Origin of the sequence: Haloterrigena gelatinilytica (assembly GCF_013342145.1) — an archaeon.
Lineage (GTDB): Archaea > Halobacteriota > Halobacteria > Halobacteriales > Natrialbaceae > Haloterrigena > Haloterrigena gelatinilytica.
Genome location: NZ_JABUQZ010000002.1, coordinates 1 through 57,671 on the forward strand (window position 1 = coordinate 1; position 57,671 = coordinate 57,671).

Annotated in this window: 46 protein-coding genes (1 of these 46 running past the window's edge); 21 read left to right on the forward strand and 25 right to left on the reverse strand. The window is 64.8% G+C overall.

Going from position 1 to position 57,671, the window contains the following annotated elements; translation table 11 throughout:
- The coding region (glmS, locus tag HTZ84_RS21245; RefSeq protein WP_174682643.1) for a glutamine--fructose-6-phosphate transaminase (isomerizing) at positions 1-1,323 on the reverse strand (1,323 nt) is incomplete at its 3' end.
- Positions 1,324-2,187: 864 nt separating this feature from the next.
- On the opposite strand from glmS, the gene HTZ84_RS21250 reads away from it, so the two are divergent.
- Positions 2,188-2,379 (forward strand): DUF5786 family protein, encoded by a 192-nt coding sequence (locus HTZ84_RS21250; RefSeq protein WP_008895559.1) that lies wholly within the window; start codon positions 2,188-2,190, stop codon positions 2,377-2,379.
- Positions 2,380-2,568: 189 nt separating this feature from the next.
- Here the strand turns inward: HTZ84_RS21250 and HTZ84_RS21255 are convergent, their stop codons facing one another.
- The 4 genes from HTZ84_RS21255 to HTZ84_RS21270 form a co-directional block, all read right to left on the reverse strand.
- On the reverse strand, positions 2,569-3,267 hold the full coding sequence (locus tag HTZ84_RS21255; RefSeq protein ID WP_174682644.1) for a helix-turn-helix domain-containing protein: 699 nt from the start codon (positions 3,265-3,267) through the stop codon (positions 2,569-2,571).
- Positions 3,268-3,515: 248 nt separating this feature from the next.
- On the reverse strand, positions 3,516-6,686 hold the full coding sequence (locus HTZ84_RS21260; protein WP_174682645.1) for a bacterio-opsin activator domain-containing protein: 3,171 nt from the start codon (positions 6,684-6,686) through the stop codon (positions 3,516-3,518).
- 233 nt (positions 6,687-6,919) lie between these two features.
- Positions 6,920-7,336, reverse strand: coding sequence for a universal stress protein (locus HTZ84_RS21265; RefSeq protein ID WP_174682646.1), 417 nt, complete (start codon positions 7,334-7,336; stop codon positions 6,920-6,922).
- A gap of 74 nt (positions 7,337-7,410) precedes the next feature.
- On the reverse strand, positions 7,411-8,520 hold the full coding sequence (locus HTZ84_RS21270; RefSeq protein ID WP_174682647.1) for a DUF354 domain-containing protein: 1,110 nt from the start codon (positions 8,518-8,520) through the stop codon (positions 7,411-7,413).
- Positions 8,521-8,957: 437 nt separating this feature from the next.
- On the opposite strand from HTZ84_RS21270, the gene HTZ84_RS21275 reads away from it, so the two are divergent.
- Positions 8,958-9,929, forward strand: a complete 972-nt coding sequence (locus tag HTZ84_RS21275; RefSeq protein ID WP_174682648.1) for a glycosyltransferase — start codon at positions 8,958-8,960, stop codon at positions 9,927-9,929.
- Positions 9,930-10,043: 114 nt separating this feature from the next.
- Here the strand turns inward: HTZ84_RS21275 and HTZ84_RS21280 are convergent, their stop codons facing one another.
- The 4 genes from HTZ84_RS21280 to HTZ84_RS21295 form a co-directional block, all read right to left on the reverse strand.
- Positions 10,044-11,018: an NAD-dependent epimerase/dehydratase family protein gene (locus HTZ84_RS21280; RefSeq protein ID WP_174682649.1), complete on the reverse strand. Its 975-nt coding sequence runs from the start codon at positions 11,016-11,018 to the stop codon at positions 10,044-10,046.
- On the reverse strand, positions 11,015-11,956 hold the full coding sequence (locus HTZ84_RS21285; RefSeq protein WP_174682650.1) for a hypothetical protein: 942 nt from the start codon (positions 11,954-11,956) through the stop codon (positions 11,015-11,017). Before HTZ84_RS21285 ends, HTZ84_RS21280 begins: the two co-directional genes overlap by 4 nt.
- On the reverse strand, positions 11,953-13,056 hold the full coding sequence (locus HTZ84_RS21290; RefSeq protein WP_174682651.1) for a Gfo/Idh/MocA family protein: 1,104 nt from the start codon (positions 13,054-13,056) through the stop codon (positions 11,953-11,955). The genes HTZ84_RS21285 and HTZ84_RS21290 overlap by 4 nt, the downstream gene beginning before the upstream one ends.
- Positions 13,057-13,179: 123 nt before the next feature.
- Positions 13,180-14,139 carry a polysaccharide deacetylase family protein gene (locus HTZ84_RS21295; protein ID WP_309138894.1) on the reverse strand — a complete coding sequence of 320 codons (960 nt, stop codon included), beginning with the start codon at positions 14,137-14,139 and terminating at the stop codon, positions 13,180-13,182.
- A gap of 295 nt (positions 14,140-14,434) precedes the next feature.
- On the opposite strand from HTZ84_RS21295, the gene HTZ84_RS21300 reads away from it, so the two are divergent.
- From HTZ84_RS21300 to HTZ84_RS21310, 3 genes are all read left to right on the forward strand, one after another.
- Complete coding sequence (locus HTZ84_RS21300; RefSeq protein WP_174682653.1) at positions 14,435-16,027, forward strand: alkaline phosphatase family protein; 1,593 nt, start codon at positions 14,435-14,437, stop codon at positions 16,025-16,027.
- Positions 16,028-16,300: 273 nt separating this feature from the next.
- The gene (locus HTZ84_RS21305; protein ID WP_174682654.1) at positions 16,301-17,527 is read left to right on the forward strand and encodes a GNAT family N-acetyltransferase; all 1,227 of its coding nucleotides are present in this window, start codon (positions 16,301-16,303) and stop codon (positions 17,525-17,527) included.
- A gap of 253 nt (positions 17,528-17,780) precedes the next feature.
- On the forward strand, positions 17,781-18,110 hold the full coding sequence (locus HTZ84_RS21310) for a hypothetical protein (RefSeq protein WP_174682655.1): 330 nt from the start codon (positions 17,781-17,783) through the stop codon (positions 18,108-18,110).
- A gap of 123 nt (positions 18,111-18,233) precedes the next feature.
- Here the strand turns inward: HTZ84_RS21310 and HTZ84_RS21315 are convergent, their stop codons facing one another.
- The gene (locus HTZ84_RS21315) at positions 18,234-19,541 is read right to left on the reverse strand and encodes a hypothetical protein (RefSeq protein WP_174682656.1); all 1,308 of its coding nucleotides are present in this window, start codon (positions 19,539-19,541) and stop codon (positions 18,234-18,236) included.
- A 457-nt stretch (positions 19,542-19,998) separates the two neighbouring features.
- On the opposite strand from HTZ84_RS21315, the gene HTZ84_RS21320 reads away from it, so the two are divergent.
- The 4 genes from HTZ84_RS21320 to HTZ84_RS21335 all read left to right on the forward strand — a co-directional run bounded on the left by HTZ84_RS21320 (position 19,999) and on the right by HTZ84_RS21335 (position 27,243).
- Positions 19,999-21,798 carry a hypothetical protein gene (locus tag HTZ84_RS21320; RefSeq protein ID WP_174682657.1) on the forward strand — a complete coding sequence of 600 codons (1,800 nt, stop codon included), beginning with the start codon at positions 19,999-20,001 and terminating at the stop codon, positions 21,796-21,798.
- Positions 21,799-22,508: 710 nt separating this feature from the next.
- Positions 22,509-23,450 (forward strand): hypothetical protein, encoded by a 942-nt coding sequence (locus HTZ84_RS21325; protein ID WP_174682658.1) that lies wholly within the window; start codon positions 22,509-22,511, stop codon positions 23,448-23,450.
- Positions 23,451-24,070: 620 nt separating this feature from the next.
- Positions 24,071-25,870, forward strand: coding sequence for a hypothetical protein (locus tag HTZ84_RS21330; RefSeq protein WP_174682659.1), 1,800 nt, complete (start codon positions 24,071-24,073; stop codon positions 25,868-25,870).
- Between the two features lie 212 nt (positions 25,871-26,082).
- Entirely contained in the window at positions 26,083-27,243 is a 1,161-nt protein-coding gene (locus HTZ84_RS21335; RefSeq protein ID WP_174682660.1) for a glycosyltransferase family 4 protein, read from the forward strand.
- A 316-nt stretch (positions 27,244-27,559) separates the two neighbouring features.
- Here the strand turns inward: HTZ84_RS21335 and HTZ84_RS21340 are convergent, their stop codons facing one another.
- Positions 27,560-28,156: a DUF7344 domain-containing protein gene (locus HTZ84_RS21340; protein WP_174682661.1), complete on the reverse strand. Its 597-nt coding sequence runs from the start codon at positions 28,154-28,156 to the stop codon at positions 27,560-27,562.
- 750 nt (positions 28,157-28,906) lie between these two features.
- On the opposite strand from HTZ84_RS21340, the gene HTZ84_RS21345 reads away from it, so the two are divergent.
- Complete coding sequence (locus tag HTZ84_RS21345; protein ID WP_008895578.1) at positions 28,907-29,863, forward strand: transcription initiation factor IIB; 957 nt, start codon at positions 28,907-28,909, stop codon at positions 29,861-29,863.
- 10 nt (positions 29,864-29,873) lie between these two features.
- On the opposite strand, the gene HTZ84_RS21350 is transcribed toward HTZ84_RS21345, so the two are convergent.
- Positions 29,874-30,050, reverse strand: coding sequence for a hypothetical protein (locus HTZ84_RS21350; protein WP_174682662.1), 177 nt, complete (start codon positions 30,048-30,050; stop codon positions 29,874-29,876).
- 161 nt (positions 30,051-30,211) lie between these two features.
- Here HTZ84_RS21350 and HTZ84_RS21355 point away from each other — a divergent pair, with 161 nt between their 5' ends.
- Positions 30,212-31,225, forward strand: coding sequence for an alpha/beta hydrolase (locus HTZ84_RS21355; protein WP_174682663.1), 1,014 nt, complete (start codon positions 30,212-30,214; stop codon positions 31,223-31,225).
- A 503-nt stretch (positions 31,226-31,728) separates the two neighbouring features.
- Here HTZ84_RS21355 and HTZ84_RS21360 read toward each other — a convergent pair.
- Both HTZ84_RS21360 and HTZ84_RS21365 read right to left on the reverse strand, forming a co-directional pair.
- The gene (locus tag HTZ84_RS21360; RefSeq protein ID WP_174682664.1) at positions 31,729-32,706 is read right to left on the reverse strand and encodes a coiled-coil domain-containing protein; all 978 of its coding nucleotides are present in this window, start codon (positions 32,704-32,706) and stop codon (positions 31,729-31,731) included.
- Positions 32,707-32,781: 75 nt separating this feature from the next.
- Positions 32,782-33,042: a hypothetical protein gene (locus tag HTZ84_RS21365; protein WP_174682665.1), complete on the reverse strand. Its 261-nt coding sequence runs from the start codon at positions 33,040-33,042 to the stop codon at positions 32,782-32,784.
- Between the two features lie 444 nt (positions 33,043-33,486).
- On the opposite strand from HTZ84_RS21365, the gene HTZ84_RS21370 reads away from it, so the two are divergent.
- Together HTZ84_RS21370 and HTZ84_RS21375 are read left to right on the forward strand one after the other, a co-directional pair.
- A complete protein-coding gene (locus tag HTZ84_RS21370; RefSeq protein WP_174682666.1) occupies positions 33,487-33,732 on the forward strand; it encodes an ArsR family transcriptional regulator in 246 nt (81 codons plus the stop codon).
- 324 nt (positions 33,733-34,056) lie between these two features.
- The gene (locus tag HTZ84_RS21375) at positions 34,057-34,635 is read left to right on the forward strand and encodes a hypothetical protein (RefSeq protein WP_174682667.1); all 579 of its coding nucleotides are present in this window, start codon (positions 34,057-34,059) and stop codon (positions 34,633-34,635) included.
- A gap of 558 nt (positions 34,636-35,193) precedes the next feature.
- On the opposite strand, the gene HTZ84_RS21380 is transcribed toward HTZ84_RS21375, so the two are convergent.
- The gene (locus HTZ84_RS21380; protein ID WP_174682668.1) at positions 35,194-36,363 is read right to left on the reverse strand and encodes a hypothetical protein; all 1,170 of its coding nucleotides are present in this window, start codon (positions 36,361-36,363) and stop codon (positions 35,194-35,196) included.
- A gap of 1,076 nt (positions 36,364-37,439) precedes the next feature.
- Here HTZ84_RS21380 and HTZ84_RS21385 point away from each other — a divergent pair.
- The 3 genes from HTZ84_RS21385 (at position 37,440) to HTZ84_RS21395 (ending at position 39,773) form a co-directional block, all read left to right on the forward strand.
- Positions 37,440-37,841, forward strand: a complete 402-nt coding sequence (locus HTZ84_RS21385; RefSeq protein WP_174682669.1) for a response regulator — start codon at positions 37,440-37,442, stop codon at positions 37,839-37,841.
- A 115-nt stretch (positions 37,842-37,956) separates the two neighbouring features.
- On the forward strand, positions 37,957-38,883 hold the full coding sequence (locus tag HTZ84_RS21390) for a MarR family transcriptional regulator (RefSeq protein WP_174682670.1): 927 nt from the start codon (positions 37,957-37,959) through the stop codon (positions 38,881-38,883).
- Between the two features lie 251 nt (positions 38,884-39,134).
- Positions 39,135-39,773, forward strand: coding sequence for a Fic family protein (locus HTZ84_RS21395; RefSeq protein ID WP_174682671.1), 639 nt, complete (start codon positions 39,135-39,137; stop codon positions 39,771-39,773).
- A 208-nt stretch (positions 39,774-39,981) separates the two neighbouring features.
- Here the strand turns inward: HTZ84_RS21395 and HTZ84_RS21400 are convergent, their stop codons facing one another.
- From HTZ84_RS21400 to HTZ84_RS21420, 5 genes are all read right to left on the reverse strand, one after another.
- Entirely contained in the window at positions 39,982-40,740 is a 759-nt protein-coding gene (locus HTZ84_RS21400; RefSeq protein WP_174682672.1) for a protein sorting system archaetidylserine decarboxylase, read from the reverse strand.
- Positions 40,741-40,899: 159 nt separating this feature from the next.
- The gene (locus HTZ84_RS21405) at positions 40,900-42,996 is read right to left on the reverse strand and encodes a PAS domain-containing sensor histidine kinase (protein ID WP_174682673.1); all 2,097 of its coding nucleotides are present in this window, start codon (positions 42,994-42,996) and stop codon (positions 40,900-40,902) included.
- A 159-nt stretch (positions 42,997-43,155) separates the two neighbouring features.
- Positions 43,156-45,996 (reverse strand): DEAD/DEAH box helicase, encoded by a 2,841-nt coding sequence (locus HTZ84_RS21410; RefSeq protein WP_174682674.1) that lies wholly within the window; start codon positions 45,994-45,996, stop codon positions 43,156-43,158.
- A 152-nt stretch (positions 45,997-46,148) separates the two neighbouring features.
- The gene (locus HTZ84_RS21415; protein ID WP_174682675.1) at positions 46,149-46,772 is read right to left on the reverse strand and encodes a hypothetical protein; all 624 of its coding nucleotides are present in this window, start codon (positions 46,770-46,772) and stop codon (positions 46,149-46,151) included.
- A 135-nt stretch (positions 46,773-46,907) separates the two neighbouring features.
- On the reverse strand, positions 46,908-48,242 hold the full coding sequence (locus HTZ84_RS21420; protein ID WP_174682676.1) for an aspartate aminotransferase family protein: 1,335 nt from the start codon (positions 48,240-48,242) through the stop codon (positions 46,908-46,910).
- A 204-nt stretch (positions 48,243-48,446) separates the two neighbouring features.
- On the opposite strand from HTZ84_RS21420, the gene HTZ84_RS21425 reads away from it, so the two are divergent.
- A complete protein-coding gene (locus HTZ84_RS21425) occupies positions 48,447-48,935 on the forward strand; it encodes an Lrp/AsnC family transcriptional regulator (RefSeq protein WP_174682677.1) in 489 nt (162 codons plus the stop codon).
- Positions 48,936-48,983: 48 nt separating this feature from the next.
- On the opposite strand, the gene HTZ84_RS21430 is transcribed toward HTZ84_RS21425, so the two are convergent.
- Complete coding sequence (locus HTZ84_RS21430; protein ID WP_174682678.1) at positions 48,984-50,381, reverse strand: APC family permease; 1,398 nt, start codon at positions 50,379-50,381, stop codon at positions 48,984-48,986.
- 390 nt (positions 50,382-50,771) lie between these two features.
- On the opposite strand from HTZ84_RS21430, the gene HTZ84_RS21435 reads away from it, so the two are divergent.
- Together HTZ84_RS21435 and HTZ84_RS21440 are read left to right on the forward strand one after the other, a co-directional pair.
- Positions 50,772-51,764 carry a PGF-CTERM sorting domain-containing protein gene (locus HTZ84_RS21435; protein ID WP_394353300.1) on the forward strand — a complete coding sequence of 331 codons (993 nt, stop codon included), beginning with the start codon at positions 50,772-50,774 and terminating at the stop codon, positions 51,762-51,764.
- A gap of 65 nt (positions 51,765-51,829) precedes the next feature.
- Complete coding sequence (locus HTZ84_RS21440) at positions 51,830-52,048, forward strand: hypothetical protein (protein ID WP_174682680.1); 219 nt, start codon at positions 51,830-51,832, stop codon at positions 52,046-52,048.
- Between the two features lie 8 nt (positions 52,049-52,056).
- Here the strand turns inward: HTZ84_RS21440 and HTZ84_RS21445 are convergent, their stop codons facing one another.
- The 4 genes from HTZ84_RS21445 to HTZ84_RS21460 form a co-directional block, all read right to left on the reverse strand.
- Positions 52,057-52,194 carry a hypothetical protein gene (locus HTZ84_RS21445; RefSeq protein ID WP_174682681.1) on the reverse strand — a complete coding sequence of 46 codons (138 nt, stop codon included), beginning with the start codon at positions 52,192-52,194 and terminating at the stop codon, positions 52,057-52,059.
- A 90-nt stretch (positions 52,195-52,284) separates the two neighbouring features.
- The gene (locus HTZ84_RS21450; RefSeq protein ID WP_174682682.1) at positions 52,285-52,983 is read right to left on the reverse strand and encodes a cytochrome c biogenesis CcdA family protein; all 699 of its coding nucleotides are present in this window, start codon (positions 52,981-52,983) and stop codon (positions 52,285-52,287) included.
- Entirely contained in the window at positions 52,980-53,534 is a 555-nt protein-coding gene (locus HTZ84_RS21455; RefSeq protein WP_174682683.1) for a TlpA family protein disulfide reductase, read from the reverse strand. The genes HTZ84_RS21450 and HTZ84_RS21455 overlap by 4 nt, the downstream gene beginning before the upstream one ends.
- 2 nt (positions 53,535-53,536) lie before the next feature.
- Complete coding sequence (locus tag HTZ84_RS21460) at positions 53,537-54,343, reverse strand: SCO family protein (protein WP_174682684.1); 807 nt, start codon at positions 54,341-54,343, stop codon at positions 53,537-53,539.
- A 260-nt stretch (positions 54,344-54,603) separates the two neighbouring features.
- Between HTZ84_RS21460 and HTZ84_RS21465 the strand changes: the two genes are divergently transcribed.
- Both HTZ84_RS21465 and HTZ84_RS21470 read left to right on the forward strand, forming a co-directional pair.
- Positions 54,604-55,710 carry a DUF7350 domain-containing protein gene (locus HTZ84_RS21465; RefSeq protein ID WP_174682685.1) on the forward strand — a complete coding sequence of 369 codons (1,107 nt, stop codon included), beginning with the start codon at positions 54,604-54,606 and terminating at the stop codon, positions 55,708-55,710.
- Between the two features lie 1,651 nt (positions 55,711-57,361).
- Positions 57,362-57,671: the 5' portion of a Cdc6/Cdc18 family protein gene (locus tag HTZ84_RS21470; protein WP_174682686.1), read on the forward strand. The gene runs 896 nt beyond the window's last position; only the first 310 of its 1,206 coding nucleotides appear in the window; it begins with the start codon at positions 57,362-57,364; the stop codon falls past the right edge of the window.

Here is a 57,671-nt window from a genome sequence, read left to right on the forward strand (position 1 = left end):
ATCTGGCATCGCGGCCAGTTCCGGCAACAGGGTATCGAGGTCGGCCGGCGGTTCGCCGTGGCGATCGGCGGCGATGCGCTGGCCCAGCAGCGTCAGCATGACGGCCTGTGAGGAGAACGTCTTCGTCGCGGCGACGCCGATCTCGGGGCCGGCGCGGATGAACAGCGCCTCGTCGGCCTCGCGAGCGGCGGTCGAGCCGACGACGTTCGTGACCGTGACGGTCATCGCTCCCTCGGCCTCGGCGTGGCGCAGAGCGTTTAACGTGTCCGCCGTCTCGCCGCTCTGGGTGACGGCGACCACGAGCGTGTCGTCGTCGATCGGCGGCGCCGAGACGCTGTACTCGTTGGCCAGCAGGGCGGTCGACTCGACGCCGGCCTGTTTCAGCGCGAGCGAGCCGTACAGCGCGGCGTGGTAGGAGGTTCCACAGGCGATGAACTGGACGCTATCGACGTCCGCGAACGTTCCCGGCTCGAAATCTGCGAGCGCGATCCGGCCGTTCTGGGTGTCGATCCGTCCCTCCAGGGCCTGGCTGAGGGCGGTCGGCTGCTCGTGGATCTCCTTCAGCATGAAGTGGTCGTACTCGCCCTTCCCGGCCTGCTCGGGGTCCCACTCGACCGTCTCGGGTTCGCGAACGACCGGGTTTCCGTCGAGGTCGGTGAACTCGACGCCGTCGTCGTCGACGATGACGACGTCGCCGTCCTCGAGGTAGACGACGCTGTCGGTGTACTCGAGGAACGCGGGGACGTCGCTGGCGAGGAAGTACTCGCCGTCCTCCATGCCGACGACCAGCGGCGATCCCTGGCGGGCGGCGTAGAGGACGTGTTCGCCGGAGAGCATCGCCGTGACGGCGTAACTCCCCTCGAGTTCGTCGATGGCGCGGCGGAACGCCGCCTCGTTGTCCATCCCCTCGTCGAGATAGAACTGGATGAGATGGGGGATGACCTCGGTGTCGGTGTCGCTGGTGAACTCGTGGCCGTAGTCGGCCAGTTCGGACTTGAGCTCGGCGTAGTTCTCGATGATGCCGTTGTGGACGACGGCGACGTCTTTCGTCTCGTCGGTGTGCGGGTGGGCGTTCTCGTCGGTCGGCGGGCCGTGGGTACTCCACCGCGTGTGCCCGATCCCGACCGAGCCCTCCAGCGGCGTGTCGTCGATCGACTCGCGCAGCTCGTCGACCTTGCCGGAGCGCTTTTCGACGTTGATACCCGACCCGTTCTGGACGGCGATGCCGGCCGAATCGTAGCCGCGGTACTCGAGGTTCTCGAGGCCGGTCAACAGCGATTCGAAGGCGTTTCCGTCGCCGACGCGGCCGATGATTCCACACATCGACGGTCACCCCCCGTACGGTCGTCCGGGAGCGCGGCTCCCCCGGAACGCCACAGCAGTTATCGAACGGGACGTCGCAGTTGCGGAGACGGGAGATCGAACGGTCGCTCGCGATAGCGCCATCGATCGGTGCGCTTCCGGGGCGACTGTTCGAGACGGCGGGCGGTACACGGACATATTGCATCCCTTCCCAGCAGCACCCATTACTATAGACGGGCTACTAGAGGCGGTAGTTGACGGGTAACAGTCGGCCTCGGCTCCCCCTCCCCGATATCCGAATACGAGACACTCATCGATTCGACCACGTTTCGAACATGTCCGTACAATTCAAGCAGAAAAACCGACGATAATTCGTCCAAAACCGGTTTCTATGACCAGTATGTCAAACAAACAACAAGCAATTACTGCGTACGGAACCGCAACCGAACGGGCGAACCGAGACCGACGAAAACCGCACGGAACGCGCCGACGGTAGCGGCTTCGGATCACGGACTCGCGGAGACTCGCGAGAGAGCGCGATCGGTTCCCCTACTGATAGCGGGGGCCGTAAAGGAAACACTATCGAGAATGAATCGATCGACCGGGACCGCCGGCTCTCGGTGTAGCCGGTCCGTTCGCCCCGTCGATACCCGCCACGCGACGAGATCCCGCGGACTCCGCAGCGCGCAACCCGAGGCCGAAACCGACCGGCGAACACACCGGGGTTCCGGTCGAAACCGCCGGCGGGCGCGTCGCCGGCGGCGGTCCGGAAACGCGGTCGGGCGACCCGATCGCGCCGTCACGTTGGCGACCCGAAATGTGGGGATTCGCCGCGGGGACGTATCGAATCGGCACACCTTTGGCAGTCGCTGGTGAAGTGCGTGTATGGGTTTTGGTAGCTACGACGAATCCGAGCAACAGCAGCAGACGGCGGACGACGAGGACGACGTCGAAGCCGTCAACGTCCACGAAAACGATCACGACGGACAGCTGTCGTTCGAGTCCGACGCCTCGACCGACGAGCTCGTCTCGCAGCTCGGCTCGATGAAAGACGACGAGGACGAGACCGAGGAGTAAGACTCGAGGATCGGCGTCGTCACCGTCTCGCGATCGGCGGGGCGCGGCGACGAGCGGGGCCGGGTCGGCGAGCGGACCCGATTCGAAGCCGAATTTTCTCATTTCGTGCGCGTATCGCGACCGATCGGTTCGACGGGAAACCAGAATAGAATACGTAGCTGCCGGCTCGGTACGAGACGGGGCGACGGCTCAGCAGAGTTTCGACGCGCAGAGTTCGCCGATCGCGCGTCGGAGCCGCTGGGAGACCGCGGACTTCGAGACGCCGAGCCGGTCGGCCAGTTCGTCCTGGGAGATACCGCGGGGAACGTCGAAGTAGCCCTCCTCGTGGGCGACGGCCAGCAGTTCCTCCTGTTTTTCCGTCAGGGCGACGACGCAGTCGTCCTCGTCGTCGGAGAGTCGCAGGTGGTCGACCGTAACGGAGATATCGCGGTCGCGGCAGTGGTCGTTGAAGGAGACGAGATCGTCTCGGCTCGGGAACTGGAGCTGGACGCGCCAGCCGTCGCGGGAACTCGAGAGGTCTAACAGTCGGCCGCCGACTTCGGCCGTCGCCGCGATGAACGTCACCGCTCGGTCGGTGAGTTCGACCCGGTAGACGCGCCGGTCGGGGTAGCGGTCCGCGAGCACCGGATCGGCGACCGTCGGATCGAGTTCCAGCGCCGACTCGAAGTCCTCGAACGACTCGCCGGAGACGCTACAGAAGACGAGCGTCCGGCCCGTGCCGAGGGTGGTCCAGTACTCGGGTTCGACGGTGACGTCGGTCGCTCGGCGAAGGGTCGGGCGCAGGAACAGCGACGAGTGATCGAGGCGGAGTTGGGTGACGATGCCGCCGTCGGCCTGCGACCGAATTCCCGTGCGGTCGTCCTCGTATTCGGTGACGTCGATGCTCACAGGTCGATCCCTCCCGCCGGATACCGGCTGTAATTCCTCGTTACCGCGAACTCGCTCATCGACTACTGAATTCGGCCGCGAGTACATGGTGGTAGACGCTATACACGGAACCGACGCCGGCGAGACCCCCTATATCTATTCACGCGTCGTTTCCCCTGAACGTCTACCGGTGGAAGAAATAGCGCCTTACGCTCCGAGTCACCGATTTGAACCGCAGTAAGCCGCTAATACCCACACGGGTTCTGATACTACTCCTCGGCGGCGTCGGGTCGCTCGTCGAACAGCAACGCGAAGACCTTCCGCTGGGCCAGCCGCAGGTGGCGGCTGAACGTCGGCTGGGAGACGCCGAGCGAATCGGCGATCTCCTCGCCGGTGCTCTCGCGGGGCCACTCGAAGAAGCCGCCGTAGTAGGCGGTCTCGAGGGTCCGGAGCTGTCGTTCCGAGAGCCGCGTGCGGAGTTCGGCGTCGAACGCGCGGGCGGGCTGGACCGACCGGTCGCGTTCCCGGCGGGCGACCAGGTCCGCCCCCGGCTGGCGGCGCTCGATCAGGCGGACGAACGACCGGACGTCGACCGTACTCGAGAGGTCGACGACGAGGCGGGTGCGATCGTCGACCGGGACGACGGAGCGCAACACGCCGCCGTGCTCGGCGAGCGTGGTCGCGAGCGTCGACGTCGTGAGGACGAGTTCGAGCAGCGACGCGTCCGGTCGCTCGCCGACGATCCGTCCGGACTCGACGCCTGACACCGGTTCGACGGCCGCTCGGAGCGCGTCCTCGGTGACGTCGGTCGCGGTACAGAACACCGTCGAACCGGACGACGATCGCGGGACGACGGCCTCGACGTCGAGCCGGCGATCGAGTCGGTGGGCGACCGCCGACAGGGGTTCGTCGGTCCCCTGCAGGACGATCTCGAGTTCGGTGACGCGCTCGGAGAGCAGCGCTCGCTTGCGCTCGACGGCGGCGATCGCGTGGCTGGCGACCGTCGCGAGGTGGGTACAGACCGCCCGCGCGGCGTCGTCGAACGCCGCCGGCTGCTCGGCGTAGACGGTGAGGGTGCCGTAACAGAAGTCGTCGATCGCCAGCGGGACGCTCAGCGCGGATCGGAACTCGCGTTCGGCGGTCCGGCGATCCCACGCCTCGGTCGCGTCGGCGGCATCGACGGCCGCAGCGGCGGTCGGCTCGAGCGCTGTCGCTGCCCTCGCGGTCGGATGCGCCGGCCCGTCGTCGCCGTCCATCGGAACCGACAGCGACTCGATCGCGTCGCCGTTCCGGCCGGCCCAGGCGTCGGGCGTGATGCGGTCGGAGCCGGCCGAGACGTCGCCGATCCAGGCCAGATCGATCGTGCCGGGGGCCTCGTCGAACGAGAGGGAAACGAGCGCCTCGCAGAGCGAGGACTCGATCTCGCGGCGCGTCTCGCCGGCGAGCAGCGTCCGCTCGATCTCGCGGAGCCGGCGACAGCGGTCGACGACGGACTCGAGGCGCTCGAGCTCCGTCCGACACGATCGCGCCGCCGCCGCGCCCTCGAGGGCCTCGAGGGCCGTCGCGGCCGCGTCGACGACGATATCGAGCGGGAGCCGGTCGCGCTTCCCGAAGGCCATCGGCTCGGTGCTCGTCGCGAGCACTACGCCGCGGTCCCCGACCGGGACGGCGACGACCCGCTCGGCTCTGATCCCGGCGTTCGCGAGCACGGACTCGAGTTCCGAACGGTCGAAAGCGACGGCCGGTCCGCCCGCGTCGGTTCCGGTCTCCGCTTCGACCTCGACGAGACGCTCGAGCAGCTCGGTCTCGTCGGGATCGATCGGCGGCAGGTCGACCGAACCGGCGGCCGACGCCGTTTCGACCGCCGCCGGCCTGAGGCGGTCGTCCTCGCGGAGATACCACGCGGTGAGATCGGCGCCCGCACAGGTCAGCGCCGCCTCGACGGTCGCCCGCCGAACGGCGGCCGGCGAGTCGGCGGCGCGGATCGTCGCGACCGTCTCCCCGACGGTCGACAGCGCGGCCGCCGCCGAACGGCGCCTGTCGCGGACGACGCAGAGAACTCGATCGTCAGAAAGCGGGGTCACGAAGACGTCGACCGCCCGTCCGTCGAGGGCGAGCGTCCCCGAAACCGGCTCCATCCACCTGGCGACCGTCGCCGACGCCCGCTCGCGAACCGCCGCGGCGAGGTCGTCGTCGAAGAGCGCGTCCAGTTCCCGGCCGACCAGCGGCTCCGCGTCGGGCGACGCGAAGAGGCCGGCGCTGGCGAAGCGGATCGTCGATCCCTCGAGCACGACGAGTCCGTCCTCGACGGCGTCGACGACCGACTCGAGGAGGTCGAGCCGCTCGCTGTCGACGGGAGACGCCGCGGCGTCCGCCTCGCGCGCGTACACGGTGACGCCGTCCGCGCCGGGATGGACGGACACCGACAACCGGGTCTCGAGCGACGGATACGAGGTCTCGAAGGCGACGACCCGCTCCGTCGCGGTCGCCTCCTGGAGCCGTTCGGCGAACCGGCCGCGAACGGCGTCGTCGAGGAGGTCCCAGACGACGGTTCCGGGCTCGGCCGCTCCGTCGGCGTCGAACAGCCGGTCGGCGGCCGCGTTCGCGTAGCGGAGCTCCCAGGCCGGTCCGAGGGAGAACACCGGTTCGTCGAACCGGTCGAGCGCCCGTCGAGCGGGGCCGTCCGGGTCGCGGGCCAACGCGGCCTCGAGCGTACAGACGAGCCCGTCGACGTCGCGGTCGCCGAGCCGGTTGGTACAGCGCAGGTCGTAGACGTTCCAGGTCCCGTCGGCGTGGCCGATCCGGACGGTCTCGCGCTCGGTCGCCCCGAACGCGGCCGCCGCCGCGGTCTCGAGGAGGTCGGTCGCCGACTCGCGGTCCTCGGGGTGGACGAGTCGCGCCAGCGGCGTCCGCTCGAGTTCGGCCGGCGCGTACCCCATCCGCGGTTCGACCGCCGAACTGGCGCTCTCGAGGTCGCCGTCCGCGTCGACCACCCAGACGAGCGCGTCGGATCGCTCGAGCAGCGACCCGTCGCGACGGTCCGGCGCGGTCTCGAGACGGGAGCGATCGGCCAGGTTCCTGACCCGCGTCGCGACGAGCGACGGCGGATCGTCGGCTTCGACGACGTCGGTCGCGCCCGCTTCGAGAGCCGCTTCGGCGGCCGCGCCGTCGACGACGGCGACGACGGGCACCTCGCCGTTCCGGTCGCGAACGGCCGCGAGCGGCGACGGATCGGCCCCCGCCTCGAACGGACAGACGACGCAGTGGATCTCGAGTTGCGCGAGCCGCTCGACGGCTGTCGCGAGCGTCCGCTCTCTGACGATCGAGATCGACTCGAGCTGCGAGGAGAGCGCGTCCGTCGCGGCGTCGATCCGCCGCGCGTCGCCGACGACGAGCACCCGGAGGACGTCGCCGGCGACGGTCGCGGTCCCGCCGCTCATCGTCCGATCGCCTCCGCTGGCGAACGCCGGGGACGCGGCTGCGCAAAACCGACCCGGAGCGGCCGGCGGCACGGTCGATCGGCCGCCGAGCGCCCGCGACTCGTCGGAAACCGTACGGCCACGATAGCGCGGGATTCGGGATCGCGGTGGTTAATTATCGATTCCGTACCCGGAGTGTAATCCGTCATTAGCGGCGGGCCGACCGCCCGGCCCTCGCGAACGAGGCGCTACGGCTACTCTCGAACGGTGACGACCGGAACCGTCGCGTTCCGGACGACCTCCTCGGCGACGCTGCCGGTGACCAGGTGATCGAGTCCCGAGCGGCCGTGGGTCCCTATGACGATCAGATCGATCGCGTTCGTCTCAGCGACGTCGACGATCTCCTCCTGGGGGACGCCGTGACGGACGACGGTGGACGTCTCGACCCCGCGCGACTCGGCGGTCCGTTCGGCCTCCTCGACGGCCTCGTTGGCCTGCGCCTGGTGGTCCGTCCGCATCTCGTCCTGTTTATCCGTCGCCTGGGGGCCGTCTTCGGATACCGAGAGGAGGTGGAGCTTGGCTCCGAGTTGGTCGGAGAGTTCGATCGCGTGTTCGGTCGCTCGACGAGCGGCGTCGCTCCCGTCGGTCGCGAGCAGAATGTTCTGATACATCGTGTGGCTGAACAGTCAACGGACAGGCGGTTACATATCGCACTTGCCGTTGCCGGCCAAGCGTCCCGACCGCCTCAGAGCTGGGGCTGCTCGCGCCGTTTGGGCTGCAACGCGCCGCGGGTCGGCGAACTGAGCCGGTCGATAGCGCCGCGGGACAGGGCGACCTCGACGAGCAGATCGGAGAGGTTCACCAGCTCGGCGACGTACTCCCGGCGACGGCGCTCCCAGCGTTCGCTCACGCCGTCGTCCGCGAGGATCTCGAGCGAGCGGTCCCGAACCGCGGCGTAGTCGTCGAACTGCTCGGCGATGCCGGCGCGCTCGAGTTCCTGGAACTCGCCGTACTCGTGGTCGTCGGTGCCCCGGTAGCGGAACGCGGGCGTGCCCAGGAGCGCGGCCTCGTTGACCATCGTCCCCGTGTCCGCGACCAGCAGGTCGGCCTCGGCCATCGCGTCGTGGATCATGGCGGGGTGGAGGTCGTACGGCCGCGCGGGGAGTTCGCGGAGGTCCATCTCGTCGCCCTCGTCGGAGACGAAGACGGTCGCGTGCTCGCTCAGGCGCTCGATCAGATCGCGGCGCTGCTCGGGCCGGAACCCCTCGAGGTCGGTGTCGTGGAGGGCGTCGAGGGCGTTGAACCGGACGAGGACGTACGGTTCGTCCGGGCCGACGCCGAGGAACTCGCGGACGTTCGCGTCCGGCTCGAACACGTCGGGGTGGAGGTACGAACACTCGATGAACCCCTGAAAGGTGTAGTGGTCGTCGCCGAGATCGCGCCGCGTGACGGCGGGCGAGAGGATGCAGTCGGCGAAGGGCCGGGAGACGGTGTGGTTGAAATCGCCCGGCTCGTCGTCGAGGACGAGGACGACCGGCGTGCGGGTCAGCGTCCCCGCGTACGCGGCGTAGGGACCCCGACCGAAGACGACGTCCGGATCGAACCGCAGCGCCTCGCGACCGATCGTGTAGAACTGGCCGCCGAGCTCGCGGGCGAACCGCGCCGTCGAGTAGCCGTCGGTCTCGTGTTCGCCGTACACCCGATACGGCATGCCGAAGAACTCGAGTAAGTCCGTCGTACAGGCGTACTCCCGAGTCAACACGAGCACGTCGTGTCCCGCGTCCTCGAGGCGGTCGACGGCGTGTCGGTACAGATGGACGTGTGCGGGCGTATTGGCAAAGACGAGGATCCGCATCGATAGAGCGTAGCCCGGAGCGACGTTTTGTAATAGGACGGCTACGTCGATCGGGCCGACGAGAGCGGCGATCGTCGCCGTCGCGAGCCTCGGCGCGCGCTGTTCTCGGCGAAACGCGACTCGCGGAGTGTGGAATACCGGGAAGGGGTGTGACGAGCGCGCGGAATCAGCGGTCGACTACCGATTCGGCGTCGATCCCGGCTCCGCCCAACGGACGGGTTCTGGCGGGGTGAACGGACGATTCTGAGCCGCGACAGCGCCGTGGAAAATATATAAGAGTAGGTGAATATAACCCGAGCGCTAGCGATCGTTTCGTCGTCGGGGACGGAAGTCTCAGTCCGATCATCGGAGGTATACGGCGATTGATCGAGCCCGCAACGCGGCTGACCGCTCTATAACAAAACGCCGCCGACCGGTAGACTCGGGGAGAGTCGGCAATGGACGTCCTCACCCTCACGGCGAACGCCGACGCACCGTTTATGAACCAGCAGATGACGGCGCTCGAGGAGCGCGGCGTCTCCTTTACGACGCTGCCGGTCGCCGGGGAGGTCGCCGCCGACGTCGATCGCAGTCCGATCGACTACCTCCGGACCGTCCCCGACGTGATCCGCGAGGCGGGCAACGGCTACGACCTGATCCACGCCCACTACGGGCTGACGGCGCCGATGGCCCTCGCGCAGCTGCGGACGCCGGTGGTGCTGTCGCTGTGGGGATCGGACGTGCACGGCCCGGTCAAACCGGTCAGCAGCGTCTGCGCGCCGCTGTGCGACGAGGTCGTCGTCATGTCCCGGGAGATGCGCGAGGAACTCGGCCGCGACTGTCGGATCATCCCCGACGGCGTCGATCTGGATCGGTTCCGGCCGGAGCCCCGAGAACGGGCCCGCGAGAAGGTGGGGTGGGACGACGTCGGCGACGCCTACCAGGTGCTGTTTCCCTACCCGCCCGAACGCGGGGTCAAGAACTACCCGCGGGCGAAGCGGATCGTCAAGGCGGCCGACGACCTGCTCGAGCGGCCGGTCGAACTCCGGACCGTCTACGGCGTCGACCACGACGCGGTCCCCGACTACATGAACGCCGCCGACGCGCTCCTGTTGACCTCCGACAGCGAGGGATCGCCGAACTCCGTCAAGGAGGCGCTGGCCTGCAACCTCCCCGTGGTCGCCCTCGACGTCGGCGACGTCCGGGAACGGCTGGCCGGCGTCGACCCCTCCCGCGTCGCGACCGACGACGCCGACCTGGTCGAGGGGCTGGTGGACGTCCTGCGACGCGAGGAGCGCTCGAACGGCCGCGAGGCCGCCCGCGAGGTGAGCATCGAACGGACCGCCGAACGGATGCTCGACGTCTACGAGACGGTCGCCGGCGAGCCGGTGACGACCCGACCCGCTCGAGAGGCGCCGGAACTCGAGTGAATCGCCGCTCCGAGGACGTACAACGGACTCGAATTTCCGCCAGAAGACGCGATCGAAAACCTTCCGTCGCCGCCGTCACTCGCCGATAGCTGCCGGCTTCTCCGTTCGGCGCGCCTACGCTTCCGTCCGGTACCACTCGAGGGTCTCCGGCAGGTGGTCCTCGATCGGCCGGTACTCGTAGCCCAGTTCGGCCTCGGCCTTCCGCGAGGTGTAGAAGAGCCGCTCGGTCGCCAGCCGGGCCATCTGGCGGTCGAAGGGGAACATCCGCACGTCGGCGACGGCGCTGGCCGCCTCGGCGACCGGGCCGGCGGCGTGGATCGCCGTCGCGGGCACCTGGATCCGGGCCGGAGAGCCGTCAGCCGCGTTGGCGATCCGCGAAACGGCCTGCCGGTAGGTGAGGTTCTCGCCCCCGAGGATGTAGTGGTCGCCGCTGGCGCCCCGCTCGGCGGCCAACAGGAGGCCGTCGACGACGTCCGAGACGCCGACGATGCTCAGTCCGCCCGGGAGGTAAGCGGGCATCGTCGGCTCGAGGCCCATCGAGAGCAACTGGACGGTGAACTCCTCGTCGCCGGGACCGAAGATCGACGTCGGGTGGACGGTGACGGCGTCGCCGCCGTCGGCGGCGTAGTCGTCGACCAGCCGCTCGGCCGCCGCCTTCGACTCCTGGTAGGCGCCGATCGGTTCGGTGACGTCGGTCTCGTCGGCGAACGCCGCGTCGCCGTCGGGCCGGCGGGTCCCGGACGTGCTCGTGAAGACGAGTCGCCCGCAGTCGGCGTCCCGGCAGGCCGCGAGGACGTTCTCGGTGCCGTCGGCGTTGACCCGATAGACGGTCTCGGGGCCGGCGGTCCAGAGCCCGATTCCGGCCAGATGGAAGACGACGTCGGCGCCGTCGACGAGTTCGTGCAGCGTCGGAACGTCGAAGAGGTCGCCGACGTACCAGTCGATATCGGCGTCCGCGAGGTCGCCCCGGTCCGACGAGGGGCGGCTCAGGCCGCGAACGTCCCAGCCGTCAGCGAGCAGCCGCTCGCAGAGGTGGGAGCCGAGAAAGCCCGTCGCGCCGGTGACGGCGGCGGTCTTGCCGCCCGTCATCGCTGCTCGAGCTGTGGCGGAACGGCGTCGCCGGCCACTGCGGCGTACAGTCGGTAAGCGGTCGTGACGGCGGGGTGGGTGTCGTCCCGCGGCGGCAGTCCGCCCTCGGGCAAGCGGCGTCTGAGCGCCGCGAGATCGACCTCGGCGTCGGGATCGTCCGCGGCGCTCTCGAGGGAGATCGACGGCTCGTCGTCGCCGTGTATCCGCCGAAGCACGGGATCTTCCTCGATCGGTCGCTCGAGCAGCGACGAGCCGATCGCGTCGACCTGCGCCGTCGGCCCCGCGAACAGCGCGTCGGCCGCGACGGGATCGCCGCTGTAAACGGTCGTCGCGTCCAGCACGGAGAGGGCCGGTTCGACGGCCTGCGTCGCCGCGACGGCGGTGGGATCGGCGTCGGCGACGCTGCTCACGAGCCGACCGAGCGCGCGGCTGCCGCCGGCGACGGGGCCGGCTTCGGTCGGCCGCAGCGTGGGCACGACGACGACGGTGCTCTCGACGAGCCGGTCGGGGACCGACACCGACACCTGCTCGTCGCCGACGGCGACGACCGTGTTGCGCCGGCCGCCGTCCGCGAGGTCGACGAGGTCGACGTCGAACCGCTCGGCGACGGCCGGATAGTCCAGGTAGGCGGCGGTTCGATCGAACGCGATCCGCTCGTCGCTCGCGCCCGCGATGGCGACGTCGGCGTCGGTCCAGGTCTCGAGCCGTCCGGCGATCGAGCCGACGACCGCGGGGTCGGTGACCATCCCCGACGACGGGTGGTACGGGTAGTGGGCGTCGGGGACGAGCGTGATCCGATCGCCCGCCGTCAGCGAGCTCACGTAGGGCTCGAGAACCGCGCGGACCGGCGACTCGAGGGTCGCCAGCCGGCGGTCGACGTCGGGCGTCCAGCCGCCGCGTCGGTCGGGATCGTCGACGCCGGTCACGTGGACGCTCACGGCATCACCTCCGGCGTCTCGATGTCGGCGTCGTCGCTCTCGGCGGCCAGTTCGTAAGCCGCCTCGGCGAGTTCCAGCGTCCGCCGGCCGTCGGCGCCGTCGACCGGCGGCCGCTCGTCGTTACGGACGGCCTCGCAGAAGTCTTCCAGCGCGTCGTAGTGGGCCTGCAGGTAGAAGGCGGGGCCGAAGACGTCGGGCTCGTCGCCGGTGAACCGGCTCGCGACGTTCGACAGCGCGGACTTGGCCGCGCCCGCGTAGAAGTTGTCCCGGAGGTGGTCCCGGTTGCTGACCGTCCCCGTCACGCCCTCGAGGCGCAACCGGGTGTTGACCTCGGGGAGTTGCTCCCACTGGTAGGTACCGCAGTGGAGCGTGATCGTCGTCTCCGTCTCCGGCGCCCGGAGGAGGACGGTGGCGGCGTCCTCGGCGGGAATGTCGAGGGTTCGCCCCATCGTCGCGTCCCGGACCTCGAGGTCGCCGAACAGCCACTCGAGGAGGTCGAAACAGTGGACGCCGAGTTCGACCAGCGAGCCGCCGCCGGCGGCGTCGGGATCCATCGGCCACTCCGGCGGGGCCTCGTCGGCCGGCGGCTTCCCCAGTGGGTGATCGTTGAGCCGCGTGATCGAGGCGTAGGGCACGTGGCCGACGCTGCCCTCGTCGTACTCGTCTTTCACGCCGACCATGTCGGGCTGGTAGCGCAGCGTGTGGTCGACGCCGACGGCGATCCCCGCCTCCCGGGCCGTCTCGAGCATCCGGTCGGCCTCCTCGGTCGACCGCGCCAGCGGTTTCTCGACGAAGACGTCGACGCCCTCCTCGGCGGCGCGTTCGACCGCGTCGGCGTGGAGAAACGGCGGGAGCGCGACGACCGCCGCGTCGAGGTCCTCGTGTTCGAGCAGCGTCGTGTAGTCGTCGTACGTCCGCGCTACGCCGGCGCGATCGGCCCGGTCGCGGTTTTCCGGGACCGCGTCGGCGGCCGCGACGACCTCCACGCCGGGCATCGAAAGCGCCGACTTCAGGTGAACCATGCCGATGTTCCCGACGCCGAGCACGCCGAGTTCGAACGCGCTCGAGTCGGTCCATCGACGCAGAACTGTCGGTGGCATCTGCCCGAAAACGGGCCGGGAGCGGGCTTTGTTATCGTCGGCATACCTACGGTCCGAGGCCGGTAGCAGTCCCCTTCTCGCGACGCCCTCGCGGCGGTACCGCGACGGATCGATCGGTGTCGGTCAGTTCGAACGCACCGTCGCCTGGCCGTCGACGCCGCCGGCGGCACCGTCGATTCCGGTACCGCGCGATCGCTGGATCCGGCGTGCGACGTCGCCCATCGTTTCGACGGTGAGGTCGGTCTCCGAACGGCGCCGCTCGAGGTGCGAGAGGATCGACCGCATCCGCTGGTCGTCCCGCTCGCTCGTGAGGTTGTTCGGGTGGAGCCACATGTGGAAGACGCCGTCCGATCGAACCGCCTCGTCGATCCCGCGGCGGGCCAGTTCGAGCATGGGATCCGTCCAGATCGACTCCGCGACGGTCCGAGCCGGTCCCTCGAAGCCGAAGAGGAACAGCGAGGCCGGCACGTTGACCAGCCCGTGCTCGTCGGTTCGGGGGGTGGTCACCAGCGACTGATCGCGGACCGTCGAGTCGAAGACGCCGCGGACGCCGTCCCGGGTCGGCGACCGACCGCGGTACGCCGAGACGCCGTACTCGGCCAGCACGTCCCGGTGGCCCACGTCGTTGCGCGGGTAGACGAACGAGTCGATCGACTCGCCCCACTCGGCGGCGATTTCGGTGGCTCGATCGAGCTCCGCGGCGGCGAGTTCCCGGTCCGTCTTCGGATCCCCGAAGAGGACGTGCGAGAAGGTGTGACTGGCGAGTTCGTGGTCGGCGTCGGCCTCGAGAACGCCCTCGACGAGGTCGGGGCCGAACCGGAGGTCCTCCCGGTCGGCCCACGCGCCGCGTTCGCGGTCGAACCAGCCCGGCGGCGCGGGATGGTCCGCGTGGACGCCGTCGCAGGACTCGAGCATGAGGTGACCGACGACGGCCCACGTCGCCGGAACGTCGAACTCGTCTAGCAACTCGAGCATCACCGACCAGCCGCGACGGCCGGACTCGACGCGCTTGGCCGGCGGCTCCGGGAGATCGTGGAAGCCCCAGCCGAGTTCGGCGTCGAGGGAGACGACGACGCTACCCACGGCACCCACCACCAGCGGCCACTTGGATGCGTCTCATATACGATTCCTGATGAACGAACCGTTTTGTTATGGATCACCTGTACGGGCGACGAGGGGACATAACGGTGCGTGTATGGTGCAAGTACACAAGAGACACACGAGAAACTGGCGCCGAACGCGACGTCGGGAATTCGACAGCGAACCGACCGTATCAGCCGAGTATCGGCCCGAATACGGGTGAAATCTCCCCATAACAAAGCACTGATCCCGTCATTCCCAGGACAGCAGGCGTCTTCGACGTCACACCTATCCAATCATGAGCAGGTCTTCCCCGACAGCCGAGCGCGCATTCGTGCTCGGGTTCGACGGCGTACCGTGGCGACTGATCGATCAATGGAGCGAGGAGGGCGAGCTCCCGAACTTCGCTCGGATGCGCGAGGAGGGCGCCGCCGGAACCCTCGAGAGCACCCAGCCCGCGACGACGCCGCTGGCGTGGCCGTCGATCGCGACCGGCGTCTGGCCGGACAAACACGGCGTCTACGGCTTTCAGAACCTCTCGTCGGACTACACCCACGAGATGTACACCAGCCACGATATCGCGCAGCCGACCCTCTGGGAGCAGGTCGCGCCGGCCCACGTCGGCAACGTTCCGATGACGTACCCGGCCCAGGCGATCGACGGCACCATGGTCACCGGGATGATGACGCCCTCGACCGAGAAGCGGTACGCGCACCCGTCCGACCTCCAGGACGAGATCGAGGCGCGGATCCCCGACTACGAGATCAGCCTCGACTACCCCGACTACGCCGACCGCCTCGACGAGTTCGAGGTCGCCGTCGACGAGATGCTCGAGAAGCGCCGCGAGCTGATGAACCTCCAGATGGCGGAGGCCGGCGACGACTGGCGGCTGTTCTTCTTCGTCTTCACCGCGCCCGATCGCTTCCAGCACCTCATCTGGGACATGGACCGGCTGCTGGCCCACTACAAGAAACTCGACGAGGTACTCGGCGAAGTGATGGCGTACACCGACGACCACGACGCCGACCTCTACGTCGTCTCCGACCACGGGTTCGGGCCGATCGAGGAACTGGTCTACGTTAACACCATCTTGGAGCAGGACGGCTACCTCTTCGAACAGGAGGACGAGGGAACCCGCGGCGCGCTCGCGAGCCTGGGGATCTCTCGAGACCGCATCACCGACGCGCTCAACCGGGTCGGGATCTCCGAGGAGAAGATCGTCTCGACGCTGCCCCGGTCGCTCGTCGACACGGTCGCCGAACAGATCCCGGGCGATCACGCGCTCTACGACGTCGACTACGACCGGACCGTCGCGTTCGTCCACGGCGCGGGCTGTCTGTACGTCAACGACACCGAGCGCTTCGAGAAGGGCGTCGTCGACCCGAATCAGATCCCCGCGCTGAAGACCGAACTGACCGATCTGCTCGAGTCCACCACCGACGACGACGGCGAGCAGATGCTGCGGGTGCTCGACGGCGACGAACTGTTCCCGACCGACGACGAGGCGCCCGACCTGATCGTCATCGGGAAGGGCACTTACGAGGCGCGCAACGCGCTCACCGACTCGGTGACCGGCGACACCGGCACCTACGACGCCAGTCACCGCAAGGAGGGGATCGTCCTCTGTCGCGGCCCCTCGATCGACGCCGGCGCGGAGCTGCGGGGCGCTCGCGTCGTCGACATCGCGCCGACCCTGCTCCACGGGATCGGCGAGCCCGTCCCGAAAAACGCCGACGGCCGCGTCCTCTTCGACGCCTTCGACGAGGACGCGATCCCCGCGTCGACGAAAGTCGAGCGGACCGGCGTCTCGAAGGAGGACCGCGACGGCGACGTCGACGACGACTTCGACGACGTCGAGGACCGGCTGAAGGGCCTCGGCTATATGGAGTGAGCGGCTCGACTCGAGACGGCGTCGCGATCGGTCGTCGGAGTCGGAGTCGGACGCTCGCTCGCGGCATCGTGACCGATGAAATGCGCCACGTTTTGATCGGAGCCTTCGGCACACTGTCGGGTAAACGAACACAGTCTCGTAACTGACACCGGCCAACGCTCGTTACCGACGGCCTGTAGCGTATTCAGGCTCAATCTCTTTTGGTCCGTCTCTTGAAATAGCAGTATCGAGCGCGTCGGGACGGCGACCGTCACCGGCGCGTCGGTTCCGTCTATGAAAGATCTGACATCGAAGCCTTCGACGTCGTCGTGTCGGGTTCGCCCCTTCGAGCCGAGCGATCGGGCGCCGCTGCTGGGGCTGTACGAGCAGGTGTTCGGCCGGGAACGAAGCGTCGACTGGTTTCGCTGGAAGTTCGAGGACAATCCCTACGCCGACCACGTGCCGATCGTCGTCGCCGAACGGGACGGCGATATCGTCGGCTGTCGGGCGTTTTTCGCCCAGGAACTGCGCATCGACGGGACCGAACGGATCGCGTTCCAGCCCTGCGATACGATGGTCCACCCGGACCACCGCAACGAGGGGCTGTTCAGCCGCATGAACGAGTACGCCCTCGAGCGGTACGCCGGCGCCGACGGGCCGCCGGCCTGTTGTTTCAACTTCCCGAACGAGAACTCCAAACCGGGGAACCTCAAACACGGCTGGCGGGAGATCGGGACCGTCCCGGTCTACTACCGGCCCCAGGACCCCATCGGAAGCGTCAGGGCGTTGACCGACGGCGAGGACGGCCGCGACGAGAGCGGCGGCTTCGATCGCAGCGCGCGCGGCGAGGAGTGGGTCGTCACCGACGAGTTCGGGCCGGGCGTCGACCGCGATCTGCCCGGCGGCCGCGAGCCGTCCGCGGACGCCGAGACGAGCGTCGCGGACGCGCTCGCCGACGTGGTCGCCAGTTCCCAGCAGGCCGGCGACCGTCTGGTCACCGACGCCGACGGCGAGTTCGACGTCGTCCGGTTCGAGACGCCGCCCCCGGACGTCCTCGAGTCGATCTACCGACGATCGATTCCGCCGGGGATCCACACGAACCGGACCGCCGAATTCTACCGGTGGCGGTGTTCGAATCCGGCCCACACCTACGCGGCGTACGTCGCGATGCGGGACGGCGGGACGCCCGTCGCCGCGCTGATCTGCTCGGACGTCGACGAACACCTGCGGATCGTCGAGACCCTGCCGCGGGAGATCGAGGCCGAGGCGACGGCGATCGACCGCCTGCTGGCGGCGGTCCTCGCGGACCGGTCTGACAACCACTACGTCACCGCCTTCGGGGAGACGCTGCCGTCGCCGATCCAGTACCGGTTCTACCCCGACACGCGCTTCCCGCTGTCGACGCTGATTCGACCGAGCGCGCGGACGCTCCTCGCTCGGGACTTCGGCGGCGCCCGCGCGATCGAGGAGACGGCGGTGGACGACTGGACGCTCTCGCGACTCGATCTGGATACCTCCTGACCGGTCGCCCGTCGACGCGGGCAGACGCGAACAACGCTACCGAGCGCATCCCACGGTAGCCTCGCGACCGCACGATTCGGAACCGTGATACGCCGTCCCGTACCGCGGTTTTCCGGCCGTTCGTATTCGTGTGATCCCGAACGAAATCTCGGTAGTTCGGTGCCCAACCGGGTATCCGTCCGACTGTATTTCTCGAAAAGCTACCATTCATTCGACAAGAAAGCTTATACCGTGAAGGTCGGGTTATCGAAGTATGGCACGTGACACTCCGGTACAGGACAAAGCTGCCAGCACAGAAGCGGAACCACTCCCGAACCTCGTGACCGTCGTCGGTCGGGGCGTCCCCTCGAGTTTCGAGATCACCGTCGACGGTGAGATCGAGATGGACGCGGCCGACCCCGTCGAGGAAGCGACGGTCGTCTCCGGGAGCGTCGCGGAGGGAACGATCGACGTCGGCGTCCAGCGGTTCCGGTTCGACGGGCAAGTGACCAACGTCCACGTCGTCGACTGGAACGGGAACGCGGTGCCCGAATCGTCGAGCGTTCCGGACGTCCACGTCGATTACGGCGTTCCCCAGCGGTAATTCGCCGAACCCGGGTAGGGGTGCGGTTTCTGCAGTCGTCGATACGATCGCCCAGCGGTCGCTGCGGCGCGAGTTAGCACTCAGCGATGAGGAGCGGGGGCGCGCTCGGAAAACGAAGATCCGCTAGCGGCCGCGCCGAACGCGGCGCAGGCCGGACTTCGCGGTCGCCCAGGCGGGGTAGACGGCGTTGTAGACGCTGGCCGGAGCGTTTCGGGCGCCCGCGCGGAGGAGCCGATGGGACAGCGGCGGTTCGGATTCGGAGACGAGTTCGTCGAGATCGACCTCGTCGAGCCACGCGAAGAAGGCCGCCTCGGCCGGCGAGGAGGGGTCCGTCTCGCGCGTACGCTCGCGGATGTCTTCCCACATGTACTTCTCGTCCTGCCCGAGCACCCACCGCCCCTCCTCTAAGGCGGTCCGGATCTCGCGGTAGTCCTCGTCGTCGAACGGGTAGCCGTGGTCGGTCGGCTCGAGCCCCGAGAGCCGCAGGCCGACGGCCGTCCGGTAACACTTCTCGCACTCGCCGCAGTTGCCGTCCATCCGGTCGTTGCAGGTCTGCAACTGGAGGTTCGGCTCCTCCTCGCGGACGTAGTCGGCGATCGCGTCGACCCGCTCCTGGCGGGTCAGCTCGTAGCCGTCGTGGTGACACTGCGTCCCCGCCCACCGGACGTGGTCGTCGATGTCGGGACGCGACCCCCACTCGAGGTCGATCCCCTCCCAGTGGGTCGCGGCGACGTAGAGGTCCTCCATGCCCCGCGCGTAGGCCATCGGGGCGCAGAGCCCGAGCAGGCCCAGCCCGTGGCCGACGGAGCTGTACCAGGCACCGTCGACGTAGCGCTTGTAGTGGGCCAACAGCATCGGGTGGTCGAGGAAGGAGAGCATGTTCGACTCGACGAAGGCCGTCTCGAGGCCGTGCTCGTCGGCGAAGCCGGTGACGCGCTCGCGGAGCGCGTCCCACTTCTCGTCGTCGGCGGCGTCGGGCGTGATCGTCCAGCCGCGGATGCTGACCAGCGTCGGCGCCTCCTCGCGGTGGCGGACGTACGAACACGTCGAGTCGACGCCGCCGGTGAAGAGCAGGCCGCTCTCGCCGCCGGCCCGCGGGTCGGCGGCGATCGTCTCCTTGGCGTAGAGGGTCCCGCCCTCGAGGAAGTCGTGCATCTCGCGGAGCGACGCCTCGACGTCCCGCAGCGCCGCGGCGAAGGTGGCGTCGACCTCGTCGACGTAGACGTCCGCCCCGTTGGCCCACGCCACGGGACAGACCTGCGCGAGGACGGGGATCGCGAGCACCCCCTCCGGGACGTCCGCGATCGGGACGTCGTACTCGGTTCGGAACGATTCGGTGGTGAAGAACCGCTCGAGGTCGCCGGACGTTCGAACGTCCGCCTCGAGGGTCGTACCGTCGGCCTGAACGTGATCGATGACGATGGATGACATAGGTATCGAAGTCGGATCGGCGGCCACTGCGCGCACTGTTCGTGTCGGTTCGACCGAGCACGAACGGGTACAAAAACCATCAGAACCGTTGATCGTTCGGAAATCGGGAACGCAACACATATCGACGGGTCGCGATCGATAGGCACTGCCTACAGCCGGACGGCCGGGGGCGGGCCGGCCGGTACGGCCGGCAATCGACGCGTACGCGCACTCGAGGGCGGCGGCTCGACTCGGGGACGGACTCGAGCGTCGCTGCGGAGTTCACAGCCCGTTGCGAACGAATCGGATACCGGTCGCCGACCGCCGCGGAGCGACGGCAGTGAGTGAAGCGCTGACGAACGCTCTCGAGGGACGGCCTCGCGGGATAGGAGCCGTATAACAAACGTCGCTATCGATGACCCTCCGGTCAACACATGCGTATCGACACTGGACCGGACCGTCTCCGTCTCGAGCGAGCATGAAGCGGGCAACGTTCAACGGCCTCGTTGCCGGCGGATTCCTCGCGGTCGCGATCGGGATCCTCGTCGCGAGAGCGAATCCGGCGACGAGCTACGAACCGTCGATATACGCGGCAACGCCGACGCTCACGTGGATCGGCTTCGGGATCGCCCTCGCCGTCGCCGTCAGCACGGCGCTGGTCTGTCGCGGCCGCGAACAGGCCCTCGGGATCGCGCTCGGCGGAACGACGGTCACGGCGATCGTCAGCCTCCCGGTGATCAGAAACTACCGCTTCATCGGGATGGGCGACGGACTCTCCCACCTCGGCTGGACGCGGGACATCGTCGAGGGACAGATGGCGCCCCACGAACTGTTCTACCCCGCCGTCCACACGATCGCGTCGGTCTTCCACTACGTCGGCGGCATCCCGATCGAGCGCGGACTCCTGTTTAGCGTCGTCATCCTGTTCGTCCCGTTCCTGATCTTCGTCCCGCTGATCGTCCGGGAGATCGACGGCGACGGGCTGGCGATCGGGATCGCGGCGATCGTCTCGTGGATGGTGTTACCGATCAACAACGTCGCGACGCACATGGGCGTGCACACGAACTCGAACGCCCTATTCCTGGTGCCGGTCGTCGTCTTCGCGTTCGTCGCGTACCTCCGGCGCCGGGCGACGATCGAGCGCCTCCCGCTGGGGCTGTCGCCGTTCAGCCTCCTGATCTACCTCACGGGGCTCGGGCTCCTGCTGGTCCACCCCCAGCACATGATCGGCGTCATCGTGTTGATCGGCTCGATCGCCGGCATCCAGTATCTCGCCCGGCGACGGTACGACGATCATCCCATGCTCGATCACCCCACGATGTACGCCCACACGGTCGTGCTGGGCGCTATCTTCACCCTCTGGGCCGCGAGCAACGAGCGGTTCCGCGACGCGTTCGCCGGCCTCATCATCGGCGTCTTCGAGGAGGACATCGGCGGCGGCGCCGAGGTCGGACAGCGCGAGTCCTCACTCCAGGAGATCGGCGGCAGCATCGTCGAACTGTTCGTCACGATGTTCCTCGAGTTGGCGATCGTCGCGCTCGTCGTCGGCGTCTTCGTGTTGCTCGTCTGGCTCGGACGGACCGCGCTCGATCCGGAGACGAAGTCCCAGATCAACTACCTCTCGCTCTCGCTGTTCCCGCTGACCGGGCTGTTCGTCGTCTACTTCGTCGGGACGCCGACGATGGCGTTCCGGCAGGTCGGCTTCATCGCCGTCCTCCTGACGGTGCTGGCGGGCATCGCGCTGGCCCGCGGCATCGACGCGCTTTCGGGAGTCATCACGCGCCCGGGCGCCAGCGCCGTCGCGGCGCTCCTCCTCGGCGGCTGTCTCGTCCTCGGGCTGATGACGGTGTTCGCCTCGCCGATCATCTACAACCCCGGCCAGCACGTGACCGACGAGACGTTCAGCGGCTACGACTCCGCGCTGGACCACTCGAGCGAGGACACGCCCCTCGTCGGGATGGGACACAACCCGTACCGGTACGATCACGGGCTCAACGGTCTCGAGGGCGAAGGCACCCTCTCGGCCGGCTCCGCCTCGACCGGAACCGTCGATCCGGAGACGTTCGAAGCGGGCGACTACGAGGAGGCGTATCGCGGCATCGACTACAACTTCATCGTCACCGAGTACGACCTCACGCGCGAACTCGAGGTCTACCAGGAGCTCCACTACAGCGACGAGTCCCTCGAGGACTTCGAGACCGACTCGAGCGCCAACAAGGTGATCTCGAACGACGAGTTCCGGATGTACACCGTCGACGGCGCGGACGATCCCGAATAACCGCGTCGTCGGACTATTCTGCGAACCGGTCGCGACTTCCCCCGCGCGCGTTAGTCTCTTGAGTCGATGCAGGCGGAGTCGCTTCGATCGGCCGTTCCGACTCGTCACTCGCTCGGGCGTGGCGCGTTCGGCCACGCGCACACGGGTTCGGCCGGCCGACGGCTCGAGAGAACGCCAGCGTCCGAACGGACCCGAATCGCGCGAGTGGCGGCCACCAGAGCAGCGGTCGGCTACCGTCTCGCGGACCGTCGCGCCGACGCCCGACAACCGATCGTCGCACGCTCACCGACGGGGCGGTCACTCGCGCGACCGTCGCCGCGTCGACCGCCCGCTCGAAGCGCCTCGCTACCGACGCTCGAACGAGCGGCGCGGACCCGCGGTCGCTACCGAGAGACGAGGTGGCGTCTGGTTGTCATGAATGCGCGAATAATTGTCGAACAGTCGCGGCAGTCCGGTTCCACCGTCGCGAGCACCCGATCAGAATTCGCGTCTCGAATCGGCCGCTACAGGACCTCACGGCCGAAGTAATCGCATATTTCCGCGCTAAAACTCGGTTACTCGGCGGTCTGTTGCCCACCCATTATTCATAATTTCTTGAGAGAATAGCCATATATTCTGTCTTGTTCGTCAGAGTTAGAAATATATTCTGTAAATTTAATCCATATTCCCAAGGAAAAGTTTATGAGTGCAAGACCAGGTTACGCAAGTGTATGGCGCAGAACCCCCGTACGTCCGAGACGGACACCACGCCGACTACAGGCCGTAACGACGGATTAAGCCGCCGCAGCTACGTGCGCTCGGTCGCCGCGGCCGCCGCCGCGGTGACGTCGTTCGGCGCCGCCGGCACGGCGTCCGCCCAGGGCGACTACGAGGTCATCGAAGCCAGCGGCCAGACGATCACCGTCGGCGACGGTGAGACCTGGGAGAACAAGCTCCTCGACCTGACGAACGGCCAGGACGTCGTCGTCGTCACCGAGGGAAGCGACTGGACGATCCGAAACGTCGGCGTCAAGGGCCGCAACACCTCCGGCACCGGCTCCTCGATGTTCGGTATCTCCGACGCCGGCGGCTCGAGCACCATCGAGAACGTCTACCTCGGCGACGGCTCCGACGAGCGAAACGGGAGCTCGAGCGGCCACGGGCAGACGGCCTTCTGGGCCAACCCCGAGCACTCCGGCCACATCGACATGAAGAACGTCAACATCCAGAACTTCGCGGACAACGCGGTCTACGGCTCCGCGCCGGGCAACGCCGGCGGCGGGACGATCCACATCGACCGCTGTTTCGCCGCGAACTGTTACGTCTCCCACTTCCGTCTCGCGACGGCGGGAAGCAAGGTGACGAACTCCAGCGTCCTCGTCGACCAAGAGGGCTACGCCGGCCGCGGTATCTGGGCGTGGGCCCCCGGGCCGATCGAGGTCGAGAACTGCCAGATCTCGATGAACGGGCAGAACACCGCGATCGACGCCGGCGCCAACGGCAAGGGCACCGAGGTCGTCCTCCGGGACACCGACTACGACGAGCAGGCCGGCATCGCCGAACACGCCGGCTCGAACGTCCGACTCGAGGGCGACTCGGGCACCGACCCCGAGGCGTTCATGCCGGAGGGAACCCCGACCAGCGCCGAGGAAGCCGCCTCCGGTTCCAACTAACGCCCCGCTGACACGACGCGACAGCCCCCTCCCCTCCCCGATCGCCTCCACGATCGGTTCGCCGCCCCCCGCTGACGCCCCCTCCGCCGACGCAGCCGCCCTCCCCCCGCTGACGCCCCCTCCGCCGACGCAGCCGCCCTCCCCCCGCTGACGCTGCCCCTCCGCTCACCCCCGTTCCGTTTTCCTCGCTGATTCGGCGTTTCGTTCGCGCGCGTGCATCGACCACTTCGTCCCGCTCGACTCGAGTCGGGGCGATCCGGATCGGAACCCTATTCGCGATCAGCGATATCACTCGACGAACTACCGTCCGAGCTCGGGGCGCCGAACACACCGGTATTCCGGGGACCGATCCGCTCGCCGGACGCTCGAAAGAGGCCGGTAATACGGTATTACTCGCTTCCGATCGGTCATCGAGAACCGATCGAGATCGTTCAGAACCGCTGTAGCGGCGGGTAATTCGCTATTACCGCCGTCCGGAAACAAATATCCGATAATACAATATCGCACGTATTTATTCGAATAGTTTTGTTTGATCACAGTCACGAAATAACTATCGTCTGTAAATTTTAAGTATAATAGAAGAGAAAGTTTATGGTGGTAGTGTCTGATTACCTGATTGCATGGCACGCGACTCTTCGGTAGCGGACGACGATCGGTGCGTCGGCGAGGACGCGCCGACGACCGACGACGGACCGGACGGATTGCTCCACCGGCGATCGTACATGAAACTCGCCGGTGCAACGACGGCGGCGGCAGCGACGTTCGGAACGAGCGTCAGCGCCGCCGAGGACTACGAGGTCATCCCCGCGAACGGGCAGGTCGTCCGGATCGGCCGCGGCGAGACGTTCGAGAACAAACTGATCGATCTCACGACCGGGAAGAGCTTTCTGCTGCTCGTCGAGGGAGCAAACTCCGTTATCCGAAACATCGGATTCGAGGGGCTCTACCGCGGCGACCAGTTCCTGATCTCGATCAGGGCCGACCGGGGCGACGTCCTCTTCGAGAACATCTACATGGGCGACGGCGCGACCAAGGAAGGCGCGGACTTCGTCCACGGACCCGGCGCGGTCTTCATGCACAAGCAAAGTCAGGCGAACCTGACGTTCCGCCGGTGTAACGTGCAAGGGTTCCCGAACAACGGCTTCTACTGTTCGAACACCGCCTCCGGACCGAGCAGCGTCCACTTCGACACCTGTTTCGGCAAGAACAACGGCGTCACGACGTTCCGCTGTGCGAGCGGCGACGACGTGATCGAGAACTGCGTCGCGTACAACGACACCACCGACTACGGACGGGGCTACGGCGGCTACACCGAGACCAACGGCCGCCCCGTCTGGGTCTGGTCGGGCGGCGACGTCACGATTCGCGACTCCCACTTCGCCGACGGTCCCTACCCCTACGCGATGGTCGCCGGCGCCAACGGCTCGGCCGGTCGCGCCACCTTCGAGAGCGGCGGCTACCGCGGCACGATCCAGCGGGCGAGCGGATCGACCGTCACCGTCGCCGACGCCGTCTCGAACGATCCCGATCTCTCGGTTCCCGACGGCGTCCCCACGTCGGCCGAAGCGGCCGCCTCGGGCGACTCGAGCGCTGCCTCGAGCGCCGAGGTGAACGCCGAAAGCGCCGCGAACGACGAGCAACTTCCCCACGTCGTGCTCGTCGACGGCGACGCCTCGGACGTGACGCGCTACGAGTTCGCCGTCGACGGCGCGGTCGAGGCCGCGAACTACGAGGGCGCGTCGATCGACGTCGGCGACGGGATTACGGACGGGAGCGTCAGCGGCGTCGTCGCCGACTGGAAGGACGCCTTCCGGTTCGACGGCGACCTCGAGGCGCTCACCGTCGACGGGCCGGGAACGGTCTTGGTCGACGGCGAAGCGGTCGATCCGGCCGACTACGGCGCGGAACTCCCGCACGTCCTCGAGGTCGCGGGTCGGGGCGTGCCGACGAGTTTCGAGATTTCGGTCGAGGGCGAGATCGAACTCGACGGGGAGGACGACGCGACGACGATCGCGGAGTCGACCGTCCAGAGTTCGGTCACCGACGGCAGCCGGACGTTCCGGTTCTCGGGCGCGGTGACCGACGTGACGATCATCAACGGCGGCGCCGACGTCAGCGTCGACGGCGAGGAGATCGATCCGGCGGACTACGGCGACCACGAACTGCTCCCCCACGCGGTGGTCATCGACGGGACGGAGGCCGACGAGCCGAGCGCCTACGCCTTCGAGACCGACGGCGCGGTCGTCAAGTCCACCCACAGCGAGGCCACGATCGACGAGGACGACGTGATCGAGGACCGAACCGTCCGCGGCGTCGCCGGCAACTGGGCCGACGCCTACTGGTTCGACGGCGACATCGAGGACTTCACCCTGCGCGGTCACGCGACCGTCGACGTGCAGTACAACGTTCGCGAGCAGTAATTCGCGCCGTCCGGTGATCGTCCCGTTCCGGATCGGTCGCGCGGGCGCGGGCGGCGGGGCGAGATCGGTCGCCCGCTCGCAGCGCATCGACGGCGGACGGTCGACGATCGACGTTCATTTTCGCTGTTGCATTCCGCGGTACTGACCGGTACGTGTCGAGTACGTTCGGTACGAGCAGTATAACAATCCATCTGATAGACCACCCTCGTGGTATGAACATCGGTTTCTATCACGATGCCGCCGGAACCCGCCACGCCGGCGGAATCGCCGTCTACACGCAGCAGATGGCGGCCGCACTCAGTCGGTCGAACGACGTCTATCTCTACACGCAGCGCGGAGAGCCCGCGCCGATCGTCCGCGAATCGGACGTGACCGTCGTCGAGACCCCGTCCTTCGACAGCGACTGGCCGGCCTCGCTCGAGGAGTCGCTCCCGGTCGGCTCCCAGGACTGGACGAAAGCCCGAATGACGCTGTGGGCCGAGCGAAACGGCGTCATCGACCACATCGACGACACCCTGGACGTGCTGTTTACCGCCCACTATCTCGACGATCTCCTCCTGTCGAATCTGGTCGACGTGCCGACGGTCTACACCTACCACCGGCTCTCGGATATCGGGATCGGCGCGAAACTGCAACAGGCGTTCTCCGCGACGGAGCTGATTCTGGCCAACTCGCCGGAGACCGCGGACCGCGTGGAATCGGCGTTCGACGTCGACGTCGCGGAGATCGTCTATCCGGGCGTCGACACGGACCGGTTCCGGCCCGACGCCGATCCCGTCATCTCGAGTCGCGATCCGATCATCCTCTTCGTCGGCCGGCTGGTCGAAGCGAAGGGGATCGACGAACTGCTCGAGGCGGTCGCCCGGCTCGAGGGCGATCAGGAGCTTCACGTGGTCGGGCGCGGCGACCAGGAGCGGATCCGCCGGCGGGCCCGCGACCTCGGAATCGCGGAGTCGGTGGAACTCCACGGCGAAGTTCCCCACCCCGAACTGCCGGGCTACCACGCCGGCGCCGACGTGTTCTGCCTGCCGAGTCACGACGAGAGCTTCGCGATGGCAAACGTCGAGGCGATGGCCTGCGGGCTGCCGGTCGTGACGACCGACCTCGAGGCGATCCAGACGTACCTCGCCAACGGCGACAACGGACTCCTGTCCCGCGTCGGGGACCCGCAAGATCTGGCCGACAAACTGAAGCTCGTCCTCGAATCGCCGGAGCTGCGGGCGCGGCTCGGCGAGCAGGCCCGCACTGACGCGCAGGCGTTTGCGTGGCGGACGCAGGCCCGTCGGCTCGAGGCGTTCTGTGCCGACGCCCTCGACGTCGAGGAGGAGATCGAGGCGGTTCGGCCCGATCAGCCGCGCCCGAACACGGTCTGAACGGCGACGGCGCGGCTCGTCGAGTGCGACGGACGGCGATAGTAATGAGTATCCCCTCAAGCGGCGGCGGGTCGCGCGGATCTCGAGCGGGCGTCGAGATGAGTGGAAAGGTGGCTCCCGCGCCTGAATCGGAAACAGATGCTGGCACGCGAACTGCTCCGGTACGGATGACGGTCGTCGGGAGCCGTTCGTCCGTTCGAGTGCCGTGAATAAAAGTCCTTCTTACCTGCCACCGCGAGAAATCGTATCAACCGCTGCGAGAACCCGCGATCGTCGACGGCTCGAGCGAGCCGTCGACCCACTCCCGACCGAACAGTCACTCGATCCGCGATAACTTGCCGTCGACGTTCCGTTCGCGCCGTCGATTCGACACGGCGTGTGCCACCGAGAGGGCGAAGAAGGCGACGACGACGACGCCGGCGAGCCCGAGCGTCGGGACGGCCGACAGCGGCGGAACGCTAAGGAACGCACCGGTGACGAGTGCCGCACCGACGACGCTCAGGGCCGCGTACCACCGATCCCACCGATCCTGCTGGTGGGTATCCGTGTCCAGATACATCATCAGCAGGTCGGCGTTGTCCGAAAGCGAGATCAGTCCCCGATCCTGATCGTACTCGACGATACCGGCGTCGTCCATCTTCGGTAGATGCGTCTGGTAAAGGGCGACGTACACGCGCTTGCGTTGATCGGAGCTGAGCGCGCTGACTTCGGTATCGTTCTCCCAGGCCGCGATCTGTTCGGCGAGTTCGCCGAGGGTGACCGTATCGTCGGCCTCGAGTAAGTACGCGAGGACTTCGCGTCGACGTCGGTTCTTCAGGAGCTCGAAAATGACGTCTTTCGACAGTCGTTGCTCCTCGTTCGAATCGGCGACCGATGCGATCTCGTCGGGCAGAGACGTATCGATCGACGACATTACGATCGACCCCCTGTAGCCGGGATCGCGCTCCGGTTCGATTCACACTGGTTACCGTACACGAAACGGCTGCCAAACTGTCGAATCGACGGAAGCCGCTGTCTGCTCGGTCGGCAAGTCGCAGTCACGATTGACACACCAAGTTGTACACCAATACTGAAACTCTTAAGGACGGCCACGTTTCGCACCGGCTGCAAAGCAGGTATGGAACGGCTTCGATCGGTCGCCGACGGCGTCGGGTATCGAGGTGGCGTCGGACGGTCTCGAGAATCGCTCGGCGAGAACAGTATTGGACGATTGTTCGACTGTACCGAGCGCGTACACGCACGACCGTTAGGGTAGCAGGGGCGTGAGCGGGGTCGAGGGACTGAACTGGGACACGACACTGGTTCGAAACGTTTGGTGCCGGCGACATAAAGGCGAACGACAGTTCGCCGGCGAAAGCCATATTTACGCGATGAACACGCGATTTACGTCCCGTTCATGAGGGAACGATGACCACATTTCATGTAGCATGTTCACTATAGACACAGTAGGGCGACGGCGCTACGCGATAGCGCTACGCCCGAACGCGACCGATGGGACACGGTCTCGGCACGGTTCGATCGACGCCACACAGCAGCGTCAGCGGCGATATGTCGCTTCTCTCATCTTCTCGCTTTCGAGCGAGGACGGCCGACTCGTAAGTCTGCGTTTCCCGCGAAACCATGTTAACCCCTTACAGTGCCTGCACCGATTCTTCCACTACTGATGACGCGGTCCATTATCGATCACACCACGAGCGAATCAACCGAGACAGAGACCGGTCTATGTCCGGACTGCGAAACCGATACGATCGTCCACGACCCGGACCGCGGCGAGCGAGTCTGCGAGGAGTGCGGGCTCGTTCTGACCGAAGATCCGATCGATTACGGCCCCGAATGGCGAGCCTTCAACGCCCAGGAACACGACGAGCTCTCCCGCGTCGGCGCGCCGCTGACCCAGTCGATGCACGATCGGGGACTGACGACGACCATCGACTGGCGCAACAAGGACGCCAACGGCCACTCGATGTCGGCCGACAAACAGGGCCAGCTCCACCGACTCCGCGTCTGGCAGGAACGCATCCGCACGAAAAACGCCGGCGAACGCAATCTGAAGTACGCGCTCTCGGAAATCGATCGCATGGTCAGCGCGTTAGGAGTTCCAAAGCCCGTCAAAGAGACCGCAAGCGTCATTTACCGACGCGCGCTCGAGCAGGATCTCATCCGCGGCCGATCGATCGAGGGCGTCGCCACCAGCGCGCTGTACACGGCCTGTCGTAAGGAGGACATTCCGCGGAGCCTCGAGGAAGTAACCTCCGTCTCCCGGGTCGACCAGCGGGAGATCGGCCGGACGTATCGGTATATCGCCGACGAACTCGACATCAATCTGGAGCCGACGAATCCGCGCCAGTTCGTTCCCCGCTTCTGTTCCGAACTCGACGTCGGCAAGGACGTCGAGACGAAGGCCGTCGAAATCATCGACCAAACGACCGAGCAGGGGCTACACTCGGGAAAGTCGCCGACCGGCTTCGCCGCCGCCGCCATCTACGCCGCCGGGTTGTTGTGCGACGAGACGATCCCCCAGCGGGCCGTCGCCGACACCGCCCAGACGACCGTGGTCACGGTACGGAACCGGTACCGCGAGCAACTCGAGGCGATCGATCAGCAGCCGGCGACGACGTGATCGGCCGCGGTCACATGATCGATCGCTCGTCTTCTTCGTAGAGTCCCTCGTCGGCCAGCGCGTGGAGGTTCGCGTACGGCACGAACGCGATGAACTCGTCGTCCTCGTCGTAGAGTTCGACGCCGTCGTCGACGTGGTCGTACCGCTCGCACTGGATCTGTCCTTCGGGGAGGATTGCGCGATACATACTCCCTAGGACGCCGTCCACCCAAATATAGCTGGGCGGTGGTTTCGGTCGCGGGGAGCGGATTTCGCGTGTTCTCGCATCCGCACGCAACCACGGCGACGAGCCGCTACCGTGAGGAAATCGTTACAGTGATGACACTACGATGTCGAACGGAATTCAGAATGAGCGAGGATACCGAGGTCGACGTCGAAGTCCACGAGGACGTCACGTACGCGACGCGCGACGCCGGCGAGCTGGGGCTCGATCTGTTCGTCCCCGCGGTCGACGATCCGCCGCTGGTCGTCTACGTCCACGGCGGCGGCTGGATCGCCGAGACCCGCGACAACGTTCCGGAGCCGGAACGGTACGCGGCCGAGTGGGAGTGTGCGATCGCCAGCGTGAGCTACCGATTGGCCGCGATTCCCGACGCCCTCGAGGACGGCGTCGAGTTCGCGATCGACCCGGCGAACGACACGCCGCGGGGCGTCTTCCCCGACCAGTTCGTCGACGTGAAGGCGGCGATCAGGTGGCTGCGGGCGAACGCCGACGAGTACGGCTACGACGCGACGGACGTCGCGGCGTGGGGCGCGTCGGCCGGCGGTCACCTGGCCCTCCTCGCGGGAGTCGTCGACGACGTCGAAGCGCTCGCGGGGGACGCCTTCTCGGAAGCGGACCTCGAGAAGGCGGTCGCCCCCGACGAGTCGGGCGCCGTCCAGGCGGTCGTCGACTGGTACGGCGTCGCGGATCTCACGCTGGTCCCGGACGACCCGACCGATCCCGCCTCGCTGCTCATCGGCGGCCCGAAATCGGAGCGCGAGGCCGCGTTCGTGCAGGCGAGTCCGGTGACCCACGTCTCCGCGGAGACGCCGCCGGTCCTCTGTATGCACGGTCGCGAAGACGCGGTGGTTCCGATCGAACACAGCCGCGTGCTGTTCGACGCGCTGGACGAGGCCGGCGTCGACGCGGCGCTGTACGAACTGCACGACCGCAACCACGTCTGGGTGACCGGCGGCGTCGAGGAGATCGAGTCGGAACGGGTAGCGATGGACCTCCTGACCGCGGATCCGACGCCCGCACAGTCGATCACCGAGACCGTCCACCTCGAGGAAGGCGGCTCCGCGACCTCGCTCATCGACGGGACGCCCCCGGCGGGACCGGACGCGATCGAGCGATTCCTCGAGCGCACGATCGAGTAATCCGGAATCGGCGTCCGGTGGCTGAATCGGGAGCAGCGGACGTCGGTCGTATGCGCGAGAGACACTGCTTTCCTCCCCCTGCGTCCGCATCCTTCCGAAAGCGCGGCCCCGCGAATCAGCGACAAGTCGGACACCCCGCTATCGACGTGTTCGGCGTTACGTGGCGAGACGGAGAGAGTGGATTTCGTGTGTTCTCGTTCTCGAGCCACACCCGATACCGAGTGTAGCGGACACCCCGCTATCGATGTCTTCGATCTCACTTTGATTGAGGGGGAGGATTCACGACCGGGTCCGTCTCCCGTGGACAGCCGTCGTCTCCGGCCAGCACTCGCTGGCCCGTCTGCGGGATCGACCGCCGACGACCGCTCGAGACGGACCCAGAGCTACCGAACCCGAGCGAACACCCGCGAGCGGTTGCATCGCGTGTCGGTGGAACCGTCTCGAGTCCCGGTCGGGGACTAGATCACCCGCGCTCGAGGGCGGGCGCGGTCGCGTGGACGGCGCTAGCCGTGGACGCCAGTTGTCTCCGGGTCGGGCGGGTCCGGCTCGCCCGCCTCGTCACCGGTGGTCGTCGCACCGTCGCGGCTCCCCGCGCCGGGGATCGAGGCGTCCGCGGGGAGGAGCAGCCGTCGTTCGGTGTACTCGAGGCCGTTCTTGCGTTCGGTCTTCCGGCGCACCGCGAGCCGGTTCTTCGAGAGGTCGAGGACGGCGTCGATCGTCCGGGAGACCAGCTTCTTCGCGTAGCTCTCGGAGATGCCCGGCTCCCGGCGGCGGATCCAGTGTCGGAGGTCGCTGGCCGTGACGTACTCGGCGACGTCCTTGCAGCCGCGTTCCCACGGATCGTCGCCGACGCTCGGGTCGGTCCGGGCCTGCCAGAGCTTCGCGGCCAGTCTGGTGGGCAAGGAGTTCGCCGCGGCGCGGCGGCGATCGTCGTCCATCCGGGCGAGCTGCTGGATCGGGAGCAAGTCGCCGAAGGCGAGCGACACGTCGCCGCCGCGCTCGAGCGGGTCGGCGCTCTCCGGGAGGCGGTAGTAGGCGTTCCCGTCGTCCTTCTCGATGCGCTCGAGGCGGCCGTCGGCGACGGTGACCGCGCACTCGTCGACGTTGTCGGTCTCGAGGTGGGCGCCCTTCTCGAGTTCGCGGGACTGGAGCTCAGCGATCCGCTCCTTGTTCGCGGTGGCCTTGTTGCACGCGGCTTCGGCGAGGCCCTCGAGTCGCCGCGTTTCCGACTCGAGGTCGTCGGCTCGCGTTTCGACGGCCTCGGTCCGCGTCTCGCAGTCCGCGAGCTGGTCCTCGAGTTCGGCGACGGTGTCGGCGAGTCGGTCGCGGTCGCGTTCCAGTTCCTCGATGCGGTCGTCCTTGCGCTCGAGTTCGGTCTCGAGGGACTCGAGGCGGTCGCGAAGGCGTTCGAACTCGCCGCTACGGGCGGGGTCGGAATCGGTCGACGGCGATGCGTCCGTGTCGGGTGCTGACGATGGCATTGAACTGTCTGCTGTGGGGAAAGATGGTCGGACGGCGATACGACGGCTCGAGCGACGCTGCGGGCGGCGTCGAACTCAGGTCGAGTCCCGCAGCTCGTCGGTGGCGTGGGGGTGATCCCGAAGCGCGAGCGTCAGCGGGTGGAGCTGGGCTCGGATCTCGCGCAAGTGACGCCGCGCCCGTGCGCGCGTCGGCTCGTCGAAGGGCTCGGTCTCCGCGATCGACTCGAGGAGCCGTTCGGTCTCCCGATCGAGCGCCTCGAGTCGCTCGATATACTGGCGGACGAGCATGGCCTCGAGGCGCTCGCGCTCGGTCGGGACCCGCGGCTCGTCGGTCATCGGCGGTCACCTCTCGGTTTGTGGGTGGCCGGGTCTCGAGAAAGTCTAATCGCCCGCGCGTACGTGCGGAGTGGAATAATACGTTTCAGTGTGTCGTACGTGTAGCCATCGCCGTGATGGGCAGCCGCTACGCCTGACTCGTGAGCCCTACAGTTATGGGCCCGTGGGCTTTCTTGTCGCATGGCTTCTGAAATCCCTGGTGTGGGATCGGAAGCCGCGTCCGACGTGCTCCTACACGTCGGGCAGTTCTCGACGAGTGCCCGGAGGACCGGCTTCCATACGTCTCATCACAGCGTGACAGTAAATAGCTTACTCACTATCTCTGCGTCATAACGCAGTATTTCAGTCTAAAAAAGCAGTGTTAGTGAGTAGTTCACACACATCGTAGCGCATATGAATACAGTTCGTAATACTGCAAGCGTGGTTCGACAACCTGCGGAGTGGATGCAACCCGTCGACGACCGAATCCTCGAGATTTTCCGCGACCACGGAAATCTCACCCCCGCAGCAGTCGAGAAATTCGGTGGTCCCTCGAGTAGCCACGCCAGCCGTAGGTGCAAACAGTTAGCTCGGTACGGCCTCCTCGAGCAGATCGTCACCGGCCTCTATACGATCACTGACGAGGGAAAGGCATATCTCGATGAGGAGTTGGATGCGAGCGAACTCGAAGCATCAGCCGAGACTTCGTAGCAACTTCCCGTGCGACAATTGAGATACTGTCTCTTTACTTCATACCGAATTTGTGATCACGAACCTCTCTTTCCACCCATATCTTCATTGAAATCTACAATGTTGAGAGATGAAAGTGGACGGAGAGACCTTATTCTAGAGATAACGGTAAATCGGAATATGAACACGGAAAACCCGTCCTCGTGTTCATATTCGAGAAATTGATCCTCGCGATGTACAACTGCAGGGGAAGAAAAGAGTTGGCCATGACTTGAATTATCTGTTTCAGTAAATGGAGGGGTTTTGGCAATAACACATATTATTTTACAGGATAGTATCTTGACTATGATATCGCTGTTGGGGGTTGCTTGCAACTTCGTAGGGTCGGCATTTATGGCTGTTCCTCAAATACCAAGTGTCTTCAAATGGTTCCATTCTTATTATCCAATTTCGAACATCGATGCCGCAGAGACCAAACTATATACTGACGAAGAAATCACCAAGAAAAATCCGAACTTCGGATATATGTCTAAAATTCTCCGTTCGATGCCAGAACCGTTTAATCAAGGGAGACACCAATTCCTTTCTGAAACTACTGCAGTATTCTATTCTGAGTCATTTGATGAGGAAATCAGGGTCGAAACAGCCGAACTAAATCTAATAAAAATAGAGAAAATAGGTGATGATTATGTTTCTGACTCTGACTTTCGGTTGATATTTGAACCTAAGAACAAGCGCGAGATGCGATCAAAACTTCCGGTTGTAGGGGAAGACATAAGTTTCCGTACTGAAGTTCCAAATGGGCGATTCCCAGATATGGTAGAAGAATATAAGGAGACTTTTTTCGTCAAATGGGGAGTTATCATACTGACGATAGGGTTTCTAATTCAGCTCTCGCCATATGCACTGTCACTCATAATATAATTTATAGGTACCGTGGGTTGTGTCTAAATTACACTACTTAAGTTACCGAATCGCATCACTTACTGTAAGCCATGCTGGTCCGCGATTTCGACGCAAGGCTCAAGGCCAGATATTCTTTCTCCATTCCTTTGTGCTCCTGCGTGAGCAGTACCAGTGCGAGGACGATCAGAAGATCGTCTTGTGGGTGCCGCATGACGCACACGGCTGGCTGCGGCTTTACTGATAAACCCTCGTAGGCGTATCCGACAATCATAGTTACCGAGGTTCCACCTCTTCCTACCAGCAGGGTAGCGCTGCTGTGACGTCCAATATCTGCCGGCTCAATTTTTCACTAGCGCGGCACGCAGAGCGCGCGCTGCGCAATTACCCTGCCCCCTTAGGCCCCTATCAGTACTGGCACTACACCTATCTGATTGTCATTGTTGTCATTGTACACACGGATTTTCACAGTTCGTGTGCATATTCAAGAGCCAAGATTTGTCGGCGTGCATCCGTAGGAGAAAGGAGAGGAGATATTAAAATCAAACATTACCTAGTATGATTGAATATTTCTTCCCCCTATACCTCATCCTCTATTTCTAGTTCATCTTCTACTTCAACATGTTCCATCATAGAGCTTATTGTTTCAGAAGCCATTGCAACTGTTACCGCTGCTTCGTGAAGAGACGGTGATCTATTTGGATGGTTAACCTCATTCCTTTTTCTACGCAAATAATCTAGATTAGATAAAACATCTGGATCGTCTCCTCGATTGTTGAATTCACTTTGCAATTTCCCTAATACAGTTCCCCAGGTGTCATCAGCTGCTTCTTCATCTAACTCCTGCTTATACCATTCACGTAAAATATACTCAATACTTCTCAGGACCATTATGACACTTGCTGTAGGACAGTTCGCTGCAAGTGCTGAACATCCTTCGTGCAAGTCTTGTTTTGTCTGTTCTGGAATTTCCTCCCACATATTGCCTTCAAATAGATGATCCGGCGATTGTAGTATCTCTTCAATATCTATTATCGGGGCATCAGCGATTGTGAATCTCCGCTGTTCGGCTAATTCGTATCTTAGAACAGTCCGCCAAGTTTCAACTTTATTTGATAATCTATTACCATATTGGGCCGACAGAGTAGGGAGATCGCCATCATTGTTCTCATCTTCAGAAGTATCTTTTTCATCGTTCTCTTTCGGAGAATCACCTTTAGAAGTGTCTTCTTCAGATTCAATATATGCTCTTTCAAGTTCACTTTCAAATGACCTAATCTCACTCTTTACCGCAGGGGATGATCCAACTGTATCTAACATATCTCTTACTTCCGATAATGCTGATATAATATAGTTATCATCTTTAGAATAAACCTGATATCTATTATATCCTGCCTGACGTAAATACTGTAATTTCCAGCCGAGGTTAAATGCACCGTACAGAGTTAGATTTAGTTCGTCTTCACTCTCTTCTGAACCAGTTTCGGGAGAGTCCTCTTCGGAAGAATCATCTTCGGGAGATTCCTCGGGAGAGTCCTCTTCGGAAGAATCATCTTCGGGAGATTCCTCGGGAGAGTCCTCTTCGGAAGAATCATCTTCGGGAGATTCCTCGGGAGAGTCCTCTTCGGAAGAATCATCTTCGGGAGATTCCTCGGGAGAGTCCTCTTCGGAAGAATCATCTTCGGGAGATTCTTCGTCAGGAGGTCGTGAGTCTGCTTCCTCTTCCTCTGAAATTCCTTCATTCGCCATATGTAACTAATTCTTGAGTTACTGACTAAATTAAGTTTCCATTATAACTCTTTGGCGGAACATCCCCATATTTTAATTCACCTGAGGTTAGCCACAGCTAGACTTCTAAGTAGACTTGACAAACACGATAATCAAGATACCTCCACGGACTACTGATAAGGTAGGACCTCTGTGGCTTCCGTAATTAGCCGGCCAATTTTCGCGGGCGCAGCGCGCAACCATTCTAATTTGTGAAGGAAATCATGTTCTATCATCATTCTGAGATTGGCACTGATATCGGAGTAATGGTGGCGAAGAACTCGGCTGATCAAGGCGTCTGTTGATACTAAGTCATCCTTCTCGGCACACCTTTCGCTAAGTGTAGAATCGATCCAGTCCGGTGCTACTGATATTGTATAGAAAGACCCGAGAACGAGTATAAAAGCCACTAACCCAAAACTGTGCAGATACAAAACCCCATGTTCCATATATCCTGAAGCAGCTACCCCTCCCATTACTCCGCCAATAAGAGTTTTACTAGCATTCTCTAGTGCTTCTCGAAACGTATTATCCATCAAGTCAAATTTCAACTGGAGTTCTGTTGTGCGGAGGTGGAGGTGGGGCGCTGTCCCCTTGGGGATGTTCTCTACTCGAGCCCACTAATACGTCGCTCACTGCAAGTCCATGTGAATCGGTGATCTCGGATACAAGACCCAGTCTTCTTTCTCCCTCTCTTCTGCTCCCGAACGAGCGATGACAGTGTGTGAATATCAGTAGATTGTCTTGTGGATGCCGCATAACGCACCCGGCTACGGCTCTACTGCGACCCCTTGAGACGTATTCGGCAACTACAAATGTCGATTTTCTACCACGTCTGACGAGCAGGACACGCTCGGAGGACGGGACGCCGAAACAGCGTTCTCACAGTCTGTTCCGGCCGAGATTCCCCAGAAACGGCGATAACAACGGGCGTTACAGCAGCTCTAAGAATACTTGTGAGACAGGAAAGCGAGAAATTCCGTTAAACTGGGATAGAACCACCAAACGCAACTGAACCGAGATACGCCCTTTTTGCCGTATAGCCCGAACCCGGTGACATGGGTGAAGGGGCTGCGGAGAGCGCGGAGATCCTCTTAGTCGAGGACAATCCCGGAGACGTGCGGCTGGTCGAAGAGGCGCTTCAGGGGACCGACAGTACCCTTCATATCACGAGAGACGGGACGGAGGCGCTCGACTTCCTGCACCGACGGAACGAATTCGCCGACGTTCCGCATCCGGACATCGTGCTGCTCGATCTGAACCTGCCGCAAGTAGACGGCACGCAGATCCTCGATGAAATCCGGAGCGATCCCGAACTGGAGCAGCTTCGAGTGACCGTCTTGACCAGCGTCCCCGAGGAATACGCCGCTCCCGAGCTGGACGAGCTCGGCGCGAACGGCTTTTTCGCCAAACCGGCAGATCCCGACGAATTCATGGCCCTCGTGCGTCGAGTGATCTAGCACTGGACGACGGGACTTCGCTTTCTCGGTCCATCCGAGCACTGCCGCGTACCCTCCCCCGGCTGTAACAATACACGAACCCATTTTATAAATTACCTTCGTACAATGTTACACCGTGCTCCGAAGTAGCGAACTCGAGGCCCTCGCCGCAATCGAACGGGGCGACACGATCGCCGACCTCGCGGCCAGACTCGAGCACAGCGAGAGCTACGTCTCCCGAGTCGTCGCGGACCTCGCCGCGAAGAACCTGCTCTACGCGGATCGCGACGGCCGCCGAAAGCGGGTCAGACCCTCCGACGGCAAAGCGGTCGCGGTGTACCGGGATCTCGTCCGGCAGTACTCCCACATCGACTTCCCCGAGCTACTGGCCGGGAAAGCCCTCGAGGTGTGCTACTACCTGGATCGACCGCGAACGGTCGCCGACATCGCCGCGCGGAGCGACAACTACCGCAATACCGTCAACCGCGTGCTCGCGCGTCTCCGGGACCGCGGGCTCGTCGGCAGCGACGACGGAACCTACAGCTTCAACGGGGACTTCGACCGACTCCACGAGTTCGCCCGCGAACTCGGTCACCATCTCCATCGACAGCGACTCGAGGCGGTCGCGCCGAGCGGGACGATTCTCTGGGCGGATCACGACGAGTTCCTGGCCCAGACCGCGACGGAGATCGACGCCGACGGCTTTCACGAGACCGGCCTCGCCCGATTCGCGGCCTTCGACCTCCAGTTCCTGCTGCCCGATCGTCGCTACTACTTCTACGCCGACGATCTGGAATCGATCCCGCCGGCGGACCTGTGCTGTCACACGCTCCTGATCGACGACGGCACTCGCCATCGCTCCTACTGCCTGCTTCTGCTCAGTCGCGTCGACGTCGACGCGGACGAACTCCGAGATCGGGCGACGGCGTACGGACTCGAGGACGAAATCGACGCCCTGTGTCGGTATCTCGAGACCGGTGGCGGCATCGAGGATGACCGTCTCCCTGACTGGGACGAGTTCCGAGAGCTGGCGACTGACTACGGAGTAGCGGTCACCTCATAATAACGGCTCACCGTGAACGACGGGATTGTATTCATTTCGAGTGCACTCAAATACGAACACTACATTTTACAACGGCTACACTACAGTAGTCTATAAATGAAGACGAACCGGTCTCTTGGGGAGATCGATAGGCATATTCTCCGATACTTGAAAACGGACTCACCGTCTACTCCGAAAGATATCAGTGAAATCGACTCCGGGAAAACGTCGTTCGTCTCCGCTGTCAGCAATTAGTCCGTGAAGATTTGGTGATGGGAATCACTCACGATCTCTATGGATTGTCGGATATGGGTAAAGAGTATGTGGATTCAGATAGGGACCTACAGGAATTTCGAGAACATATTTCCGATTCCGAAGTCGAGCGAATTACTGATTTTAGCGAGTTAGATCCTGAAGATATCAAGTGGCGAAACCGGGAGTATTTCAAAAATCCAGACCACAGATACGATCACGGGGATATTCTGTCGTACCACCAAGTTCAACATCAAATCTCAGTGGTTCGTAATGCCGATCTCGATCGAGTTATGAGAGAATTCCCCACGAAGGAACCAGTAACACAGCAATGTGCACATTGGGTACGGGCTATCGTCGGCTTGCATTTCTTTCCTGACGCCAATCACAGAACAGCAATGGCGACATTAAATCTTCTCTTAGGTTTAAACGGAATCGAACGATTCAGATGGAAAGATGATCAGTACAAAACAGCGATCTTCAAGTCTAAATTGCTTCGAAAGTACATCATCGATGTTCGATTCGATAATCTGTGGAGTAAAGACGAGCTATATTATCTCTGGCACCGCTATTTCGTAGACCAGTTCTATGATATCGCTGACTTTAGTCACCACTCGCCGGACTACGAAAGACTGGACCAAGCGTTAGAAGAACTGTGATTAGTCCTGGGAGCGCTCTTCATCCAACTGAACTTCTCCCATAGCAACGTAGGCATCGTAATTTTCCTTCTCATCTTCTCGCATTAATTTCCGAGCTAGTTGTCCCATCGTTACTGATCTACACCCAGATTAGAGGCTTGTCAACTTAGCCTTTGTTATCAGCATCAAAATAGGATCTCATCTGAGCCAATTTCCTCCACGAAACACGTTAAGCGGGCGACTCGTCGCCGCCCTCGTCCTCGAGGTCCCCGAAATCGACGTCTGAACCGGCCCCGAGATCGATCTCGCCGCCAGTTGGCGCGCCGCTCTCGAGCACCACCGTCTCACCGGCCGTCATCGAGTCGCCTTTCTCCACCGAAATATCCTCGAGGTCCACCTCTGGGGGAAAGAGCACGTCCACCCGACTCCCGAACGCGATGTGGCCCAACCGCTCGCCGCGCTCGAGGTCGTCGCCGGGCTCGACGTAGGGGAAGATCCGGCGGGCGAAGGCGCCGGCGATCAGCGTCACTTCGGCGTCGAAGGCCGGTTCGTCGGGCCTCGAGTGCGGGTCCTCGTCGTCCCTCTCGTCGGCGTCGGGCAGGTTCGACGACTCGGTCTCGCAGCGGACGTGGACCCGTTCGTTCCGATCGGACTCCTTCGAGAACGCCGGTCGGTTCGCGCCGGAGACGTGCTCGAGGTCCGTCACCGACGCGTCGAACGGCGAGCGGACGACGTGGACGTGCCAGACGTTCATGAAGACGCCCAACCGAACGCGATCGCCTTCCTCGCGGAGCACCGAGACGGTGCCGTCGGCCGGCGAGACGACGCCCGTCGGCGGCGGGGTGCGGTCGGGATCGCGGAAGAACGCGAGGGTGCCGGCCCCCACCGCGAGGGCGATGAGGCTCACCGTCGCGCTGAACAGCAACGCGAACGGCGCGGCGAGCAAGGCCGGGATCGCGTACTTCCAGGCCCCGGGAGCGAAGTTCATACGGACATACACGCGATCGATTCGTATGGCCGTTACGGTGCCCCGCGGCCGCTCCGGGACGCTACCGCCCGCGTCACCGCCGAGACCCGCCGGTCTGCACACCATCCAAAACAGTACTGACGACCCCACCCTCGAGACGATGACGCCGTCCCCGAGCCGCTACACGTCCGTCTCGGCTCGAGGCAGGGTAAACGAGAACGTCGCCCCCTCGCCTGATTCGGCGTCGACCCAGATCTCGCCGCCGTGGCGCTCGACGATGCGCCGACAGAGCGCGAGGCCGATGCCGGTCCCGTCGTACTCCTCGCGGCTGTGCAGCCGCTGGAACACCTGAAAGATCCGGTCGGCGTCCTCGGGGTCGATTCCGATCCCCTCGTCTTCGACCGAGACCCGCCACCTTCGGCCACACCGTTCGGCCTCGAGGTGCACCCGCGGCGGCTCGTCCCCCGAATACTCGATCGCGTTCGACAACAGGTTCTGCAGTAACTGCCGGAGCTGCGTGGGATCGCCGCGGACGGTCGGCAGCGACTCGGCGGTGATCTCCGCGTCGGACTCCTCGAGCATCATCTGCAGGTCCGTCAGGACGTCCTCGAAGACGGCCTCGAGATCGACGGGCTCGAACGGTTCGCCCTGCGTGTCGATCCGGGAGTACTCGAGCAGGCCGTCGATCATCTCGCGCATGCGCTCGGCGCCGTCGACCGCGAACTCGATGAACTCCCGCCCGTCCTCGTCGAGCTCGTCGGCGTACCGACTCTCGATCAGCCCCAGATAGCTCGAGACCATCCGCAGGGGTTCCTGGAGGTCGTGGCTGGCCGCGTAGGCGAACTGCTCGAGTCGTTCGTTCGAGGCCTCGAGCTCGTCGACCGTCTCGCTCAGTTGGCGTTCGTACGCCTGGCGTTCGAGCGCGGTCGCGATGATCGTCGCGGCGCTCTCGAGGAAGTCGACGTCGTGGTCGGCGAACTCCCCGTCTCGGTCGTCGTAGGCGACGAGGACCCCCCACGGGTCGGTGATCGGGCCGATCGTCACGCCGAGCCCGCTGTGGATCCCCTCGTCGGACAGGTGGGGCGCGTCGATCCGGTCGTCGGTCGCGACGTCCTCGACGACGATCGGCTCGTCCGACGCGAGCGTGGCGCCGGCCAGCGACTCGGTCGACGCCGACCGCTCGCACTCGCGTTCGAGCAGGGGCTCGTCGCAATCGGTGGTCGCGCGAACCCGAAAGGCGTCGTCGTCCGAGCCGGCCATCCGGATGCCGACATCGGTCGTCGGAGCGCCCGGTCCGACCGTCCCGGGGGCGGTTCCGATGCTGTCGTACTCGAAGGCGACGCAGCAGTCGACCTCGAGGGCCGCGCTGGCGAGTTCGGTCGCCTTCTCGAGGAGGTCGTCGGCGTCGCCCTCCTCGAGCGCGTGGCGGCCGAGGTAGGCGATCGACTCGAGCTGGGCGACCTTGGCCTTGAGCGTCCGTTCGGCCTCCTTTCGCGGCGAGATGTCCCGAAAGAGCCCGACGAAGTAGCGGTCGCCGTCGTAGGTGAAGTCGTTGAGCGAGACGCCCAGCGGGACCTCGTGACCCGACTTGTGCTGCCCGGGCAGCTCCACGTAGGTCCAGTTTAAGTTCCGCTCGCCGGTCTCGAGGTAGTTCTGCAGGGCGTCGAGGTGGGCCTGTCGCAGCCGCGGCGGGATGATGTTGACCTTGCTCGAGCCGACGAGTTCGTCCGGGTCGTGGCCGAGAATCCGTTCGACGGCGGGGTTGGCGTACTGGACGTCGCTGTTCGTATCGAGGATGATGATGCCGTCGGGGAGCGCGTTGGCCAGCGCCTGAAACGTCCGGCCGTAGGTGAGATCCGAGTCGGAAACCGACTCCGTGGAGGTCGGCCGCCGGTTGACGACGCCCGCGAGGTGGGGGCCGTCGTCGGTCTCGCGGACGTCGAGGTGGACGGTGACGACGATCGTCGTCTCCGCGTTCGTCCGGAGCGAGAACTGCTCCGAGAGCGGGCCCGCATCGGCCGCGTCGTCGACCAGCGACTCGAGCGTCGGCTCGTCGTCCGCCGTGAGCTCCGTGAACGACGTTCCGACCAGCTCCGAGCGGTCGTGGCCGGTCAGCGACGCGAAGGCGTCGTTGACCGCGGCGATCGTTCCGTCCGCTCCGACGCGAAAGGCGGCGACGTCCGCCGCACCGAGCAGGTCCCCGGTGGCGAATCCGCTCGAGAACACCTGCTGGTCCGTATTTCCGGCGGAGGGCGTCGATGGAGGGCCCGATCCCATTGCCCGTCCTTTGCCGGTCGCAATAATAAGGACTGGGTTCGCGAGCCGCACTATCCCTTGGCAATCTAACCGCTTTGGGCCCGAAACGATCGATGAGGCGGCGCCGGTTCGATCAGGGCCGGCCGCACCGACGCCGGCGAGCGGCGGTCGACATCCGGTTCAGTCCCAGAACGACTGGGTGCGCGCGTACTCGCGTTCCTTCGAGAGGATGTCGCGGTAGAACTCGTCCTCGTCCTCCCGGAGCTTGTTGATGATCTGGGCGGCGTTGTGCGGGCCGACGCCGCGGGCCGCCATCGCGATGACGGCCTGCTTGCCGTGGCTCTGGACGAGACTCGCCGACCGGTAGGCGCGCTCGGTCATCTTCTCCTGCTCCTCGTCTTTCTCCGCGGCGCGGACCGCGTCGACGACCTCGTCGGCCCACGGGTTCAGCGCCGCGATCCGGGTCGAACCGCAGTTCCCGCACTCGGGCTGGTCGGCCACGCGGCGGACCTTCGTCTTCACCTTCCACTCCTTGCAGTGGGTACACAGCAGGATGATCCGATCGTTCTGCAGGCGCTCGCGGACCGTGTTGATGACGCTCGCGTCGGCGTTCTCCGGTGCCAACAGCTCCTTCCCGCCCGAGGAGCGGCCGCCCTGCCCGACCGGCGTCCGCCCGCGGTGGGTCACCAGTTCGATCTCGCCCGACTGGATTCCCTCGAGGACCGCGCTCGCCCGCTCGACGTCCAGATCCTCGTGGAACACCTCGCGGATCGACTCCCGGTACATCGGCGTGTCCTCCAGGGCCGCGAGCAGCCGCTCGTTCGAGAGCCGGCCGGAACCGTCGCTCTGCCAGCGCTTGAGCGCGCCGAACTTCGCCGAGACCTGCGCCAGCCGGAAGGCCAGCGCGTCGGAGTTCTTCAGCCCGAGTTCGACGATCGCCTCGACGTGGCCGGGATCGGTCTCCTCGAGCACCGCCAGAATATCGCTGGTCGCGATCGAGTTCGGCACCTCGAGTTCGATCCGGTAGGGATCGGTCTCCAGCCCCACGGAAGAGCCCGCCTGCTGGCCGAGCAGCGAGGAGAGCACGCGACCGAGCGTCTCGTTGGCCGTGTGGCCGAAGGGGGCGTTCAGGACGACGGTCCGACCCCGGCGCTCTAAGACGAGCCGGTCGGCCGTCGGCATGGGCGCCTCCGCGTCGACCTGTCGCTCGAGTTGCTCGCAGGCCTCGGTCAGCGTGTACTCGTCGCCGGGATACCGGCCTGACAACTCGCGGCCGACCGCGGCGGCGTCCGCACCAGCCGATAACTGCGGCTCCGCGACGGCCCGAATCTCGCCGACCTCGCCAGCCACCGCGGCGGGGACGGGGATCTCCTGGCCGATCCACGACGGCACCTCGCCGGCGGGGTCCTCGATCGGGCTGACCTTGACGCGGGCCTCCTCGTCGTCGATCTCGGCGATGCGCCACATCTCGCCGCGCTGGATGAAGACCTCGCCGGGCTGGGCGAAGTTGACGACGAACCGCTCGTCTAAGGTCCCGATCTGTTGGCCCGAGGCGATGTCGTGGACCTCGTAGGTCTCCTCGTCGGGGATCATCGAGAGGTTCGAGTAGACGTACTGCCAGGTCCCGCCGGTCGTCTCGAGGCGGTCCTCGCCCTCGTCGAACCAGACGATCCGGTTGCGGTGGAGCTCCGAGGCGACCTCGCGGACCGTCTCCTCGGGCACGTCGCGGAACGGATACGCGCGCGTGATCGTCTCGTAGGCCTCTCGAAAGCGGGTGTCGCCGCGGCTCTGGACGATCCCCGGGATCTGGTTGGCCACGACGTCAAGGCTCCCCTCGTGGATCGCGGCCGGTTCGACCTCGCCGTCGCGGGCCCGGCGGGCGATCGAAAGCGCCTCGAAGGTGTCGTCCGGCCGGGTCGTGACGATGGTGCCGCTCGAGACCTCGTCCTGTCGGTGCCCCGCCCGTCCGATTCGCTGCAGCAATCGCGTCACCTGCCGCGGGCTCTTGTACTGGACGACGTGGTCGACCCGACCGACGTCGATTCCCAGTTCCATCGAGGACGTACAGAGCAGCCCGTCCAACTCGCCCGCTTTGAACCGATCCTCGACCTCGATGCGGGCCTCCTTCGAGAGCGAGCCGTGGTGGACCCCGATCGGCAGGTCGAGTTCGTTGAACCGCGATCCCAGCGCCTCCGCCGTCTGTCGCGTGTTGACGAATATCAAAGACGACTCGTTCTCGGCGACGATATCGCGAATCAACCGGACGTGGCTGGCCGTGTCCGGTTCGGTCATCAGTTCGCCCGCGAGCCGCTCGTCCTCGTCGGTGATCTCCGGGTTGCGAACGGCGACGTCGACGTTGCTCCCGACGTCGATCTCTCGAATCTCGCAGGGACGGCCGCCCGTCAGGAACTGGCCGACCTCCCCCGGATCGCCCACCGTCGCAGAGAGACCGATCCGCTGCATGTCGCCGGCGAGGTCGTGCAGCCGCTCGAGGCCGATCGCCAACTGTGCCCCCCGCTTGGAGGCCGCGAGTTCGTGGACCTCGTCGATCACGACGTGGGAGACGTCCTGCAACGCCTCGCGCAGCCGCTCGCCGGTGAGCATCGCCTGAACGGTTTCGGGGGTCGTGACCAGGACGTCTGGCGGGTCCTCGGCCTGTTTCCCCCGCTGGTACTGGGTCGTGTCGCCGTGGCGAACGTCCACCTCGAGATCTAAGTACTCGCCCCACCACTCGAGGCGCTCGCGCATGTCGCGGTTGAGCGCCCGCAGCGGGGTGATGTAGAGCGCGCCGAACCCCTCCGGCGGCCCTCCCTCGGCGACGAGGTGGTCGAAAACGGGCAACATCGCCGTCTCGGTCTTGCCGCTCCCGGTCGGCGCGATCACGAGCGTGTGCTGGCCGGCCGACAGCGGCGGAATCGCCAGTCGCTGCGGTGCCGTCGGCGTCGAGAACCCGCGTTCGGACAGCGCCCCGCGAACGGTCGATCCGAGGTGCGTAAACGCCGCGACGTCGCCCTCACTCATCACTGCGCGCTAGGGGCGAGACCCGGATAAGCACCACGTTCCCGGTCAGACCGGCTGGCGTTTCGACGGCCGGTCGAGGGACTCGAGCATCTCGCACAAATTCGACCGCGGGGACGACGCGCACCGCGCGTTCGGCACGCCGGCGAACACCGCTACTCCTCGTCGGCGTCCGATTCGTCCGCCTCTGATATCTCCGACTCGTCCGTCCCCGACGCCTCCGTCTCCGATTCGTCAGCGTCCGCTTCTTCGCCGTCCACGTCGTCGACCAGTTCCTCGACGTCCTCGTCGACCGCCATCTCGCCCGGTTCGGCCGGTTTGTCCTGAATCTCCTCGCTGGTTCCCGAGGAGACCTTGGTGGGCGACGGCTCGTCGGCGAGGTCGGCGTTGACGTCCGACTCGTCGATCGGTGCGGCGTCGCCGATATCTGCGGACTCCGCGCCGCTGTCGGCTCCCTCGGAGCCCTCGCCTTCGTCGGACCCGCGGCCGCCGATCGGAATCGGCTGCGACTCCGTGGGCACGGCCGCCGCGACCCGCTCCTCGACCGCGTCCGGGACGGTGGCCGCGGTCCGCTCGCGAACCGACTCGAGCGGCGCGTCGACGCCCCCGCCGTCGCCCGACGAGCGAAGTCGCGAGAGGACGTACGCGACGGCGGCGGTTCCGACGGCGACGAGCAGGAACGTTCGAACGGGCGACTCGCTCGGGGCGGATTCGGTCGCGTCCGGTGTCGATTTACGCGTCGATTGGTCGGTCTCGCCGGCGGCGGATCGAAAGCGCATCGAACGGCGTACGGACTCGATCCCGAAGTCGGTTCGGCCCGCGGACGCAAGCGCTCCGTCGTCAACGTCGACTCGGCGACGGTGGGTATCGGCGATGGTCGACGTCGCCGATGACTGAGATCGCCTTCCGAGCGATCAGGTCGCCGCCTCGAGCGCCGACCGGAGCCCGTCGAGAGCGACCTCGAGCTGGTCGCGCGTGATCGTCAGCGGAGGCTGGAACCGCATGACGTTCTTGTAGTAGCCGCCGACGCCCATGACGACGTTCGACTCCTCGCGGAGGTGTTCGCTGACGGCGGCGGCGAGGTCGGCGTCCGGTGCCGGGGCGACGTTCTGGGGCCCCGTCGTTCCCGGTTCGACGAGTTCGACGCCCCACATCAGGCCGAGGCCGCGGGTCTGACCGACGACGCCATATTCCTCCTCGAGGGCCGCGAGTTCGTCGCCGAGCCACTCGCCGCGCTCGCGGGCGTCGTCGACGATCCCGCCCTGTAGTTCGTCGATGGTCGCCAGCGCGGCGGCGCAGGCGACGGGGTTGCCGCCGAACGTCGAGAGGTGATCGCCGGACTCGAAGGCGTCGGCGATCTCCGCGGGCGCGGTGAAGGCGCCCAGCGGGAGCCCGTTCGCGATGCCCTTCGCCTGCGTCAGGATATCGGGCTCGACGTCGAAGTGTTCGCTCGCGAATAGCTCGCCCGTCCGACCGTACCCGGTCTGGACCTCGTCGAGGACGAGCAGGGCGCCGTGGTCGTGGGTGATCTCTTGAACCCGTTCGAGCCAGCCCTCGGGCGGGACGATGATACCGGCCTCGCCCATTACCGGTTCGACGACGACCGCGGCGAGGTCGCCGCTCGTGTGCGAGCCGATGACCCGCTCGAGTTCGTCGGCGCAGTCGGCGTCGCACTGCTCGCCCTCGCAGCGCGGGCAGCGGTAGCCGTACGGCGGCGCCGTGTGAGCGACGTCGTTGATCGTCGGCGCCATTCCCTGTTTGTACGCCTTGTTCCCCGTCAGGGCGAGGCTCCCCAGCGTCCGACCGTGGAACCCCATCTCCAGGGCGATGACCTCTTTGGAGCCGGTGTACTTCCGCGCCAGCTTGATCGCACCCTCGACGGCCTCCGTCCCGGAATTACAGAAGAACGACTTCTGCAGATCACCCGGCGTCACCTCAGCGATCCGCTCGGCGAGGTCAGCGACCGGTTCGTTCGGGTGGACGTACGAACAGCCGTGAACGAACGTGTCGAGTTGTTCTTTCGCCGCGTCGACGACGGCCTCGTTCCCGTGACCGACGTTGGTCACCGAGATCCCAGAGAAGACATCGAGATACTCGTTGCCGTCGGCGTCCTCGAGCGTACAGCCCGAAGCGCGTTCGACGGGAACGTTCAGCGACTTCCAGATCGGCGTCACGTAGTCGTCGTAGGCCGCGACGACGGACTCGTTCGACGACCGTCCGCCGGCCGAATCGGTTTTCTGTTCGGACATACCATACACTTCTGGACTGCATACTAATAAAATATATTGTGTAGGATGCAGTTCAGTTCAGCGGCCGCCACCGCCGTTCTCGATCCGCGGCGATCGACGCGAGGAAGCCGCCCGCGACAGACCCATTGAACTGAGTCCGACTTTCGGCCCGAAACGGAGGCAGCGTTCGAACATTGTTTATTGCCGTATTTCATTGGTTAGGACATGGACGAGCGAAACGTGCGTATCCTGCAGGCCGTCGCGGAACTCGGAACGGGAAGTCCCGACGAGATCGCGGAGTACACGGACATTCCGAAGTCGACCGTCCACTACCGACTCTCGAAACTCAAAGAGGACGGCGTCGTGACCAACGACCTGCTGGACGTCGACCTCGAACAGTTAGGGCTCGATATCACGGTCGTCACCGAAGTGACCGCGGAGTACGACGAGCAGTATCACGAGGAGGTAGGCGAGAAACTCGCCGACATCGAAGGCGTCAATCAGGTGTATTTCACGATGGGGGACACCGATTTCATCGTCATCTCACACCTGTCCGACCGGAAGATGGTCCACCGTCTCATCAGCGATTACGAGTCGATCGACGAGGTCGTCCGGACGAGTTCCCAGTTCGTCGTCGAGACGGTCAAGAACGAGTCCTATCCGCTGAACGACTTCGAGTTCGACACGCTGATCGAGGCCGTCGACGACGACTAACTGCGCCGCGAGCGATCGCCGAACGACGGCTCGGAGACGCCCGCGGTCCTACTCGAGTTCTTCCGTTTTCAGGTCCGCCAGCTCGAGGTCCGAGTCCGTCGACGAGACCCCGTACAGCACCGCGCCGAGTACCGCCCAGAGGAGGACGATCGCCCACTCGTAGGGCCAGACGAGCGCCGACGGACCGCCCGGGAGGTAGAGGCCGATGAACACGGCCGTCAGGACCAGTCCCGCGGCGCCGAACGCGTAGCCGAACGGGAGCTCCAGCGGTCGGTTCAGTTCGGGCTCCCGGTAGCGGAGGACGAAGAACGAGATGACGACGAGGAACCACGCGACGACGAGTCCGAGGCCGCTCGCGTTGACGATCCAGACCAGCATCTGTTCGCCGAACAGCGGCGCGAAGATCGAGAGTCCGCCGATGAGGACGACGGCCGTCGACGGGGTGTTGTACTCCGGATGGAGCGAGCTGATCCGTCGCGGAATCATCCCGGAGTCCGAGAGCGCGAAGACGGCGCGGCTGGCACCGAGGAGGAAGGAGTTCCAGCTCGTCAGGATGCCCGCGATACCGGCCAGCGCCATGATACGGCCGATCAGCTGACTGTCGAAAATCGCTTCCATGGCCGCGGCGGCCGGCAGCGGGCTCTCGACGAGTTCGGCGCCGGGCATCGCCTGGCCGGACGCCCAGATCACGCCGATGTAAAACAGCGCGGCCAGACTTACCGACGCCGGAATGAGGAGCCCGATGAGACGCGGCGAGACGTCGGCCTCCTCGGCGGACTGCGGAATGACGTCGAAGCCGACGAACATGAACGGCGTCATGATCGCGACCGTGGCGACGCCGGCCGTTCCGACGGACGACAGCGGCGGGTTCGCCTGTGACTGGCCGTTGAACAGGGCCCCGACGACGAGCATGACTCCCGCAAGGCCGATGACGAGCGTCAGCAGCGTCTGGAACTGTGCCGCCGGTTTGACGCCCCGGTAATTGAGTGCGGTCATCACGATCGCACCGAGGCCCCCGACGACGATCCACGACGCGTACACGGGTTCGCCGGCGACCGTCCAGAGCTCGAAGACGTTGAATCCGGGTACGATGTACGCCATCGCCGAGGGGAGCGCGACGACTTCGAAGACGACCACGCCGACGTAGCCGAGGACGAGCGACCACGTGCATACGAACGACCAGAGCGGGCCGAGCGCGCGGAAACTGTACACGTGTTCGCCGCCGACGAACGGCATCGCCGAAGCGAGCTCTCCGTAGATCAGTCCGACGACACTGACCATGATCGCGCCCGCGACGAAGCCGAGCACCGAACCGGACACGCCCGCCTCGTCGATCCAGAACCCCGTCTGAATGATCCATCCCCAACCGATCATCGCGCCGAACGCGAGCACGAAAAGATCTTTCTTCGTCAAGATCCGCTCGAACTCACTGTTGTGTTCTGCCATACCACTCAGTGGCAAACAACCGGTGTTAAGTTTAACTATATTAGATACAGAGAGACCTTGTTCGGCTATCTGTATTTTTGCTAGACTCTATACAACAACCGCGTAGACGCTAACTGACCGAAGCGACGAAACGAACGGGTCGGCCGCTCCAGAAACCGGATCACACCGCGCCGCGGTAGCCGGGTTCGGATAGCGACCGGTTTCGGCGACTGTTATCGTTTCAGTGACCGCCTACTTTCCGTAGCCGGCCGATACCGGTCGGGTATGCGGCGTATATAAAGAACGACCGATTCGGTACCTCGATTCGATGATCTATATCGAAGGGGGACAGTCATCGTCCCAAACTGGTAACGGAATCGACCGCCCGAGGTTCGAAGCCAGAGGGGGTGAGTGACCGTGGTCGGAACGCGCGGCCGCGACCGTTCGAACAAGCGGAACGCGCTCCTCGCGCTCGGTCTCGGACTGGCCGTGGTCTGGATCCTCGTCGCAGCGGCCGGGACCGCCGGCGCCGTCGATCAGACCGCCAATGAGACCGTCTCGGAAGAGGCGTACGTCGAGCCGGCGCCCGAGGAAGGCGAACTGTACTACGAGGCCAGCAACGGAGACTGGGTCAGCTACGTCAACCCGCGAGACGAGTACCGGTCGCCGTATCTCGGCGACGGCTCCGGGAAAATCGGCGTGACGCTGCTCAACGAGGCGGGCGAGCCGATCGTCGGCGAAACCGTTCCCAACACGACCGTCACGATTCCGACCGGCGAGACGACGTCGTGGCACTCACACGCCGACCCGGTGACTGTCCAGCTTCCGCTGACCGAGCACTACGATCGACCGCTCGACGCCGACCAGTTCGGCACGACCGACGATCTCCCGCAGGGCGACGGCTACATGGACTCCCACACCATCGAGATGCACGGCCACCCCGAGAACGCGACGATCGAGTACGGCGAGGCGCAAGTCAGCGGCGAGCACGCCGACAAGATCGAGGTCGTCGGCTACATCCAGAAGGCCCACGACACGTGGGAGACGGACATCGACCCGCTCGAAGCCGCCGAGCCCTACGAGGAAGCCGGGGGCGGTTGGACCTACGAACCCGACGGCTCGCACGGCCAGGTCATCGTCGTCCTCCAACTCGACGGCGACGTGACGGGTGCCGACGGCGGCTCCGCCGTTGACGACGGCACGAACGACGGCGACACCAATTCGACCGACGGCGAGAATACCAGCGATCCCGACAACGAGACCGAAACGTCGCCCGCGGACGAGACGAACGGCGACGACGGGGGCGACGACGACGGGAGCAGCGAGATGCCCGGGTTCGGCGTCCCCGCGGTCGTCGTCGCGCTGACGGCCGCGGCGCTCGTCGCCGTCCGGCGGGCGGGCTGACGCCGTCCGGTCCGTTCGACACCCAACCAGTGCGATTTTTGACGGTGCGCTCGAGAGGAGGGGACATGACAGCTCCGAACGACTCGGACGAGCCGCAGGTACCGATCGTCTGCCCCGAGTGCGAGACGACCTCCCGCGTGTCGCTGCCGGACGTCGCCGACGCGGTCGAGCGACACAACGCGCAGCTCCACGACGGCGAGGACGTAGCGACCGTCGATCCCGACATCGCCGAACGCATCGCTGACTTGGCCGCCGACGATCTCGGATTGCTCGAGGAGCCGTAATCCAACGGCTACCGTCCCAGAAGACTGCGCAGGCGCTCGAGCAGCGAATCGGACTGCGACGTCGCGGACGAGTCGTCCCGTTTCGTCACGATTCCGTCTTCGTCGGGCGAGTCGTCCAGTCGAACGTCGGGTCGTTTGGAGTCCATCCTTCTTAGATAGGGACACGAGCGCAACGACGGCTTGCCTTGCGTGTGAATGGGGACGGCGAAGACGAACGCTTGCGGCCACGCCGGCCGCTACCACGGCACAGTCGGCACCGAAATGACGTCGAGGACGACGACGGCGAGGTACAGCTGGCCGAGTCCGGCGACGATCATGACGACGCCCGCGAGTCGCTCGAGGAGCCTGCTGTACGCGGCCAGTCGGCCGGCGCCGGCGACCAGCCCCATCCCCGTCGCGACGGTCAGCGAGACCATCAACATGACGATGCTGCCGACGTAGGTGCCGACGACCAGCGCCGCCGAGACCGGCGGGAGCGAGACCGCCTGTGCGACGACGCCGATAAACAGCGGCGCCACGCAGCCCGCCGCCGCCAGCGCGTAACCCGCGCCGAAGACCGCGAAGCCGAGCACGCTCGAGCGGCGTTTCGGTAAGGTCACCGAGAGCGAGGGAGCCCGGTCGAAGAGGATCAACACCCCGAACGCGATCAGGATCGCGCCGACGATCGGTTCGAAGAGGACGATCCCCGAGAGCCGCGAGTGGCCGACCCAGTAGGCGGCGACCAGGAGGGCGGCGAACGTCCCGAGGACGCCGAGCCCGGCCACGAGACCGCGACCGAGCGCGCCGGACAGGGACGCCTCGTCGCCCTCCGTCTGGCTCACGTAAAAGCCGACGTACCCCGGCAAGAGGGGATACGAACACGGCGAGAAGAACGTCGCGATCCCCGCGGTCAGCGCGAAGGCGATCGGCGTGAGCAGCGACGCGTCGGAGATCATGCCGATTCGACGTCGCTTTCCGCGATTGCCCGTTCGATCCCGTCGACGAGTTCGTCGGCGCTCTTGATCCCCGTACCGGACCACTGCACGACGCCCCCGTCGTCGAGGGCGACGGCCCGGGGCACGCCGCCGGGGTATTCCGAGGTGAGTTCGGCCGAGGGATCGACCCCCACCGTCCAGCTCCCGCCGTGCTCGTCCCACCAGTCGGCCAGTTCCGCCTCGGGGATCGACTCGTTGGTGACCGAACAGAACAGGACCTCGTCGCCGAACTGCGCGGCGGCCTCGCCGAGCGCCGGCATCTGTTCGATACAGGGCCCACACCAGGTGCCGAAGAAATCGACGAACGTCACGCGACCCAGGTCGGGGATCGAAATCGTTCCGGCGTCGCTTCCGGGCGCGTCGATCGTCTCGATCTCGATCGGTTCGCGCGAGTCGTCCTCGTTCTCGTCGAGGAGGCGATCGACCGACGGGAGCCCGTACACCGCCGCGGCGCCGCCACCGACGACTACGCCCGCGCTACCCAGTCCAGCGAGGAGTTCTCGCCGGCGCATCCTCACTCCACCCCGACGACCGTGCCGACGTCCTCGAGGAGCTGGTCTTTGGTCACGGCCATCTCGGACTGGACGGCTTTCGGATAGGCGCGCTCGACGTAGCCGTCCTCGTTGACGAGCGTGATCCGTTTGCTGTGGACGATTTCGGTGTGACCGGCGTGGGCGCCGTCGCCGTGACTCTCGTTGCCGTCGTGGCTCTCGTTGCCGCCGTGGTTCCCGTCGTCGTGACTCTCGTTGCCGTCGTGACCGTCGTCCTCGGCGCTTTCGTCGCCGTCGTTCGCCTCGTCGGCGGTCGTGATCGGCATGCCGAACTTCTCTTCCATGATCTGTTTTGCCTCCTCGTTGGTTTCGGGCCGGAGGAAGTGGAAGTTGTCGGCCTCGTAGTCGAGGTGCTGTCCCTCGGCGTGGTCCTTCAACGCCTCGGCGGTGTCGTTTTTCGGATCGAACGTGAACGCGAGCAGGGCGATATCGTCCGCGTAGTCGCGCTCGGCGGCGTCTTCCTGGACCCACTGCAGCCGCGTCAACAGCGCCGGACAGACGCCGTCCGGACACGAGGTGTAGAAGTACGTCAGCAGGAAGGACCGTTCGCCGACGAAGTCCTCGAGCGAGACGGTCGTTCCGGCGACCGGGTCGGGAATCGAAAACGACGGGAACTCGTCGCCGTGGCTCGGATAGCTGGGATCGGACGGATGATCGTCGGCCGGTTGGAGGGCCGTGTTGCTATCTCCGAGACCCAAACTGTTGAGACAGCCGGCGATACCCGCGAAACCTGCGACTCCGAGTGACCCGAGATACGTCCGCCGTTCCATACGAGAGACGTAGCAGCGCGCGATCAAAGGTTCGTTGGTTCACTCACCGAATACGGCGCGCAACGACACGGATCGGCACGGATCAACGCGGCACGCCGGCGGCGGCTCGACCGACGCCGACGGGCTGATCGACAGCGGTGGACGTCAGTGACGAACCGACCACTACGCGCGTATGAAAAGTACTATCGAAGAACCTCGAGTCCGCGATTCGAGGGGTGAACCAACAGGGGTTTTGCGGCTGCCGCTCCAAGACGCGGACGATGAACCGTCGGGCCTTTCTCCGTGGTACGGCCGTCGCCGGTACCGCCGCGGTCGCCGGCTGTCTCGAGCGCCTGGGTTTCGAAGAGGAGTCGGCGTGGGACAACCCGCCGCTCGTGGAGGATCGCCCCGACGCGGTCTACCTGCCCTCCAGCAAGGAGGAGATGGGCCACTACGGTCGCGCGAGCGACGGCGAGTACGCCGTCGAACTCTCCTATACGATTCCCCACCGGTTCTGGACCGTCTCCGGCGACACTCAGCGGATCGACGTGGACACCGACGACAGCATGCACCTCATGCTGACCGTCTGGGACGAGGAGACGGACACCATCCTTCCGGTGAATACCGACCTCGAGCTCCGGCGCGACGACGGCTCGGTCGTCGAACGGCTGACGCCGTGGTCGATGCTCTCCCAACGGATGGGGACCCACTACGGCGACAACGTCACGCTACCCGAGGAAGGAACCTACACCGCCCGCGTGCGGGTCGGTCCGGTCACGACCGAGCGGACCGGCGCGTTCGAGGGTCGGTTCGAGGAGACGAGCACGCTCGAGGTCGAGTTCGAGTTCGAGCGCTCGGACATTCACGACCTCGAGTTCAATATGGTCGACGAGGAGCGGCGGGGCGCCCGCGAGGCCCACGAACTGATGGATCCCAGCGGACACGACCACGGCGGCCACGACGAGCACGGCCCCGGGCACGCCCCGACCTCCGACGGGCCGCCAGTTTCGGACCTACCCGGCGAACGGCTCGGGACCGAACGCAGCGCGGACGCGAAGATCACCGCGATCCGGGCGAGCGACGATCGGGTGGCCGGCGACGGCGACTATCTCGTCGTCTGCCCCCGAACGCCGTACAACGACGTGAGCCTCCCGTCCGCGACGCTGAGCGCTACGGTCGAGCGCGACGGAACGACCGTCCTCGAGGGCGAGTCGCTCGCGGAGACGATCGATCCCGAGTTCGGCCACCACTACGGCCTGGATCTCGAGCGCCTCGAGAGCGGCGACGAACTCACCGTCGCCGTCGACCGTCCGCCACAGGTAGCGCGCCACGACGGCTACGAAACCGCGTTTTTCGACTTCGACGACGTGCAGTATACCGTCTCCTAACGCGATCAGTGGACGGAACGACTGCGGCCCGTTCCGAACTGTTCAGTTCGTGTAAATTCGATACTACAGTAGTGAAACGATTGAAATCTGATGCTGAGCGAACGTACGGTTGGTATAACTATGCGGAATTCTCCCCAATCTCGGATGCATGTCCCAGTCAAACCGCTCAGAGATGCGTATCGGTTGTCCCGAGTGCGAGGCAACGGTCAACGCATCCGTTCCCCCTGGGCCGGGAATCCACGACGATCGCACCGCGAACCGACTGCAAGGTCGGGAGACGGCCTGTCGGAACTGCGGTCACGAACTCGAGCTCTACTACTACTGACCGATAGCGGCGACGTCGATCGACGTCCCCACACCGGTAGTCGTCCCTCTAACTCACACACCACGTTTCCGGTGAAATAACACGCCGCTGAACGGTCGATTCTCGAGGCGGTGCCGCGCCGCGGGCGGCCTCGCAGTGACACACCACGTTTCCGGTGAAGGTGGGACGGCGGAGCGCGAGGACGGTATTGAGGAGATGGATGGACGGAAGATCGTAACACCCCCTCACGGACACACCACGTTTCCGGTGAACGCACTTTCGGTGAATAATCGAGTGGTGAATAATCGAGTAGCAAATCCGGATGTCCGCTCGAGCAGTACGGTCTCGAGCCAGTTCGGATCGATTGGTTAGTTCAAGCACAGGTGGTGCTCGAATTGCGAATTGTGAACAGATATCGTGATAACGGTCGTACTGCCAGCGCGCGCACACCACGTTTCCGGTGAAACGCGATGAGAAGGGGCGGGGGGAAGAAAGGAGAGACACACACCACGTTTCCGGTGAAAGAGGGTTCGAAGGGGGAAAAGAACTGAGCGTTTCAGAGCGAGAGAGAATAGAACGGGTTGCCTAAGATTCGAGGGAAAAGAGACTATTCAGAAGATATTCCTGGCGACTTGTAGATTTGTCTGCACTTACGATAGGATTCAGACAACAGTTGGAAGTTGTTTTCCGGATCCCTAGTGTCACGGTTTCCTTTCCTAGCATATCAATAACTATAATACACTGCACAGTAAAAAGTCCATTGAGTAGAAAACAGATGAAGAAAGTCGACGTTAGTCGACGACAGCTCTTTCACCGGAAATCCTCTCATTGCTTTGTCGCTTCGTGCAGAAGATACCTCTAAAGCGTCGATAGAATCCTCCATACGGTTCCCGTCGGCTTCCTTCTCGGTGCAGTCCTTCTCTGGTCTTCTCTCGAGTCGTGTTGGGACCACCGATCTGACTCGAGCAGCTGTCACGATCGGAAGGCGGCACGAATTCGCGTCTAGCGAGCCTATCGAATACCCTCTACGGCCGGCATACCGGCCGTATTACCGCTGATACGCCGGTATACTGATCGCTCTACGCTGCTCCTCTCCGTCGCAAGTTCGACACCACACCGAGTTTCCGATGAATCTCAACCCCCGTTTCAACTGGAACCCCCTCCCCCGATTTTCCCCGTTCACCGGAAACGTGGTGTGTGTGTCTTCGCCCGCCGATTCCGCTACCCTAACTACTATATAATCGCTTGAAACGCTCTCTTTCGCCCGTAATTTACCGTTGTGAGCGACGAACCCACCTCGAGTCCAAACAATAAAGACGTTTCACCGGAAACGTGGTGTCTACGATCATGTCGAGTTCCGGCGACGACCTGTTTACCCGTGACGACCCCATCTTCGAGAACAAGGAGCTGCTCGAGATCAACCACCTCCCGGAGGAGGGGCGGATCGTCGGCCGGGACGACGAGATCGCCGATCTCGCCAACGCAGTCAACCCGGCGATCTTCGGGCAGAGTCCGAGCAACCTGCTCATCTACGGGAAGACGGGTACCGGCAAATCCCTCTGTGCGAAACACATCTCCGAACGGCTGGTCCGCGTCGCGACGGAGGAAGGCGTCACCGCGGAGTTCGCCTACGTCGACTGCGCCCAAGACAGCACGG

Coding starts and splice junctions, on each gene's coding strand:
- HTZ84_RS21250 (WP_008895559.1), top strand. CDS start 2,188: ATGGGTTTTGGTAGCTACGACGAATCCGAGCAACAGCAGCAGACGGCG.
- HTZ84_RS21260 (WP_174682645.1), bottom strand. CDS start 6,686: ATGAGCGGCGGGACCGCGACCGTCGCCGGCGACGTCCTCCGGGTGCTC.
- HTZ84_RS21265 (WP_174682646.1), bottom strand. CDS start 7,336: ATGTATCAGAACATTCTGCTCGCGACCGACGGGAGCGACGCCGCTCGT.
- HTZ84_RS21270 (WP_174682647.1), bottom strand. CDS start 8,520: ATGCGGATCCTCGTCTTTGCCAATACGCCCGCACACGTCCATCTGTAC.
- HTZ84_RS21275 (WP_174682648.1), top strand. CDS start 8,958: ATGGACGTCCTCACCCTCACGGCGAACGCCGACGCACCGTTTATGAAC.
- HTZ84_RS21280 (WP_174682649.1), bottom strand. CDS start 11,018: ATGACGGGCGGCAAGACCGCCGCCGTCACCGGCGCGACGGGCTTTCTC.
- HTZ84_RS21290 (WP_174682651.1), bottom strand. CDS start 13,056: ATGCCACCGACAGTTCTGCGTCGATGGACCGACTCGAGCGCGTTCGAA.
- HTZ84_RS21300 (WP_174682653.1), top strand. CDS start 14,435: ATGAGCAGGTCTTCCCCGACAGCCGAGCGCGCATTCGTGCTCGGGTTC.
- HTZ84_RS21305 (WP_174682654.1), top strand. CDS start 16,301: ATGAAAGATCTGACATCGAAGCCTTCGACGTCGTCGTGTCGGGTTCGC.
- HTZ84_RS21310 (WP_174682655.1), top strand. CDS start 17,781: ATGGCACGTGACACTCCGGTACAGGACAAAGCTGCCAGCACAGAAGCG.
- HTZ84_RS21315 (WP_174682656.1), bottom strand. CDS start 19,541: ATGTCATCCATCGTCATCGATCACGTTCAGGCCGACGGTACGACCCTC.
- HTZ84_RS21320 (WP_174682657.1), top strand. CDS start 19,999: ATGAAGCGGGCAACGTTCAACGGCCTCGTTGCCGGCGGATTCCTCGCG.
- HTZ84_RS21325 (WP_174682658.1), top strand. CDS start 22,509: ATGGCGCAGAACCCCCGTACGTCCGAGACGGACACCACGCCGACTACA.
- HTZ84_RS21330 (WP_174682659.1), top strand. CDS start 24,071: ATGGCACGCGACTCTTCGGTAGCGGACGACGATCGGTGCGTCGGCGAG.
- HTZ84_RS21335 (WP_174682660.1), top strand. CDS start 26,083: ATGAACATCGGTTTCTATCACGATGCCGCCGGAACCCGCCACGCCGGC.
- HTZ84_RS21340 (WP_174682661.1), bottom strand. CDS start 28,156: ATGTCGTCGATCGATACGTCTCTGCCCGACGAGATCGCATCGGTCGCC.
- HTZ84_RS21345 (WP_008895578.1), top strand. CDS start 28,907: ATGACGCGGTCCATTATCGATCACACCACGAGCGAATCAACCGAGACA.
- HTZ84_RS21350 (WP_174682662.1), bottom strand. CDS start 30,050: ATGTATCGCGCAATCCTCCCCGAAGGACAGATCCAGTGCGAGCGGTAC.
- HTZ84_RS21355 (WP_174682663.1), top strand. CDS start 30,212: ATGAGCGAGGATACCGAGGTCGACGTCGAAGTCCACGAGGACGTCACG.
- HTZ84_RS21360 (WP_174682664.1), bottom strand. CDS start 32,706: ATGCCATCGTCAGCACCCGACACGGACGCATCGCCGTCGACCGATTCC.
- HTZ84_RS21365 (WP_174682665.1), bottom strand. CDS start 33,042: ATGACCGACGAGCCGCGGGTCCCGACCGAGCGCGAGCGCCTCGAGGCC.
- HTZ84_RS21370 (WP_174682666.1), top strand. CDS start 33,487: ATGCAACCCGTCGACGACCGAATCCTCGAGATTTTCCGCGACCACGGA.
- HTZ84_RS21375 (WP_174682667.1), top strand. CDS start 34,057: ATGATATCGCTGTTGGGGGTTGCTTGCAACTTCGTAGGGTCGGCATTT.
- HTZ84_RS21380 (WP_174682668.1), bottom strand. CDS start 36,363: ATGGCGAATGAAGGAATTTCAGAGGAAGAGGAAGCAGACTCACGACCT.
- HTZ84_RS21385 (WP_174682669.1), top strand. CDS start 37,440: ATGGGTGAAGGGGCTGCGGAGAGCGCGGAGATCCTCTTAGTCGAGGAC.
- HTZ84_RS21395 (WP_174682671.1), top strand. CDS start 39,135: ATGGGAATCACTCACGATCTCTATGGATTGTCGGATATGGGTAAAGAG.
- HTZ84_RS21400 (WP_174682672.1), bottom strand. CDS start 40,740: ATGAACTTCGCTCCCGGGGCCTGGAAGTACGCGATCCCGGCCTTGCTC.
- HTZ84_RS21405 (WP_174682673.1), bottom strand. CDS start 42,996: ATGGGATCGGGCCCTCCATCGACGCCCTCCGCCGGAAATACGGACCAG.
- HTZ84_RS21410 (WP_174682674.1), bottom strand. CDS start 45,996: ATGAGTGAGGGCGACGTCGCGGCGTTTACGCACCTCGGATCGACCGTT.
- HTZ84_RS21415 (WP_174682675.1), bottom strand. CDS start 46,772: ATGCGCTTTCGATCCGCCGCCGGCGAGACCGACCAATCGACGCGTAAA.
- HTZ84_RS21420 (WP_174682676.1), bottom strand. CDS start 48,242: ATGTCCGAACAGAAAACCGATTCGGCCGGCGGACGGTCGTCGAACGAG.
- HTZ84_RS21425 (WP_174682677.1), top strand. CDS start 48,447: ATGGACGAGCGAAACGTGCGTATCCTGCAGGCCGTCGCGGAACTCGGA.
- HTZ84_RS21430 (WP_174682678.1), bottom strand. CDS start 50,381: ATGGCAGAACACAACAGTGAGTTCGAGCGGATCTTGACGAAGAAAGAT.
- HTZ84_RS21440 (WP_174682680.1), top strand. CDS start 51,830: ATGACAGCTCCGAACGACTCGGACGAGCCGCAGGTACCGATCGTCTGC.
- HTZ84_RS21445 (WP_174682681.1), bottom strand. CDS start 52,194: ATGGACTCCAAACGACCCGACGTTCGACTGGACGACTCGCCCGACGAA.
- HTZ84_RS21450 (WP_174682682.1), bottom strand. CDS start 52,983: ATGATCTCCGACGCGTCGCTGCTCACGCCGATCGCCTTCGCGCTGACC.
- HTZ84_RS21455 (WP_174682683.1), bottom strand. CDS start 53,534: ATGCGCCGGCGAGAACTCCTCGCTGGACTGGGTAGCGCGGGCGTAGTC.
- HTZ84_RS21460 (WP_174682684.1), bottom strand. CDS start 54,343: ATGGAACGGCGGACGTATCTCGGGTCACTCGGAGTCGCAGGTTTCGCG.
- HTZ84_RS21465 (WP_174682685.1), top strand. CDS start 54,604: ATGAACCGTCGGGCCTTTCTCCGTGGTACGGCCGTCGCCGGTACCGCC.